Origin of the sequence: Noviherbaspirillum sp. (genome assembly GCF_035627455.1) — a bacterium.
In the GTDB taxonomy this organism is placed as follows: domain Bacteria; phylum Pseudomonadota; class Gammaproteobacteria; order Burkholderiales; family Burkholderiaceae_D; genus Noviherbaspirillum.
Genome location: NZ_DASPLS010000040.1, coordinates 1 through 51,648 on the forward strand (window position 1 = coordinate 1; position 51,648 = coordinate 51,648).

Genomic DNA, 51,648 nt, shown 5'->3' on the forward strand with positions numbered 1-51,648 from the left:
GTGCTGACCGCGGTGGACTCGGCGCTGATGGTGATCGACGCCGCCAAGGGCGTGGAAGAGCAGACCATCAAGCTGCTCAATGTCTGCCGCATGCGCGCCACGCCCATCCTGACCTTCATGAACAAGATGGATCGCGAAACCCGCGATCCGCTGGAGCTGCTGGACGAGGTGGAATCGGTCCTCAAGATCCAGTGCGCACCGGTGACCTGGCCGATCGGCATGGGCAAGAGTTTCCGCGGCGTCTACCACCTGCTGCGCGACGAGATCCTCCTGTTCAAGGCGGGCGAGGAGCGCGCGGACCAGGAGTTCGAGGTGGTCAAGGGCATCGACAACCCGCGCCTGGCGGAAATGTTCCCGCTGGAAATCGAACAGCTCAAGATGGAAGTGGAGCTGGTGCACGGCGCGTCCCATCCCTTCGACCTGGAAGAGTTCCTGGCGGGCAGGCAGACACCGGTGTTCTTCGGTTCCGCGATCAACAACTTCGGCGTGCGCGAAATCCTCAATGCGCTGCTCGACTGGGCGCCGGCGCCTCGCCACCGCGATGCGACGGTGCGCGCGGTGGAGCCGACCGAGGCGCCGTTCTCCGGCTTCGTGTTCAAGATCCAGGCCAACATGGACCCGGCGCACCGCGACCGTATCGCTTTCCTGCGCGTCTGCTCCGGCCGCTTCGAGCGTGGCATGAAGATCAAGCACCTGCGCCTGAATCGCGAGATCAAGGTCTCCAGCGTGGTGACCTTCATGGCTTCCAGCCGCGAGCAGGTGGAAGAGGCGTATGCGGGCGACATCATCGGCCTGCCGAATCACGGCAACATGCAGATCGGTGACAGCTTCTCGGAAGGCGAACTGTTGCAGTTCACCGGGATTCCGTACTTCGCGCCGGACTTCTTCCGCTCGGTGCGCATCCGCAATCCGCTCAAGATCAAGCAGCTGCACAAGGGTTTGCAGCAGCTCGGGGAAGAGGGCGCGGTGCAGGTGTTCAAGCCGGTGCACGGCGGCGACCTGATCCTCGGCGCGGTCGGCGTGCTGCAGTTCGAGGTGGTGGCCAGCCGGCTCCTGAACGAGTACGGCGTGGACGCGGTATTTGAAGGGACCAGCATCAGCAGCGCGCGCTGGATCTCGTCGGACGACAAGAAGGCGCTGGCGGATTTCGAGAAGTCTTCCGCCGGCAGCAACATCGCCTTTGATGCCTCCGGCAACATGGCCTACCTCGCCACTTCCGGCGTGAACCTGAAGCTGACCCAGGAACGCTGGCCCCAGCTCACTTTCCATGCAACAAGAGAGCACGCGGCGAAGCTGAACTAAGTAACGGAAAGTCGTTGTGCCGTGGGGCAAGTGCCGGGTGGGCCTTGCCCCGTTTCTTTTTTCTCGGGGCGCTCTGCCGGTTATCTTCCGCTGTTCCTCTTCCCGGAAGAAGAGTGCAATTTGGGTACACAATCCGGGTGAATTGACCGAATTTCAAGTGGCATTTGAGAAATCTCAAAAGCGCCGGGAAGGGCGCGCCTATACTCTCCCAACGCGTTTTTTTCCAGCTTTCTCTCCCCTGTTTTTGTAGTGCAACGCCCGGATTTCTCCGATCCCGGTTGTGTCACGCAGTTACAGAATCATGGAGTAACAATGTTAACTGCCACGTATTCACTCGTCGCCATGTCGGCGGAACAAGACAAGACCCGTTCCAGGCTTTCCCGGCTGCAGCAATACCTCCAGTCCTCCTGGAAGGGACTGCAAGCCATCGATTTTTCCTTTCTCGAAACGGCGTTCAGCAAGCTGTTGCAGTGCGAGAAGTACTTCCGCACGCGCAAGCTCGAGCGTTACCTGATCCCCGCGCTGCGCGGTGCCGGCAGGGAAGCCGAGATGCTGGTTGCCGAACTGGATGCGCTGAGCGCCAAGGGCATGAGCTACCTGCGTGCGGTCGGCGACCAGCTTTCGGGCGCGGCCGGCTCCGGCACGCTCAAGGTGGGCGAGCTATGTCATGCGATGCAGCGCTACTGCGACTGCCTGGCGGTGCGCATCGAGAGGGAAGAGCGCGAGCTGATTCCGCTCGCACGGCGGGTGCTGTCGGTCGAGGAGTGGTTTGCCGTCGCCGCACAGTTTCTCGCGGATGACGGCGCCAGCGACGGCCGGCATGCCGCACGCGCGCGCGCCGCCGGCTTCGGCGCCCGGCACCCCACCATCATTAACCGCTGAGGCCAGTGCGCCGCGCTGCATAAGCGCCGTCCGCCTCCGCCGCCACTTGCACGGCAGGAGCTTTCTTGGCATGGTGTGACCGATGCATTTCTTTGGGTCGCGCATGCCATCCATCCTCAAGTTCACCCGCTTTTCAGTGCGCGATTTCCTGGTCGCGTCCGGGCCGGCGCTTGTCGCCGTCGCGCTCACCTGCCTGCTTGCCTACTGGCTGGTCGATCCGTCGCCGCCGCAACGGGTGACGCTGTCGACCGGGCAGGAAAACAGCGCATACGAAGCGTTCGGAAAGAAGTATGCCGCGGCCCTGCGGCGAAACGGCATCGAGGTCGTGCTCACGCCATCCCTGGGGTCGCAGGAAAACCTGCAGCGCCTGAAGGAGAGCGGCTCCGGCGTCGACATCGCATTCGTCCAGAGCGGATCGACGCGGGTGGAAGAGGTGCAGGAAGAGGGTCTGGTGTCGCTCGGCAGCCTGTTCACGGAACCGGTCTGGCTGTTCCTGCGCGAAGGCCGGAACGTGAGCCGGCTTGCGCAGCTGAAGGGGCTGAAAGTCAACGCGGGTCCGGAAGGCACCGGCGTGCCGGAACTGTTCCGCAAGATCCTGGCGGTCAACGGTGTCGACGCCGCCGGCGTAAAGCTCGGCACGCTGGAGAACACCCCCGCCACCGTCGAACTGCTCGCCGGCCGCATCGACGGCCTCGTGTTCAGCTCCGCGCCGGAGGCCCCCTTGATCCAGATGCTGCTGCAGACGCCGGGCGTGCGGCTCTTCGATTTCGTGCAGGCCGAAGCCTACACGCGCCGCTTTCCCTTCCTGTCCCATGTGGTGCTGCCGCGCGGTATCGTCGACTTCGGGCGTGACCTGCCGCCCAGGGATGTGCACCTGATCGCGCCGACCGCCACGCTCGTCGCGCGCGAAGACCTGCATCCGGCGCTGGTCAACCTGTTCGTGCAGGCGGCCGCCGGCATTCACGGCGGCGCCGGCTGGTTCAGCAAGAAGGACGAATTCCCGACCGCGCGCTACACGGAAATCCGGGTGGCGCCGGCCGCGGAGAGATTCTACAAGAACGGCCCGCCGCTGCTGCAGCGCTACCTGCCGTTCTGGCTCGCGAATTTCTTCGAGCGCATGTGGGTGGTGGTGGTGGCGCTGGGTGCGCTGATCCTGCCGCTGTCGCGCATCATCCCGCCCTTGTACGTGTGGAAGGTGCGCTCAAGGGTGTTCCGCTGGTATGGCCAGTTGCGTGCCGTCGAGCAGGCGATCGAGGATGTGCCGCCGGAGCGCAAGCGAGACGTATATCCGGCGCAGCTGGCGCGCCTGAACGATATCGAGGAAAGGGTGAACCGCATTTCCATCCCGCTGTCGTTCGCCGACGAGCTGTATGGCTTGCGCAGCCACATCAATTTCGTGCGGCGGCGGGTGCAGGGATTGATGGAGTAGCCTAGTGGCCTGAGTCACTGATTCATTGACAAAAAGCGATGAAACGGACGCCATGCGCCGCCGTCAGTCCTCGCGAAAGTCCGCACTGTCACCGCGGCTGCCGAAAGCACCTGACGCCCGTTGCATCACTTTTTCCTGTCACCGAATTAGCAGGCCACCAGGCTGTGTTGACAAGCTACTGCGCGAACCGGATTGATGGCTGTGTTGCTCTGCGGACCTCGCGTACGCATGCGCTACCCGACGCCAACCCGGGCCGCTCGCTACGCTTGTCAAACACAGCCTACGCGCCGATCCAGGGCAGCCCGGCCTTGCACCAGCCGCCTACCGTCTTGCGATGGCCTTGCGCGTCCTTGTCGCCTTCGAAGCCTTCGAGGATGTCGAAGCAGTGGACATAACCGTTCTCGGTGGCCAGCTTCGCCGCGTGGCGCGAGCGCACGCCGGAGCGGCACAGGAAGAGCAGCACCTCATCCTTCGATGCAACGCGGGCAAGCTGGTCGAGGAACTCCGGATTAGGAGTGCCGCCCGGATAGAGGTTCCATTGCACCGCGCCATGCTGCTTTTCAGGAAGTGCAACCCGCCCGACCCAGTCGCGCTCGGCGTTGGTGCGGACGTCGACGAGCTTCACGGAAGGATGCTGCTGCAGAAGCGCATAGGCTTCGGCGGGTGTGACGGCGCCAGCATACGGAAGCTGCTGTTCCGATCCGCGCTCGCGGGCGGTTTCGAGGATATCCATGCTTGTTCCCGAGGCTTGTGTTTCTCGTATTTTATCCGCTCCGGCGGAAGGACAAAGGCTGCACCAAAAAAGGGCACAAACGCAAGCGCGCTCACCAAAGTTGTGCAAGATCCGAAAAATGCACTAGATTGGGGAGGTTCGTTATTTCCGGTTTTCGCACCAAAACCCTTTCATCTGCGCACTATTTCAGCTAAGTCGCATGCTTCATTGCGGTGCAGGCGATATTGTTTTTTCTCAAGGTGGTGGCATGGAATCTGCTATCATTGCCCGCTGTGTTCTGGTCGCACTTCGACGTGTATCGCGGTTTTCGCGCTAGTGAAGGCAAGTCGGCTCAAACCAATTTCTCAAGTACCGTACCACTCTGCTCATCATTTTAGGAGATTCGCATGGCAATGACGGCCGCTGACGTCTTGAAGATGGCGAAAGAAAACGAAGTGAAATTCGTTGACTTCCGCTTTGCTGACACCCGGGGCAAGGAACAGCACGTGACCGTTCCGGTTTCGCAGTTTGGCATGGACAAGTTCGAGTCCGGCCACGCATTCGACGGTTCCTCGATCGCCGGCTGGAAGGGTATCGAGGCGTCCGACATGCTGCTGATGCCGGATCCGAGCACCGCGAACATCGACCCGTTCATGGAAGAGACCACGATGTTCATGCAGTGCGACGTGATCGAGCCGTCCGACGGCAAGGGCTACGACCGTGATCCGCGCTCCATCGCCAAGCGCGCCGAAGCCTACCTGAAATCTTCCGGCCTGGGCGACACCGCCTACTTCGGCCCGGAACCCGAATTCTTCATCTTCGACAACGTGCGCTGGAAGGTCGACATGTCCGGCTGCTTCGTCAAGATCGGCTCCGAAGAAGCTTCCTGGTCCACCGGCAAGGAACTCGAAGGCGGCAACACCGGCCACCGTCCGACCGTCAAGGGCGGCTACTTCCCGGTTCCCCCGGTCGACAGCTTCCAGGACATGCGTTCCGAAATGTCCCTGATCCTCGAAGCGATGGGCATCCCGGTTGAAGTGCACCACCACGAAGTGGCAGGCGCCGGCCAGAACGAGCTCGGCACCAAGTTCTCCACCCTGGTGCAGCGCGCCGACTGGACCCAGAACATGAAGTACGTGATCTGGAACGTCGCCCACACCTACGGCAAGACCGCGACCTTCATGCCGAAACCGCTGGTCGGCGACAACGGCTCCGGCATGCACGTTCACCAGTCCGTCTGGAAGGACGGCCAGAACCTGTTCGCGGGCGACGGCTATGCCGGCCTGTCCGAGTTCGCGCTGTACTACATCGGCGGCATCATCAAGCACGCACGCGCGCTGAACGCGATCACCAACCCGGGCACCAACTCCTACAAGCGCCTGGTTCCGGGCTTCGAAGCACCGGTCAAGCTGGCTTACTCCGCCAAGAACCGTTCCGCATCGATCCGTATTCCGCACGTCGCCAGCCCGAAGGGCCGCCGCGTCGAGGCACGCTTCCCGGATCCGCTGTCCAATCCTTACCTCTGCTTCTCGGCCCTGCTGATGGCAGGCCTGGACGGCGTGCAGAACAAGATCCATCCGGGCGAGCCGGCATCGAAGGACCTGTACCACCTGCCGCCGGAAGAAGACGCGCTGATCCCGACCGTTTGCCATTCGCTGGAGCAGGCGCTCGAGTACCTGGACAAGGACCGCGAGTTCCTGACCCGCGGCGGCGTATTCAGCGACACCATGATCGACGCTTACATCGAGCTGAAGATGCAGGAAGTGCAGCGCTTCCGCATGACGACGCATCCGATCGAGTTCGACATGTACTACTCGCTGTAATCGGCATCGCGCCGTCAGGCGGCGCTGCTCATGAAACGGGGAAAACTTCGGTTTTCCCCGTTTTTTTTGCCTCGGGAAACTGTTGCAGCCGAAAGCGATCCAAGCGGGAGTGTTTGTAAAGCATTGATTCTTATCCTAAACTAATAAGCGCCCCTATAGTTTCCCTGAAGAAAGATGATGAAGCGACAATTGTTCGGCTTGCTGCTGCTGATTGCCGCGCACGGGTACGCCCAGGCGCAGAGCGACGTATACCTTTGCGTCGACGACACCGGCAAGAAGGAATACAAGAACACCGGCATCACCAAGGGCTGCAAGAAGGTTGACCTGCCGGGCATCACGATGATCCCGGCGCCGGCGCTGCCGAAGAAGGCGGCCGCGGCGACGCAGACGGCGGCGGCCAAGCCGGCATCCGGCGGTCCGGCGGATTTTCCCAGGGTTGACGGCGGCACGCAGAAGGCGCGCGACAACGACCGCAAGCAGATCCTGCTCGACGAGATGAAGAGCGAGGAGCAGAAGCTGGCCAACCTGAAGAAGGATTACAACAACGGCGAGCCGGAGCGGCGCGGCGACGAGCGCAATTATGCGAAGTACCAGGAACGCGTGGCGGCGATGAAGGAAGACATCGAGCGCACCGAAAAGAACATCGACGCGTTGAAACGCGAGATCGGTAACTTAAAATAGGGCAGGTATGACGCTTGCATGACAAGGGCCGCGTGATGCGGCCCTTTTTTATTGACTGGATCCAGCGACGTGAAAACATCCCCGATCTCATTGGACGGACTCGACCTGCTGTCGTCGGCGGTGGTCATCCTCGATGCCGGCAGCCGCATCACCTACGCCAATGCGGCGGCAGAGAATCTGCTGGAAAGCTCGTTCAAGGCGCTGTCGCAGCAGAAGCTCGATGACCTGTTCCTGAACGGCGAGCATCTGACCCAGGTCTTCCAGGAAGCGGTGCAGCGCCGTTTCGCCGACAAGCGGCTCGATCTCACGCTCGAACGCGTCGGCCGCGAGCCGCTGCAGGTGCACATGATCGTCACCGCGCTCGACAATGCGGACATGCCGGTGCTGATCGAGTTGCGCGAGAACGTACAGCAGCTCAAGCTCGACCGCGAGGAGCGCATGCTCGACCAGAGCCAGGCCAACAAGGAACTCATCCGCAACCTCGCGCATGAGATCAAGAACCCGCTCGGCGGCATCCGCGGCGCCGCGCAACTCCTCGAGCTGGAACTGCCCGAGCGCCACCTGAAGGAATTGCGCGAATACACCCAGGTCGTCATCAAGGAAGCCGACCGCCTGCAGACCCTGGTCGACCGCCTGCTCGCGCCGCACCGCCGGCCGCACATCGTCGGCGACGTCAACATCCACGAAGTGTGCGAGCGGGTGCGCAGCCTGATCATGGCGGAGTTCCCGAACGGCCTGGCGATCCGGCGCGACTACGACCTGTCGGTGCCGGAATTCCGCGGCGACAAGGAGCAGCTGATCCAGGCGGTGCTCAACATCGCGCACAATGCGGCGCAGGCGCTGTCGGCACGCATGAAGGCCGGCGACGCGGCGATCACCTTCCAGACCCGCGTCGCGCGCCAGGTCACGCTGGCGAAGGTGCGTTACAGGCTGGCACTGGACTTGCATATCATCGACAATGGTCCGGGCATCCCGCCCGATATCAGGGATCGCATCTTCTACCCGCTGGTATCCGGCAGGGATGGCGGAAGCGGACTCGGGCTGACGCTCGCGCAAACCTTCGTGCAGCAGCACATGGGCGTGATCGAATGCGAAAGCCGGCCGGGATGCACGGACTTCAGGATACTGATACCGCTGCCCTGACTTTGCCAGGGGGCGGCCTGCAATGCCACCAACGCGGGAAGCATAAGAAAACATGAAGCCAATCTGGATTGTTGACGACGACGAATCGATTCGCTGGGTGCTGGAAAAGGCGCTCGCCCGCGAAAACCTTGCGACCCGCAGCTTCGCCAATGCGCGCGACGCGCTGGACGCGCTGCAGAACAATGTGCCGCAAGTCCTGGTCTCCGACATCCGCATGCCGGGCGAATCCGGCCTCGAGCTGCTGCAGGCGGTCAAGGCAAGGCACCCGGGCCTGCCGGTGATCGTGATCACCGCCTTCTCCGATCTCGATTCCGCGGTCGCCGCCTTCCAGGGCGGCGCGTTCGAATACCTGGCCAAGCCGTTCGACGTGGACAAGGCGGTCGAGCTGATCCGGCGCGCGCTCGAAGAGAGCCTGCGCGAATCGAATGTCGAGCAGACGGCGGCCGACACGCCCGAGATCCTCGGGCAGGCGCCGGCGATGCAGGATGTGTTCCGCGCGATCGGGCGGCTGTCGCAGTCCAACGTCACGGTGCTGATCACCGGCGAGTCCGGCACCGGCAAGGAGCTCGTTGCACGCGCGCTGCACAAGCACAGTCCGCGCTCCGCGCAGCCGTACATCGCCCTCAACACCGCCGCGATCCCGAAGGACCTGCTGGAGTCGGAACTGTTCGGCCACGAGCGCGGCGCCTTCACCGGCGCGCAGGCAATGCGTCGCGGCCGCTTCGAGCAGGCCGAGAACGGCACGCTCTTCCTCGATGAAATCGGCGATATGCCGTTCGACCTGCAGACCCGCCTCTTGCGCGTACTGTCCGACGGCCACTTCTACCGTGTCGGCGGCCACCAGCCGCTGAAGGCGAACGTAAGGGTGATCGCGGCCACGCACCAGAACCTGGAGCAGCGGGTGAAGGAGGGGCTGTTCCGCGAAGACTTGTATCACCGGCTGAACGTGATCCGCCTGCGCCTGCCGAGCCTGCGCGAGCGGCGCGAGGACATTCCGCTGCTGACGCGCCACTTCCTTGCGCAGAGCGCCAGGCAGCTCGGCGTCGAAGCCAAGCGCATGTCCGACGGCGCGATGCAGTTCCTGGCCGGCCTCGACCTGCCCGGCAATGTGCGCCAGCTCGAGAACCTGTGCAACTGGATCACGGTGATGGCGCCGGGGCAGACGGTCGAGATCAAGGACTTGCCGCCGGAACTGACGCACGGCCAGGAATTCGTGCCGCCGCCGCCGCTTGGTCCGATCGTGCCCGCGGTAGCGCCCGGCGCGCCATCCGTGCCCATGCAGACCGAATCGTTTGCGCCGGACATGTCCGCCGCCTCTGTCTTCCCGACGGCGCAGTCAGCCGCTCCGGTGCCGAACGGGGCTGCGGAAAAGCCGGGCTGGATTGCGCTGCTCGAATCCGAAGCCGCCCAGATGCTTGCGGCGGGACAGCCGGAAGTGATGGATGCATTGGGGCGGCAGTTCGAATCGGCGCTGATCAAGACCGCGCTGAAGCATACGCACGGCCGCAAGAACGATGCCGCCGTGCGGCTGGGAATCGGGCGCAATACGATTACCCGCAAGATCCAGGAACTGGGAATCGACGGCGCGAAGGAAGAGTGACGCACGCGGGTGAAGCGAAAGCCGGCTGCACGCAGCCGGCTTTTTTCTTGCTGAAACAAATATCCGAGCATAAAGCTTCATCAAGCGCAATACGGGCATGCAAGGCTTGCCTATGCTGTGCTCATGATCAAGTTTTTAATGGGCAAGTCCAGCCCTTTCCCGACTGAGAAAAACCGGTTCAATCTCATGCACATCGCCGCGGCCATCCTGGCCACGCTCGTGCTGACCTTGCTGGTCGTCAATCTTGCCGAGGGCGAGAAGAGGATAGAAACCCGGATCGAGAATCTCTATGGCGTGCGCGACCAGCAGTACTTGCGCACCATGGGCGTGCTGCTCGGGCCGGCGGTGGTGGAAGGCAACAAGTTGCAATACCTGGAGAACGGCGACCGGATCTTCCCCGCGATGCTGGAGGCGATACGCGGCGCGCGCAGCACCATCACCTTTGAAACCTATATCTACTGGTCCGGCGAAGTCGGGCGCATGTTTGCGGAAGCCTTGCGCGAACGCGCGCAGGCCGGCGTCAAAGTGCATGTGCTGCTGGACTGGGTAGGCAGCGCAAGGATGGATGACGCGCTGCTGGAGCTGATGCGCGACGGCGGCGTCGAGGTGGAGCGCTACCACGCGCCGACATGGCGCAACTGGTCGCGGGTGAACAATCGCACGCACCGCAAGCTGCTCGTGGTGGACGGCAGGATCGGTTTCACCGGCGGCGTCGGCATCGCCGACAAATGGCGCGGCGACGCGCAGGATCCCGACCACTGGCGCGATTCGCACTTCCGCATCGAAGGTCCCACGGTCGCCGAGTTCCAGGCGGTGTTCATGGATAACTGGACGAAGGCGACCGGCCGCGTGCTGCATGGCGCCGAGTATTTTCCCCGGATAGAACGCAGCGGCGACACGGCGGCGCAGATGTTCAGCAGTTCCCCCACGGGCGGCAGCGAGAGCATGCACCTGATGTACCTGCTGACCATCGCGTCGGCGCAGCAGAGCATCCTGCTGTCGAGTTCCTATTTCGTGCCTGACAGCCTGACCATCGAGGCACTGGCGGCGGCGGCGCGCCGGGGCGTGCGCGTGCAAATCATCACGCCGGGCGAACACATCGATGCCGAGGTGGTGCGGCGCGCGTCGCGTGCGCGCTGGGGCAGCCTGCTGGAGGCGGGAATCGAGATCTACGAATACCAGCCGACCATGTTCCATTGCAAGGTGATGGTGGTCGACGATTACCTGGTGTCGACCGGATCGACGAACTTCGACAACCGCTCGTTCCGCCTGAACGATGAAGCCAACCTGAACGTGTACGACGAAGCGTTCGCAAGGGAGCAGGCAGCGGTGTTCGAGAAGGACCGGGCGCGCTCGCGCCGCATCACGCTGGAGGAATGGCGCAACCGGCCGTGGACGGAAAAGCTGGTGGAGCAGGCCTCGTCGCTGATCGGCCGACAGCTGTAGGGAAAGGCGCCGGGTGAGGGCGGCGGCGGGCGCTACGAATTCCTGCGCGGATAGCCCTGCTCGGTGATGCGGAGCCACACGCGCTCCTTCTCTTCCGGCGACATGAACACCCAGTTCGCGACTTCCTCGACGGTACGGCCGCAGCCGCGGCAGATGTCGTCGAAGGTGGTGGAGCAGACGGCAACACAGGGCGTGTCGGGACGGGAAGGGTTTTGCATGGTCAGGCCTCAAAACGCCAATGATAGGCCAATTCGGGGCGCGCCATGCGTCAAGCCTGCGCCTTGCTGAGTTTACGCCACAGGGTGGTGCGGCTGATGCCGAGATACTGCGCCGCCGCCTCGCGGTTGCCGTTGAAGCGGGCGAGCACTTCCCGCACCGGCTCGGAATGCGCTGCCGCCTTTCTTGCCGGCGTTGCAACCGGTGCGGACCCGGCCAGCTCGGGCGCGACCGCGAGCACGAAACTCGGCGTGAGCGCCTGCAATGGCTCGGCAGCGAGGAACAGCGCCAGCCGTTCCATCAGGTTGCGCAGCTCGCGCACGTTGCCGGGCCACGAATGGCCGGCGAGGAGCGGCGCGCAGGCGAGGATTTCCGCATACAGGTTCGCATGCGGCCGCGCGCCGAGCGACGCCAGCGCATTCTTCAATCCCCACTCCGCCAGCGCCACCAGGTCCTCGCTGCGCTCGCGCAGCGGCGGCAGCGACATGCGCAGCACGCCGAGCCGGTAGAACAGGTCGGCGCGGAAGCGGCCGTCCTTCACCCGCTGGTCCAGGTCGCAATGGGTCGCGGAGAGGATGCGCACGTTGACCGGCACCGGGCGGGTGCCGCCGACGCGCACCACTTCGCGCTCTTCCAGCACGCGCAACAGGCGCGTCTGCAGCGGCAGCGGCATTTCACCGATCTCGTCGAGGAACAGGGTGCCGCGGTTGGCCGCCTCGAACAATCCGGCGTGGCCGCCGCGCCGTGAACCGGTGAACGCGCCTTCCTCATAGCCGAACAGTTCCGATTCCAGCAGCGATTCCGCCACCGCGCCGCAATTGATCGCGACGAACGGATAGCGCGCGCGCTGGCTTTCGCGGTGGATCGCCTGCGCCGCCAGTTCCTTGCCGGTGCCGGTCTCGCCCTGGATCAGCACGGTGGCCGGCGACTTGGCGAACAGTTCGATCGAGTGGCGCACTGCCTGCATTGCCGGCGAGTCGCCGCGCAGGTCGTTCAGCCCGTGCTTGGCACGCAGGGTATCGGCCACCGGCTGCGCGCGGCCGCGTCCCGACTCGAGCTGGGTGAAGCGCGCGATTTCCAGCGCATCCTCGAACGCCTGGCGGATCGACGCGGCGGAATACACGAAGACGCCGGTCAGTCCCGCCTCTTCCGCAAGGTCGGTGATCAGGCCGGCGCCGACCACCGCCTTCACGCCGGCGGCCTTCAGCTCGTTGATCTGCGCGCGCGCATCCTCTTCCGTCGCATAGGTGCGCTGCGGGATCGGCAGGTCGAAGGTATCGAGAAACTCCGCCAGCTCGGGCATCGGCGCCTGGTAGGTCACCAGGCCGATGTGCGGCGTGATCTTGCGCGCGCGCGCCAGCGCCTGCATCACGTCGAAGCCGCTGGCCTTGGCGATCACCACCGGCAGCGACAGCCGGCTCTTCAGGTAGGCCGCATTCGAGCCGGCCGAGATGACGGCGTCGCAGCGCTCGGTGTCGAGGCGCTCGCGGATGTGGCGCACCGCATCCTCGAAACCGAGGTTGATCGGCTCGATGGTCGCGCGGTCATCGAATTCCAGCGTGATGTCGCGGAACAGGTCGGACAGGCGCGAGATCGAGACGGTCCAGATGACCGGCTTCTCGGGCGCGTCGGCGGCGGGGCGGGCAGGGAGTCGCATGTTTCAGTTTCGTTTCAGCGTTTCAATTGTAACGCGGTTTGAAACGCGATGGTGAAACCGATATGACTTCGGCTTTTCTCCAAGTCATTGAAATAAAAGGAAGATTTGCTGAAGTTGCGAAAAAAGTTGCACTTGGTCACGTCGTGGCATAGCGATTGCAATAACGGCTCCAGCATCTTTCGTTGAAACAGTTACCCACAAGGTGAAGACATGAGTCTCAATTCCGCAGGAGCCGCCTTCCGCAAGGCGGTACAAGAAGAATCCCCGTTGCAGGTGGTGGGCACGATCAACGCCAATCACGCCTTGCTGGCCAAGCGCGCCGGCTATCGCGCGATCTACCTGTCCGGCGGCGGCGTGGCAGCCGGTTCGCTCGGCTTGCCGGACCTCGGCATTTCCAACCTCGACGACGTGCTGACCGACGTGCGCCGCATCACCGACGTGTGCGACCTGCCGCTGCTGGTTGACGTCGACACCGGCTTCGGTTCCTCCGCCTTCAATGTCGCCCGCACCGTGAAGTCGATGATCAAGTTCGGCGCGGCCGCGATCCACATCGAGGACCAGGTCGGCGCCAAGCGCTGCGGTCACCGCCCGAACAAGGAAATCGTGAGCAAGCAGGAAATGGTCGACCGCATCAAGGCCGCCGTCGATGCGCGCACCGATGAAAACTTCGTGATCATGGCGCGCACCGACGCGCTCGCCGTCGAAGGCCTGGAAGCCGCGCTCGACCGCGCGCAGGCATGCGTGGAAGCGGGCGCCGACATGATCTTTCCGGAAGCGATCACCAAGCTCGAGATGTACAAGACCTTCGCCGATGCGGTGAAGGTGCCGGTGCTGGCCAACATCACCGAATTCGGCGCCACGCCGCTGTACAGCGTCGAGGAACTGAAGAGCGTCGACGTCGGCCTCGTGCTGTATCCGCTGTCGGCCTTCCGCGCGATGAACAAGGCGGCCGAGAACGTGTACGCCGCGATCCGCCGCGACGGCTCGCAAAAGAACGTGGTCGACACCATGCAGACGCGCATGGAGCTGTACGACCGCATCAATTACCACGATTTCGAACAAAAGCTGGATGCGCTGTTTGCGCAGCAGAAGGCCAAGTAAATAGAACGAGATTTTTCCCAGGAGAGATGTAAATGAGCGAACAACAAGCAGCAGGCTTCAAGCCCAAGAAATCCGTCGCCCTGTCCGGTGTCACCGCCGGCAATACCGCACTGTGCACCGTCGGCCGCACCGGCAACGACCTGCACTATCGCGGCTACGACATCCTTGACGTCGCCGACGCCTGCGAATTCGAAGAAATCGCCCACCTGCTGGTGCATGGCAAGCTGCCCAACGTCGCCGAACTGACCGCCTACAAGACCAAGCTGAAGTCGCTGCGCGGCCTGCCGGCGCAGGTGAAGGCGGTGCTGGAAGCGCTGCCGGCCGCCTCCCATCCGATGGACGTGATGCGCAGCGGCGTGTCTGCCCTCGGCTGCGTGCTGCCGGAGAAGGACGACCACAACACGCCGGGCGCGCGCGACATCGCCGACAAGCTGATGGCCTCGCTCGGCTCGATGCTGCTGTACTGGTACCACTACAGCCACAACGGCAAGCGTATCGAGGTGGAAACCGACGACGATTCGATCGGCGGCCACTTCCTGCACCTGCTGCACGGCCAGAAACCGTCCGAGCTGTGGGTCAAGGCGATGCACACCTCGCTGATCCTGTATGCGGAGCATGAGTTCAACGCTTCCACCTTCACCGGCCGCGTGATCGCCGGCACCGGTTCCGACATGTACTCCGCCATCACCGGCGCGATTGGCGCGCTGCGCGGCCCGAAGCACGGCGGCGCGAATGAAGTTGCGTTCGAGATCCAGAAGCGCTACGACAACCCGGACGAAGCGGAAGCGGACATCCGCCGCCGCGTCGAGAACAAGGAAGTGGTGATCGGCTTCGGCCACCCGGTCTACACCGTGTCCGACCCGCGCAACAAGGTGATCAAGGAAGTCGCGCGCACGCTGTCGCGGGATGCCGGCTCGATGAAGATGTTCGACATCGCCGAGCGCCTGGAAACGGTGATGTGGGAAATCAAGAAGATTTTCCCGAACCTCGACTGGTTCTCCGCCGTCTCCTACCACATGATGGGCGTGCCGACCGCGATGTTCACCCCGCTGTTCGTGATTTCGCGCACCTCCGGCTGGTCGGCGCACATCATCGAGCAGCGCATCGACAACAAGATCATCCGCCCGAGCGCGAACTACGTCGGCCCGGAAGACCTCAAATTCGTGCCGATCAAAGAGCGCAAGTAAACGCGTCCGAGCCCGCCCGCATCGCGCGGCGGGCTCGCCTCTCGAAACTCATCTATCACGAGCCATGAACACCGCCTACCGCAAACCCTTGCCGGGCACCAACCTGGATTATTTCGACACGCGCGCCGCGGTCGAGGCGATCCAGCCGGGCGCCTGGGACAAGCTGCCCTATACCTCCCGCGTGCATGCCGAGAACCTGGTGCGCCGCTGCGATCCCGCCATCCTCACCGAATGCCTGAAGCAGATCATCGAGGTCAAGCGCGAGCGCGACTTCCCGTGGTTCCCCGCGCGCGTGGTGTGCCACGACATCCTCGGCCAGACCGCGCTGGTCGACCTCGCCGGCCTGCGCGACGCGATCGCGGATGCCGGCGGCGACCCGGCCAAGGTCAATCCGGTGGTGCCGGTGCAGCTGATCGTCGACCATTCGCTCTCCGTCGAGTGCGGCGGCTACGATCCGCAAGCCTTCGAAAAGAACCGCGCGATCGAGGATCGCCGCAATGAGGACCGTTTCCACTTCATCGAGTGGACCAAGCTGGCATTCAAGAATGTCGACGTGATCCCGGCTGGCAACGGCATCATGCACCAGATCAACCTGGAAAAGATGTCGCCGGTCATCCACGCGACCGATGGCGTCGCCTTCCCCGACACGCTGGTCGGCACCGACAGCCACACGCCGCACGTCGATGCGCTGGGCGTGATCGCGATCGGCGTCGGCGGCCTCGAGGCCGAGAACGTGATGCTGGGCCGCGCATCCTGGATGCGCCTGCCGGAAATCGTCGGCGTGGAACTCACCGGCAAGCGCCAGCCGGGGATTACCGCCACCGACATCGTGCTGGCGCTTACCGAGTTCCTGCGCAAGTCGAAGGTGGTCGGCGCCTATCTCGAGTTCTACGGCGAGGGCGCGTCGTCGCTGACGCTGGGCGACCGCGCGACCATCTCCAACATGGCGCCGGAATACGGCGCGACCGCGGCGATGTTCTCGATTGACCAGCAGACCATCGACTACCTGAAGCTGACCGGCCGTCCCGACGAGAACGTGAAGCTGGTCGAGATTTACGCGAAGGAAGCCGGCCTCTGGTCCGACACGCTGAAGAATGCGCAGTATGAGCGCGTGCTCAGGTTCGACCTGTCTTCCGTGGTGCGCAACATGGCCGGCCCGTCCAACCCGCATGCGCGGGTGGCGACCACCGACCTCGCCAACAAGGGCATCGCCGGCCAATGGGAAGAAGTGCCCGGCCAGATGCCGGACGGCGCGGTGATCATCGCCGCCATCACCAGCTGCACCAATACCAGCAACCCGCGCAACGTGATCGCCGCCGGCCTGCTCGCGCGCAATGCCAACAAGCTGGGCCTGACCCGCAAGCCGTGGGTGAAGACCTCGCTTGCGCCGGGCTCGAAGGCGGTCGCGCTGTACCTGGAAGAAGCCGGCCTGAAGCAGGACCTGGAAAAGCTCGGTTTCGGCATCGTCGCCTTCGCCTGCACCACCTGCAACGGCATGTCCGGCGCGCTCGACCCGAAGATCCAGCAGGAAATCATCGACCGCGACCTGTATGCGACCGCGGTGCTCTCCGGCAACCGCAACTTCGACGGCCGCATCCACCCGTATGCGAAGCAGGCCTTCCTCGCTTCGCCGCCGCTGGTGGTCGCCTATGCGCTCGCCGGCACGGTGCGCTTCGACATCGAACGCGATGCGTTCGGCACCGATGCCGACGGCAAGCCGATCACGCTGAAGGACCTGTGGCCGTCGGATGACGAGATCGACGCCATCGTCAGGTCGAGCGTGAAGCCGGAGCAGTTCCGCAACGTCTACATTCCGATGTTCGAGAAGAAGGGCGGGGCCGCCGAAGTGGTCAAGCCGCTGTACGACTGGCGTCCGATGAGCACCTACATCCGCCGTCCGCCGTACTGGGACAAGGAAGGCCAGGGCGCGCTCGCGGCCAATCCGCGCACGCTGTCGGGCATGCGGCCGCTGGCGGTTCTCGGCGACAACATCACCACCGACCACCTGTCGCCGTCGAATGCGATCCTGCTCAACAGCGCCGCCGGCGAGTATCTCGCCAAGATGGGCCTGCCGGAGGAAGACTTCAACTCCTACGCGACGCACCGCGGCGATCACCTGACCGCGCAGCGCGCCACCTTCGCCAATCCGACCCTGAAGAACGAGATGGTGCGCAACCCGGACGGCACGGTGAAGCCGGGTTCGCTGGCGCGCATCGAGCCGGAAGGCAAGGTCACGCGCATGTGGGAAGCGATCGAGACTTACATGGAACGCAAGCAGCCGCTGATCATCATCGCCGGTGCCGATTACGGCCAGGGTTCGTCGCGCGACTGGGCGGCCAAGGGCGTGCGTCTTGCCGGCGTGGAAGCGATCGTCGCCGAAGGCTTCGAGCGCATCCACCGCACCAACCTGATCGGCATGGGCGTGCTGCCGCTGGAGTTCAAGCCGGGCGAAAACCGCCTGACGCTGGGCATCGACGGCACCGAAACCTATGACGTGATCGGCGAGCGCAAACCGCGCGCCGACCTCACGCTGGTGATCAACCGCAAGAACGGCGAGCGGGTTGAAGTGGCGGTGACCTGCCGCCTCGATACCGCGGAAGAAGTGTCGATCTACGAGGCGGGCGGCGTGCTGCAGCGTTTTGCGCAGGACTTCCTGGCGGAGTCGAACGCGAAGGCGGCGTAGGTATAAAGGACCGCAGGGTGGGTAGAGCGGCGAAACCCACCCTGCGCTCGAGTTGCGTCAAACGGTGGGTTTCGCTGCGCTCTGCCTCGGCGGCCCCGCCCACCCAACATCCTTCCATGGAAACCAGACATGTCCCACGTACCCCAAATCAAAATCCCCGCCACCTACATGCGCGGCGGCACCAGCAAAGGCGTGTTCTTCCGCCTGCAGGACCTGCCGCAGGCGGCGCAGGTGCCGGGCCCGGTGCGCGACGCGCTGCTGCTGCGCGTGATCGGCAGCCCCGACCCGTACGGCAAGCAGATCGACGGCATGGGCGGCGCCACCTCCAGCACCAGCAAGACCGTCATCCTGTCGGCCAGCAGCAAGCCCGACCATGACGTCGACTACCTGTTCGGCCAGGTGTCGATCGACAAGCCTTTCGTCGACTGGAGCGGCAACTGCGGCAACCTGTCGGCGGCGGTCGGTTCCTTCGCCATCAGCAGCGGACTGGTCGATCCAAAGCGGATCCCGCAGAACGGCACCGCGACGGTGCGCATCTGGCAGGCCAATATCGGCAAGACCATCATCGCGCATGTGCCGGTCACCAACGGACAGGTACAGGAAACCGGCGACTTCGAGCTCGACGGCGTGACCTTCCCGGCAGCAGAAGTGCAGCTTGAATTCATGGATCCGGCGGCCGAGGAAGAGGGCGCGGGCGGTTCCATGTTCCCCACTAGTAACCTGGTCGACGACCTCGAGGTGCCCGGTGTCGGCACGCTGAAGGCAACCATGATCAATGCCGGCATCCCGACCATCTTCGTGAATGCGGAAGACATCGGCTACACCGGCACCGAACTGCAGGACGCGATCAACGGCGATGCGAACGCACTGTCGAAGTTCGAAACGATCCGCGCGTACGGTGCGGTGCGCATGGGCCTGATCAAGGATATCGGCGAAGCCGCGAAGCGCCAGCACACGCCGAAGGTGGCCTTCGTCGCCAGGCCCAGGGACTACATCGCCTCCAGCGGCAAGAAGGTTGCCGCCGGCGATGTCGACCTGCTGGTGCGCGCGCTGTCGATGGGCAAGCTGCACCACGCAATGATGGGCACTGCCGCGGTCGCGATCGGCACCGCCGCGGCCATTCCCGGCACGCTGGTGAATCTTGCCGCCGGCGGCGGAGAGCGCAAAGCCGTGCGTTTCGGCCATCCTTCCGGCACCCTGCGCGTGGGCGCGGAAGCGGCCAGGGTCAACGGCGAATGGAGCGTGACCAAGGCCATCATGAGCCGCAGCGCGCGGGTGCTGATGGAAGGCTGGGTGCGCGTTCCGGGCGACGCGTTCTGACGGCAGGAAACATCATCGCCGTCATGAACGCGAAAAAGCGCAACGGCCCTCTCGCCGATGCGCTTTTTTTGTGCCCAGCGTAAGTGCGACGTAAGTCGCGCTTCGCATACTCGATAACCAGAAAAATCGTTCCGCGTGCAAACCCTGCTGCACGGGTCCAATCCGATTCGGAGGCGTCATGAACTTCGCAGACTTCTACAAGAATTCCATCGAAAACCCTCAGGCGTTCTGGGACAACGAAGCCAGGCTGATCGACTGGAAAGAGCCCTACCGGCAAGTGCTCGATTACAGCAAGCCGCCGTTCACGAAATGGTTCGTCGGCGGCAAGACCAACCTGTGCCACAACGCGGTGGACCGCTGGGCCGGCAGGCAGGGCGACAAGCCGGCGCTGATCGCGATCTCCACGGAGACTAACACCGAGAAGGTCTACAGCTTCAAGGAACTGCAGGCGGAAGTGATGCGCACCGCTGCGATCATGCAGTCGCTCGGCGTGCGCAAGGGCGACCGCGTGCTGATCTACATGCCGATGATCGCCGAGGCCGCCTTCGCGATGCTGGCCTGCGCGCGCATCGGCGCGGTGCACTCGGTGGTGTTCGGCGGCTTCGCCGCGAACAGCCTGGCCACCCGCATCGACGATGCGAAACCGGCGCTGATCGTGTCCGCCGATGCGGGCTCGCGCGGCGGCAAGGCGGTGCCGTACAAGCCGCTGCTGGACGAGGCGATCAGCCTCGCGGCGCACAAGCCGGCGCACGTGCTGCTGGTGAACCGCGGCCTGGTCCCGATGACGACCATGGCGGGCCGCGACGTGGATTACTCGACGCTGCGCGAACAGCACTTCAAGGCCGAGGTGCCGGTCGAATGGCTCGAGTCGAACGAGATGTCCTACATCCTCTACACCTCCGGCACCACCGGCAAGCCGAAGGGCGTGCAGCGCGACGTCGGCGGCTACGCGGTGGCGCTGGCCGCGTCGATGAAGCATATCTTCTGCGGCAACCCACACGAGCCGGATCGTATGGAAGATGGAAGTATATCTTGGGCGTCCCGTGGCAATCCCGGCGAAACCTATTTCTCCACTTCCGACATCGGCTGGGTGGTCGGCCATTCCTACATCGTCTACGGCCCGCTGATCGCCGGCATGGCGACCATCATGTACGAAGGCTTGCCGATCCGTCCCGACGCCGGCATCTGGTGGAGCATCGTCGAGAAGTACAAGGTCACGCGGATGTTTTCCGCGCCGACCGCGGTGCGGGTGCTGAAGAAGCAGCCACCCGAGTTCATGAAGAAGTACGACCTGTCGTCGCTGAAGGCGCTCTACCTCGCCGGCGAACCGCTGGACGAGCCGACCTCGCAATGGATTTCGTCGGAACTGGGCGTGCCGATCATCGACAATTACTGGCAGACGGAAACCGGCTGGCCGATCCTGACCGTCGCACACGGCGTCGAGAACACGCCAACCCGCCTCGGCAGCCCGGGCATGCCGATGTACGGCTACAACGTGAAGCTGCTCAATGAATCCACCGGCGAGGCCTGCGGCCCGAACGAGAAGGGGGTGGTGGTCATCGAGGGGCCGCTGCCGCCGGGCTGCATGCAGACCGTGTTCGGCGACGACGAACGCTTCGTGAAGACCTACTGGTCGAACTTCAGGGAGCAGGTGTACTCCACCTTCGACTGGGGCATCCGAGACGCCGACGGCTATTACTTCATCCTCGGCCGCACCGACGACGTGATCAACGTCGCCGGCCATCGCCTCGGCACGCGCGAGATCGAGGAAAGCATTTCCAGTCATCCGAACGTGTCGGAAGTCGCCGTGGTCGGCGTGGAAGACAAGCTGAAGGGCCAGGTGGCGGTCGCGTTCGCGATCCTGAAGAACCCCGAACCGGCGGCCACGCCGGAGGGACGCAAGGCGCTGGAAGCGGAAGTGATGGCGGTGGTGGACAAGCAGCTCGGCGCGGTCGGGCGTCCGGCGCGCGTGCACTTCGTGCCGCTGCTGCCGAAGACGCGCTCCGGCAAGCTGCTGCGCCGCTCCATCCAGGCGCTGTGCGAAGGCCGCGATCCGGGCGACCTGACGACGATCGAGGATCCGGCCTCGCTGCAGCAGATCAAGGCGGCGTTGACAGCTTGACCGGGCAGGTGCCGCACCCGTCGCATGCAGGCGGGCGCAGGCAGGGTATTCGGATGTTTCGTGTCCCCGTCATCCCCGCCTGCGCGGGCGCGACGGGGTAATTATCGCGGGTGAATTGCTTGCGGACGCCCGCATGCGATGTTGGATCTATGCGAGCGTCGCCACCACCGGCGTATGATCCGACGGCTGCTCCCACTTGCGTGGCGCCTTGTCGATCACGCAGCCGCTGCAGCGCGCCGCCAAGGACGGCGACAGCAGGATATGGTCGATCCGCAGACCCATGTTGCGGCGGAACGCCATCATCCGGTAATCCCACCAGCTGAACAGCTTCTCCGGCTGCTCGAACAGCCGGAACGCATCCTTCAGTCCCAGGTCCTGCAGCGTGCGGAATGCGGCGCGTTCCGGCTCCGAGCACAACACCTGCCCCTGCCAGGCGGCGGGATCCTGCACGTCGCGGTCTTCCGGCGCGATGTTGTAGTCGCCCAGCAGCGCCAGGCCCTCGTGCGCCTTCAGTTCTTCTTCCAGCCAGTCGCGCAGCGCGCCCAGCCAGTTCAGCTTGTACTGGTACTTGTCCGAGCCGACAGACTGGCCGTTCGGGACGTAGGCACAAACCACGCGCATGCCCTCGATGGTGGCGGCGATGATGCGCTGCTGTTCATCCGGAAATCGCGGATTGTTGCGCACCACCTCGCTCATCGGATGCTTCGACAGGATGGCGACGCCGTTGTAGGTCTTCTGGCCGGCGAAGACGACCCGGTAGCCGGCATTCTCGATGTCGGCTGCCGGAAACTTGTCGTCGGTGAGCTTGGTCTCCTGCAGGCACAGGACGTCGATCGGATTGTCCGCCAGCCATTGCAGGACCTGCGGCAGGCGGACTTTCAGGGAGTTGACGTTCCAGGTGGCGAGCTTCATGCGGCTTTCTTGCCGTTCGCCCTGTTCATCAGGAAAGTCGTCAGGAGCGGCACCGGACGGCCGGTCGCGCCCTTGGCGGCGCCGCTCTTCCAGGCGGTGCCGGCGATGTCGAGGTGCGCCCAGGTGTACTTCTTCGTGTAGCGCTCGAGGAAGCAGGCGGCGGTGATGCTGCCGCCGGGCGGACCGCCGATGTTGGCCATGTCGGCGAAGTTCGACTTCAGCTGCTCCTGGTAGGCATCCTCGATCGGCATGCGCCACGCCGTGTCGCCGGTGGCGCGGCCGGCGGCCAGCAGTTCCTCGGCCAGGGCATCATGCGCGTCGTCGTGGCGGGTGAACAGGCCGGTGTTGTGATGGCCAAGCGCGGTGACGCAGGCGCCGGTCAGGGTGGCGATATCCACCACCACCGCCGGCTTGAAGCGTTCCGCGTACGTCAGCGCATCGCACAGGATCAGACGGCCTTCGGCATCGGTGTTCAGGATTTCGATGGTCTGGCCGGACATCGAGGTGACGATGTCGCCGGGTTTGGATGCGCGGCCGGACGGCATGTTCTCGCAGGCCGGGATGATGCCGACCACGTTCAGCTTCAGGCCCAGTTCGCCGAGCGCGCGGAAGGTGCCCAGTACTGATGCCGCGCCGCACATGTCGTACTTCATTTCATCCATGCTGGCGCTGGGCTTGATCGAGATGCCGCCGGTGTCAAAGGTGATACCCTTGCCGACCAGAACGACAGGTGCGTCCTTCGGCTTGCCGCCGTTGTACTTGATCACGATGAACTTCGGCGGCTCCTCGCTGCCCTTGGTCACCGACAGGAAGCTGCCCATCTTCAGCGCCTCGAGCTGCTTGCGGTCCAGCACTTCGATGCCGAACTTGAAATCCTTCGCCAGCTTCTTCGCGACGCCTGCAAGATAGGTCGGCGTGCAGAGATTGGACGGCAGGTTGCCGAGGTCCTTGGTCAGCGCCACGCCGTTGGCGATCGCAGTCGCCTGAGCGACCGCGGTTTTTGCGGCAGCGGCGCCGCCGTTGGAGGTCAGGAAAGTCAGCTTCTTGACGCCGCCTTTGTCCGGGTCCTTCTTGCTCTTGGTGGTGTCGAAGCGATAGCTTGCGTCGCGGACCGCGAGCACCGCGCCGTGCATCGCCCATGCGATATCGCGATTCCTGATTTCCTCGAAGGGCAGGGCGATGGCGCCGTCGGTCGCGCCGAGCGTCGAAAACGCGCGCGCCGCGCCTTGCACCGCGGACACGAAGTTTTTCTCAGATACCGATTCTTCCGTGCCCAGTCCGACCAGCAGCACGCGTTCCGCCGCCACGCCGTCCAGCCCCCGCAGCAGAAGCGTCGAGCCGGCCTTGCCGGTGATGTCGCCGGATTTCAGCGCGGCGCTGATCGCGCCCTTCTTGTCGAGTTCGCGGGCGGCCGCGGACAGTTTCTTTTCTTCAAATACGCCGACCGCGAGGCAGCCGGTGCGGATGCCGGCCAAGCCGGTTTTAGCGTCGATTGGTTTTATGCTAAAGTCCATGGTCACTCCTTCTCCAGACGCAATTATAGTCTTCTATTCAATGATCTTTCAGCGCGCTCTTCGACGCGAATTGGTAAGTACCGCCGGCGCTGTCTTCACCACGCTTTTCACGATCACGATTACCGTCATGCTGATCAAGATCCTCGGCCAGGCGGCCGGCGGAAAGGTCGCCTCGCAGGATGTGATCGCGCTGATCGGCTTCGCGGCACTGCGCTACCTGCCGATCATCCTGATATTGACTACCTTTATTTCGGTGCTGGTGGTCGTGACCCGAAGTTATCAGGACTCGGAAATGGTTGTGTGGTTCGCATCGGGACTGAGCCTTTCCCGATGGATCAGTCCAGTCTTGTCCTTCGGCCTGCCGGTCATCGCGGTGGTCGTGGCATTGAGTTTCTTCGTGACGCCGTGGGCGAACCGGCAGAGCGCGGAGTTCCGCGAGCGCTTCCAGAAGCGCGAGGACATCGCAAAGGTGTCGCCGGGCCGCTTCCAGGAATCGTCTTCCGCCGACCGCATCTTCTTCGTGGAAGCGGTCAGCGGCGATGCGACCACGGTGCAGAACGTGTTCGTCAATACCGTCAAGGATGGCCGCAACAGCATTGTGGTGGCCCGGGAAGGCTCGGTCCTGCTGGACGAGCGCGGCGACAAGTTCCTGGTGATGAACCAGGGGCGGCGCTATGACGGGGTGGCGGCGCAGGCGGATTTCCGCGTGATGGAATTCGAGCGCTATGCGGTGCTGGTGTCGCGCCAGTCGCAGGCACTGGTCGGCGACCAGTCGGCGCGTTCCCTGTCGACGCCGGAATTGCTCGCGAACATGAACAATTTCAATGCCGGCGAACTGCTGTGGCGCATTTCCCTGCCGGTGATGGGCTTGCTGCTCATGCTGCTGGCCATTCCATTAAGCTTCGCGAATCCGCGCGGCGGGCGCTCGGGCAACCTGTTGATTGCATTGCTGCTGTTCATCATCTACAGCAACATGGTGAGCGTGTTCCAGGCGGCGGTGGTGCAGAAACGGCTTTCGTTCGAGGTCGCATGGTGGCCGCTGCACCTGGTCGCGGCGATCCTGATCGTGCTGCTCTTTTCATGGCGGCTGTTCGTCAACAGCGCCTACCACCCGGCCACCATGTGGGGCGCGTTCAAGCGTGCCTGGCTGTTCAGGAATGCGGAGGCGCAGTGAAGGTCCTGGATCGTTATGTATCGCGGGAAATTACCGGCGCAGTCGCATTCGCGCTGGTGGCGTTCCTTGCATTGTTTGCCTTTTTCGACCTGATCGGGGAATTGCCGCAGGTCGGACGTGGCGGTTATCGGCTGCAGCATGCGTTCCTGTATGTGGCGATGGGGCTGCCGGGCTACGTCTACGACCTGATGCCGATCGCGGCGCTGATCGGCACTATCTACGCGCTGGCTCAGCTTGCCGCTCGGTCCGAGTTCACCATCATGCGCGCGTCCGGCTTGTCGACCGGCAGGGCGGGGTGGATGCTGGCGAAGGTAGGCATCGTGCTGGTGCTGATCACCTTCCTGTTCGGCGAAGTGCTGGCGCCGGCTGCGAGCGAGATGGGCGAAAGGCTGAAGTTGCAGGCGCAAGGCGCGACCGTGTCGAAGGAATTCCGCACCGGCCTGTGGACCAAGGATGTGATCCGCCAGAACGGCATCGAAGGGGAAGCGATCGGCTCGCGTTTTGTGAACGTCGTGGACGTGACGCCCGACGGGCAATTGCAGGGCGTCAAGATGTACGAGTTCGACCGCGAATTCCACCTGACCTCGGTCGTGACCGCCGAACGCGCTGCGTACAAGGACAACAATGTCTGGCGCATGGTGAACGTGACGGAGACCAGCTTTTCGCGCCAGGCAGCCGAGATTTCGTCAGTGGTGACCACCAGGCAACTGGCCGAGCGTGACCTCGTGTCCGAAATCACGCCCGATATCCTGTCCGTCCTGTTTGCCGATCCCGACCGCATGTCGGCCTACGGCCTCGCGACCTACACCCGCCACCTTGCCGAAAACAAGCAGACGACGGAGCGCTATGAAATCGCGTTCTGGAAAAAACTGTTCTATCCGCTCGCGGTCCTCGTGATGATGGCGCTGGCCTTGCCGTTCGCCTATCTGCATTTCCGTGCCGGCGGCGTCAGCCTGAAGATCTTCATCGGCATCATGATCGGTGTCAGCTTCCAGTTGCTCAACAGCCTGTTCTCGCACCTCGGGCTGCTCAATACCTGGCCGCCGCTGGCGACCGCGGTGCTGCCCAGCATGACCTTCCTGCTGGTGGCGATCGCCGCGCTGTTATGGGTGCAGAAACATTAGCGGACGAGCGACCAGAAACCCTGCTTGATTCGAAATTTCGGGAAGAACGATGCCGCAACGATCCCTGATCCTGTTTGCCCACGGCGCGCGCGATCCGCGCTGGGCAGAGCCCTTTGAGCGCCTGCAGCAGCTGACGCAGGCGTTGCGTCCGGATGTCGCGGTATCGCTCGCCTTCCTGGAATTCATGACGCCGCGCCTGCCCGAGCTCGTCACGCGGCTGGCGCAGGAAGGCTGCGGCGAAATCACCGTCGTTCCCGTGTTTTTCGGGCAAGGCGGCCATGTGCTGCGCGACCTGCCGGCGATGATCGCCGAGCTGAGGCAGGCGCATCCGGCCATGAAGATCGACGCCGCGCAGGCGGTCGGGGAGGATCCCGAGGTATTGAACGCGATTGCGCGGTATTGCGCGGGGGCGTTGAAGAACGGGTAGGGGCTTTAATCGCGCGGCGCCATCGCTTCGCCGATCATTACCAGCACCGGCCCCTCGCACCCGGCAAGCCCGTTTTCCAGTTCGCCGAGTTGCAGGCGCAGGATGCGCTCGTCGGCGCGGCTGCAGTTTTCGATGACGAGCACAGGATGCGATGCCGGCCGCCCTTGCGCCAGCAGCTTGCGCGCGGTGTCGATCGCTTCCTTGCCGCCCATGTACTGGACCAGGGTGTCGCAATCGGGCAGGGTGGTGTGTTCCGGATGCCCGGGGGCGGTGCTGGAAGTAAAGAAGGCGACGCTGCGGGCGATGCCGCGCCTGGTCAGCGGCTGCTTCGAGGACGCCGCGGCGGCCAGCGCGGCGGTCACGCCGGGAACGATTTCGACATCGATGCCTTCCGCTTCCAGCGCCCGCAGCTCCTCGTCGGCGCGGCCGAACAGCATCGGGTCGCCGCCCTTCAGGCGCACCACGCGGGCATACTTGTGCGCGCATTCGATCAGGCGCCGGTTGATCTCGGCCTGCGCGGTAGAACGGCGGCCGGAGCGCTTGCCGACGGAAATTTTCTCCGCCTGCGGGCACAGCGCCAGCATTTCTTCGGTGACCAGCGCGTCGTGCAGCACGACTTCGGCTTCGGAAAGAATACGGGCGCCGCGGACCGTGATCAGGTCCGCGGCGCCCGGTCCTGCGCCGACCAGCCAGACCTTGCCGGTCTTGCGGGTCGCGGCAGGGGACGTCATGGAGCGCCCGCTCAAGCGATGCGGATCATGCCTGCCGCCACCGTCTGGTGCGTCACTTCATCGATCAGGATGAAGGAGCCGGTGGAGCGGATCGCGTCGTACGCATCGGCCGCCAGCGGCTGCTGCACGTTGATCGACAGCGTCGCGATATCGTTGAGCTTCAGCGCATCGGCGGCGCGACGTTCCTGGGTGTTGATGTCGAGCAGCGTGTCGATCTTCGTCACGCGCGCCGCGACCTGCTTGGTCGTGTGCTTGAGCCAGTACTTGCGGCGCATGTCGAGCGGTTCCTCCGACAGCCAGCAGACCTCGGCGGTCACCGTCTTTTGCAGCGTCGCCGGCTTGCCGGCCTCGGCCAGCATGTCGCCGCGGGAAATGTCGAGATACTCTTCCAGCAGCAGCGTGACCGACTGGCCGACGGCAGCGGATTCCAGCGAGCCTTCGAGCGTCACGATGTCCTTCACCGTCGCGACCTGGCCGCCCGGCTGCACCACCAGCTTGTCGCCTTTCTTCACCTTGCCGGCTTCGATGCGGCCCATGTAGCCGCGGAAGTCGTTCGCTTCATGGCCGTTGTGGCGCGCCACCAGCTGCACCGGGAAGCGGAACGGCTCGTCATGCGATTCGTCGTAGACCGACAGCGATTCCAGCAGCTCGATCAGCGTCGGGCCCTGGTACCACGGCATCCTGTCGCCCGCGGCGACGACATTGTCGCCGGCCAGCGCCGACAGCGGGATCGCGCGCACGTCCTTCAGGCCGAGCTGCTGCGCGAACTGCAGGTAGGCGGCGACGATGCGGTCGTAGACGGTCTGGTCGTAGTTGACCAGGTCCATCTTGTTGACCGCGACGATCACATGCTCGATGCGCAGCAGGTGTGCGATCGTCGAATGGCGCTTGGTCTGCGTCAGCAGTTCGACGCTGCCGTCGTCGCCGAGCTTGACCTTGGACACGTCGACCAGGATGATCACCGCGTCGGCGGTCGAGGCACCGGTGACCATGTTGCGGGTGTACTGCTCATGGCCGGGGGTGTCGGCGATGATGAACTTGCGCTTCGGGGTGGCGAAATAGCGGTAGGCGACGTCGATCGTGATGCCTTGCTCGCGCTCGGCTTCCAGGCCGTCGGTCAAGAGCGACAGGTCGACGGTGTCGCCGACGGTGCGCTTGTGCTTGGCGCGCGAGATCGCATCGAGCTGGTCGGCGAAGATGCCCTTGCTGTCGAACAGCAGGCGGCCGATCAGCGTGCTCTTGCCGTCATCGACGGAGCCGGCGGTGATGAAGCGCAGCAGGCCGCGCTCGGTGCCGGCATTGTGCGACAGGAGTGGTTCGGAAACGGCGGCCGCAGTCAATTGTGCACCCATCAGAAATATCCTTCCTTCTTGCGTTTTTCCATCGATGCTTCCGATGTCTGGTCATCCATGCGGGTCGCGCCGCGCTCGGTGATCTGGGTCACCGCGGTTTCGGCGATGATCGCGTCCACGTCGGCCGCGTCGGACGCGACCGGGCAGGTGCAGGAAATGTCGCCCACGGTGCGGAAGCGCACTACGCGGGTTTCGACGGTTTCGCCTTCGCGCGCCGGCGTCAGGTCGGTCAGCGGCACCAGCAGGCCGTTGCGCGGGATCACCTGGCGCTCGTGCGCGAAGTAGATCGACGGCAGCGCCAGCTTTTCGCGCGCGATGTATTGCCAGACGTCGAGTTCGGTCCAGTTCGAGATCGGGAACACGCGCATGTTCTCGCCCGGGTGGACGCGGGTGTTATACAGGTCCCACAGTTCCGGGCGCTGCGCTTTCGGATTCCACTGGCCGAATTCATCGCGGAACGAAAAGATGCGCTCTTTCGCGCGCGCCTTTTCCTCGTCGCGGCGGGCGCCGCCGATGCAGGCGTCGAAGCCGAATTCCGCAATCGTCTCCAGCAGCGTCACCGCCTGCGCCGCGTTGCGCGAATCGGTCTGCGGGTTGCGCAGGCGCACGGTGCCGCGCTTGATCGAGTCTTCGACGGAGCGCACGACCAGGCGCTCGCCCAGCTCGTTGGCGCGGCGGTCGCGGAACTCGATCACTTCCGGGAAATTGTGCCCGGTGTCGATATGCACCAGCGGGAAGGGGAACTTGCCCGGGCGGAACGCCTTTTCGGCGATACGCAGCAGCACCACGGAATCCTTGCCACCCGAGAAGAGCAGCGCCGGGTTGGTGCATTCGGCCGCGACTTCGCGCATGATGTGGATCGCTTCCGATTCCAGCCAGTCCAGGTGACGGTTGCTGGCTGCGTCCAGAAAGAGTTTGTCGACTACTGTATTCATGGTTTCCTAAGCTGCTACCGATTTGATTCGCACGAGCTTGCCGTCAACGACGTGCAGCCCGCATTCCTTCGTGTCCGCGTTTTCCCACCACCAGCGCCCGGCGCGCACATCCTCGCCCGGCTGGATCGCCCGCGTGCACGGCTCGCAGCCGATCGACGGATAGCCTTTGTCGTGCAGCGGATTGTACGGAACCTGGTTGTCGCGGATGTAGTTCCAAACATCTTCTTCCGACCAGTCCGCCAGCGGGTTGAACTTGACCATGCCGTGCGCGGCGTCGTCTTCCTGCACCGCCAGGTCCACGCGCGTGGTCGACTGTGCGCGGCGCTGCCCGGTGATCCAGGCCTTGTTGCCGGCGAGCGCACGCTTGAGCGGCTCCACCTTGCGGATGCGGCAGCATTCCTTGCGCATTTCCACGCTGTCGTAGAACGCATTCAGCCCGTTCTGCTGCACATACGCGTCCACTGCAGCCTGCTGCGGCCGGTACAGCTTTACTTCATAGTCGTAAGTGTCGCGGATGCGGTCCAGCACGCCCAGGGTCTCCTTGTGCAGGCGGCCGGTCTCCAGCGTGAAGATGGCAATCGGCAGCTTCGCGCGCAGGATCATGTCGGTCAGCACCATGTCTTCCGCAGCGAGGCTGGATGCGAACACGGCCGGCGAAAACCCGGCGGCGATCCGCTCCAGCGTCGCCTTCGTGTTCTCGACCAGGCCGTTCATGCCTCTGCCCCCACGCCGCGCTGCACGCGCCGGAACAGCGGCGACTTCTTGTCCCAGGAGTTCGAGTAGACCTCGGAAAAGTCGGTCAGGCCCTTGAGCGCGTCATGGATGTTCCTGTCCTCGCGTGTCGCGAACGCATCGAAGCCGACGCGCTGCATCAGGAACAGCTGGTCGCGCAGCACGTCGCCGATCGCGCGCAGCTCGCCAGCGTAGCCGAGGCGGGCGCGCAGGTTGTACGCGATCGAATAGCCGCGGCCGTCGCCGAACTTGGGGAAGTCCACCGCGACCACCTGGAAGCGGCCGAGGTCGTCCTTCAGCTCTTCCGGGCGCTCGCTGCTGGCGATCCAGACGCCGAGTTCGGCGCGCGTTTCAAGTGCCGCACGCTGCTGCTGCCACACCTTCAGCGGCACGATGACGCGGCCTTCGGGGATGGCGACCGCGTCCGGCGTGTCGTCCTCGCTCAGGCGCAGCACGTTCCAGTCATCCGCGACGACGGCCTTGTTCTTGATGATGTTACGCATAGGCGTCTTCTCCTGCGGGATGTGCAATCTTGATGGGCGTGGCGTACACGAATTCCTTGAACGGCGCGATGCCGATGCGGCGCGCGGTGTCGATGAAGCGCTCGTTCTCGATGCGCTCGCGCAGATACACCTGCAGGATGCGGTCGATCACTTCCGGCATTTGGTGCGCGGAGAACGACGGGCCGATGATCTTGCCGATCGCCGCCTCATTGCCCTGCGAGCCGCCGATCGATACCTGGTACCACTCGCTGCCGTCCTTGTCGACGCCGAGGATGCCGATATGGCCGATATGGTGGTGGCCGCAGGAATTGATGCAGCCGGAAATATTGAGCTCGAGGTCGCCGATGTCGTGCTGGAAGTCGAGGCTGTCGAAACGCTCGGCGATGTCCTGCGCGATCGGGATCGACTTCGCATTGGCCAGCGCGCAGAAATCGCCGCCCGGGCAGCAGATCATGTCGGTCAGCAGGCCGATGTTCGGCGTTGCCAGTCCCTGCTTCTTCACTTCTTCCCACAGCGCGATCAGGTCGGACTGCTTCACGTCCGCCAGCACCAGGTTCTGCTCGTGCGTCACGCGCAGTTCGCCAAAGCTGTAGCGGTCGGCGAGGCCGGCGACGAAGTCCATCTGGTCGGCGGTCGCGTCGCCCGGCGGCACGCCGGTCTTCTTCAGCGACAGCACGACGGAAGCGTAGCCCGGCACCTTGTGGCCCTTCACGTTGCGCCTGACCCAGGTGGAGAACGCCTTGTTCTCCAGCTTGAACTGTTCCACGCGGGCGTCCGCGGCCGGCAGGGTTTCGTAGGCCGGCGCGGTGAAGTAGGCGGCCACACGCTGCAGTTCCTCCTCGGTCAGCGTGCTTGGGCCGTCTTTCAGGTCGGCCCATTCGGCCTCGACCTGGCGCGCGAATTCCTCGACGCCGATTGCCTTGACCAGGATCTTGATGCGCGCCTTGTACATGTTGTCGCGGCGGCCGTACTGGTTGTAAACGCGCAGGATCGCCTCGACATAGCTCAGCACATGCTGCCACGGGAGGAAGGCGCGGATTTCGCTGCCCAGGATCGGAGTGCGTCCGAGGCCGCCGCCGACGAACACGCGGAAGCCGATCTCGCCCTGCGCATTCTTTTCGATGTTCAGGCCGATATCGTGCATCAGGATCGCGGCGCGGTCTTCCCGCGCGCCGTTGATCGCGATCTTGAACTTGCGCGGCAGGAACGCGAATTCCGGATGGAAGGTGCTCCACTGGCGCAGGATTTCGCACCAGGGGCGCGGATCGACGAGTTCATCTGGAGCGACGCCGGCGAACTGGTCGGAGGTGATGTTGCGCACGCAGTTGCCGGAGGTCTGGATCGCGTGCATCTCGACCGACGCCAGCTTGCCGAGGATTTCGGGCGTTTCCTCGAGCTTGATCCAGTTGAACTGGATGTTCTGCCGCGTCGTGAAATGGCCGTAGCCGCGGTCATGTTCGCGCGCGATGTGCGCGAACATGCGCAACTGGCGCGACGCCAGCAGGCCGTAGGGGATCGCGCAGCGCAGCATGTATGCATGGCGCTGGTAGTACAGGCCGTTCTGCAGGCGCAGCGGCCGGAATTCGTCTTCCGTCAGTTCGTTGGCAAGGCGGCGGCGCACCTGGTCGGCATACTGCGCCACGCGTTCCTTGACGATCTGGTGATCATATTGGTCGTAACGGTACATCTTTTTGTTCCAATCCTAAAAAACCATTTTTGCGGCGACGCCCGTCAGCGCCGTGGCCAGGAGGCCGCGCAGGAACTTTTCCGGAACCGCCTTGGCGGCGAGCGAACCGATGGTGATGCCGGGCACGGAGCCGAGCAGCAGGGCGGCGAGCAGCATCCAGTCGATCGAGCCGAGCCACCAGTGGCCAAAGGCGGCGATCGCGGTCAGGGGGACGGCGTAGGCAATGTCGGTGCCGGCGATTTCCGCCGGGGACAGGCGAGGATACAGCAATACCAGGATGGTTGCACCGATTGCGCCGGCGCCGATCGAGGAGATCGTGACCAGGGTGCCGAGCACCGCGCCGACCACGACGGTCGCAACAGTAAGTTTTGTGCCTTGCAACTGTTTTTCCGGATGGCGGATCACCCAGGCCTGCATGCGGGCGCGAAACAGCAGCGCGATGACGGTCAGAAGCACCGAGCCGGCGATGGAAAAACGGATGATCTGGTTGATCTGCTTGTCGAGCGCGCCGAAATATTTCAGTGCGATCGCCGCAAGAATCGCGGCAGGCAATGCGCCGAAGCAAAGATGGCGTACGATATCCCAGTGCACGGTGCCCCGGTAACGGTGGGCAAGCGTGCCGGCTGCCTTGGTGGTCGATGCGAACGCGAGGTCGGTGCCGACGGCGACCGATGGCGAAACGCCAAACATCAGCGTGAGCAAAGGCGTCATCAGCGAGCCGCCGCCCACGCCTGTGAGGCCGACCAGCAGGCCGACCCCAAATCCGGAAATGACATAAGTAAGAGTCATGAGTCCTCGCACAAAGTAGCGTGAATCGTAATAAACTTATTCCTTATTCCAAACTACTTAGAATTTATTTGCTTATATGCCTGTTTGGCATATACAAAAACGGAAAACTGCATTAGCAATGTGACAAGGGAAACATGAATCTCCATCAACTCCGCTTCGTCCGGGAAGCCGTCCGGCAAAATTTCAACCTGACCGAAGCCGCCAAGGCGCTGTATACCTCGCAGCCGGGCGTGTCCAAGGCCATCATCGAACTGGAAGAGGAGCTGGGCGTGGATATTTTTACGCGCCATGGCAAGCGCATCCGCGGGCTGACCGAGCCGGGGCGGGCGGTGTTGCGCTCGGTGGAGCTGATCATGCAGGAGATCGACGGCCTGAAGCGGATCGGCAAGGAGTTCGCGGCACAGGATACCGGCAGTTTCACCATTGCCACCACGCATACCCAGGCGCGCTATACCCTGCCGAAAGTGGTGCAGGCGTTCACGCAGAAATACCCGAAGGTGAAGTTGTCTTTGTTGCAGGGAAACCCGCGCCAGATCGCTGAAATGGTAATGAAGGACCAGGCGGATCTTGCCATTGCGACCGAGGCGATTGCCAACGCCGACGGGCTGATTTCCCTGCCCTGCTATCAATGGGAGCATGTGGTGGTGGTGCCGCACGACCATCCCTTGCTTAAGTCCAAGGCGCTTACGCTGGAAGAAATTGCCACCTATCCGCTGATTACCTACGACAGCGCGTTCGCCGGGCGCGCGAAGATCGATCATGCGTTCGAAATCCGCTCATTGAAGCCGGACATCCTGCTGGAAGCGATCGACGCCGACGTGATCAAGACCTACGTGGAACTGGGCATGGGCGTGGGCATCATTGCCGGCATGGCATTCGATCCGGAGCGCGATAAGGGGCTGGAAGCAATTTCGGTAGGGCATCTGTTCGGTTCCAACGTGTCGCGCGTCGCGCTCAAGCAGGGCGCGTATTTGCGCAGCTATGTATACAGTTTCATCGAACTGCTGGCGCCGACGCTCAACCGCCGGCTGGTCGAGCAGGTGATGGCCGGCGAGAAAGACAGCTACGAGTTATGAAGCCGCTCGCGCAGTGGCCGGCGGATTATCGCCGCCGCCTTTGCGGCGTGCTGACCGACATTGACGACACCTTGACCACGCACGGGCGCATCACCCCCGAAGTGCTGCATGCGCTCGCCCGGTTGCGCGCTGCCGGATTGAACCTGGTTGCGGTCACCGGACGGCCGACGTACTGGGCGATGCCGCTGCTGCGCCTGTGCGGTTTCGACGCGGTGATCGCCGAAAATGGCGCCAGCGCGTTCTGGCTGGATGACGGCGGACGGCTCTGTTCCTGGTTCTATGCGGACGAGCCCACCCGCAAGGAGCACCGCCGCAGGCTGGAAGCCTTCGTGCCGGAGTTGCGGCGGCGTTTTCCCGGGATCGCGGTTGCCGACGACGCGCCGCAGCGCATCGGCGACCTCGCCTTCGATATCGGTGAAAACATCACGCCGCTGCCAGCGAGCCAGGTGGAGGAGGTGGTCGCCTTCATCCGCGCCCACGGTTTCTTTGCCACCGCCAGCAGCATCCACGCCCATGCATCGCTGGTCCGCTTCTGCAAGCAGACGACCAGCGCCCATGTTCTTGCCGACGTCTTTGGGTTCGACGACGCTACCGCCCGCGCCGGCTTCGCCTTCGTCGGCGATTCCGGCAACGACGCCCGCATGTTCGCGCATTATCCGCATGCGGTCGGCGTGGCCAACGTCGCCGCGCATGTTGCCATGCTCGAAAAGGCGCCGGCCTATGTGACGAATGCGCCGTATGGCGCCGGTTTCGTCGAATTCGCCGACGCGATCCTCGCCGCGCGCGGCTGAATTTTCCCCAGGCAATGCCTCGTTACGCTACAATCCCGCCTGTCATTGGGGAGTAGCCTCCCTCCGTATGCGAGAGGGGCTTGCGTCAACAGACTTGACCGAAAAATACCGGTCATGGCGCAAGCGACTCCGGTTTGGCGAGACCTTTGACCATGCCGCTTCTGGACGGGCCGGAGGGTGCGTGTGGTCATCGGTACCGATCCGGCCCTTTGAAGCAGATGGAAGCCTTCCTGATATCCACCGGCATCGTCGCCCTCGCCGAAATGGGCGACAAGACGCAATTGCTGTCCCTACTCCTTGCCGCGCGGTTCCGCCGTTCCCTTCCCATCATTTCCGGCATCCTCGTTGCGACCTTGCTGAACCATGCGTTCGCCGGCGCGGTCGGCGGCTGGCTGGCGGCCCTGATCGGCAACGATGCACTGCGCTGGGTGCTGGGCCTGTCTTTTCTCGCGATGGCGATCTGGACACTGATTCCGGACAAGGTCGACGATGTCGAGGCAAAGCACGACCGGCTGGGTGTGTTCGCGGTCACCGTCGTCGCCTTTTTCCTCGCCGAAATGGGGGACAAGACCCAGGTGGCGACGATCGCGCTGGCGGCGAAATACTCGGCCTTCTACGCGGTCGTTAGCGGCACCACGCTCGGCATGATGATCGCGAACGTTCCCGCTGTGCTGCTGGGCGGCAAGATCATCGAGATGGTGTCGATGAAGGCGGTGCATGCGATCGCCGCCGCGATTTTCGCGGTGCTCGGCGTGCTGACCCTGATGAACGTTGGCAGCCTCTTCTAAGTCCGGTGGCCTAGCCTGCGCGACAGCAACTCCGCATGCGCCTGCGTCTGCCGCGCGATGTCGCCGTTCCAGTCCTGGTCGATATGCGCGGCCGAGCCGACCACGGTGAGCGCGAACTGCATCTGCCCTTCCTGATTGAACACCGGGGCGGAAAATGCGTTGAATCCCGCCAGCAGCAGGCCGGCGGTGCGCGTCCTGCCGGCTGTCTGCGCCGAAGACGGCGCGAGCCGGCCGATCATGCGCGCCATGCGGTGCGCCCGGGTCTCGTCGATCAGCGGCTGCAGCTCCTTGCGAGTATGCGGCGCCTCCAGCCTGCCGCTGCGGTTTTGCGCCAGTTCGGCCCGCAATAATTCCTCTGTTTCGCCCTCCGGCAGGAATGCGGCAAAACACAGGCCGCTCGCGGTATAGGTCATCGGCATCACGCTGCCGATCTGCAGGTTCACCGTCACCGGCCGCTTCGATTGCAGCAGCCGGATATAAGTGGGGCCGAAGTTGCCCCAGGTCGCCAGCGCCACCGTTTCGCCGGTCGCCTCGCGCAGGCCGGCAAGCGTTTCGTCCGCCAGTTTCACCGCATCCAGCCTTCCCAGCGACACCAGTCCCAGCTCCAGTGCCAGCGCGCCGAGGTCGTACAAGCCGTTCGCCGCATCCTGCTCAACCAGGCCGACCCGGATCAGGCTGACCAGGTAACGGTGTGCCTTGGCTGCAGGCATGCCCGCAATGCGGGCCAGCGCGGACAGGGGCAGCGGCCCGGCCGCGCGCGCCAGCGCCTGCAGCAGCGGGCCGGCGACTTCGACCGACTGGATGCCTTGGCGGGCATCGGCTGCGCTGTTTTCCACGGTTGATTTCATTTGCTGTTAATATTACGATATTGATTACGATATGGTGAATCGATTTAATAATACGTAATTCACGGCAAATCGTAAAAGTCTTTTTGCGCAGCTGCCGTCCTCCTGCCACTACAAGGAAAGCCTGCATGAAACTCGCGACCCTCAAAGATGGAACCCGTGACGGTCAGCTCGCCGTCGTCTCGCGCGACCTCAAGACCGCGCACCTCGCTGACGGCATTGCGCCCACGTTGCAGCGTGCGCTGGACGACTGGGGCTTCATTGCGCCGCAGCTGGAGGAACTGTACGAACGCCTGAACACCGGCAAGGCGGTGCGCACTTTCGATTTCGACCCGAAGCGCTGCATGGCGCCGCTGCCGCGCGCTTACCAGTGGGTCGACGGCTCCGCCTATGTGAATCATGTCGAACTGGTGCGGCGCGCGCGCAATGCGGAAATGCCGGAATCCTTCTGGCACGACCCGCTGATGTACCAGGGCGGATCGGACGATTTCATCGGCCCGACCGACGACATCCTGCTCGCGTCCGAAGACTGGGGCATTGATTTCGAGGGTGAAGTCGCGGTGATCACCGACGACGTGCCGATGGGCACGGCCCCGGCGCAGGCCGCTTCCCACATCAAGCTGCTGATGCTGGTCAACGACGTTTCGCTGCGCAACCTGATCCCGGCCGAACTTGCGAAAGGCTTCGGCTTCTTCCAGTCCAAGCCGGCCACCAGCTTCTCGCCGCTGGCGGTGACGCCGGACGAACTCGGCGATGCCTGGCAGGACGGCAAGGTGCACCTGCCGCTGCGGGCGACCTGGAACGGCGCGCTCGTCGGCCAGCCGGACGCCGGCGTCGACATGGTGTTCAGCTTTCCGCAGCTGATCGCGCACCTGGCCAAGACCCGCAACGCGCGGGCCGGGTCGATCATCGGTTCCGGCACGGTATCCAACAAGGACAGTGCCAGGGGATACACCTGCATCGCGGAAAAGCGCGCACTCGAAATGATCGCCAACAACGGCGAAGCAAAGACACCGTTCATGAAGTTCGGCGACACGATCCGGATCGAAATGCTGGACAAGCACGGCAAATCGATTTTCGGCGCGATCAGCCAGCAGGTCGCGCCCTGCACCGCGCCCAAAGCGCCCCGTTGATGAAGGAGCTGCCATGAGCACACTCGCCGCAACCCCGGTCGGCCAGACGGCCGCCTTGCCCGCCGATATGCCGGCCGCCGTGCCGATCAACGGCCTGCACCATTTCGCCTGGCGCTGCCGCGACGCAGAAGAGACGCGCCGCTTCTACGAGGACATCCTCGGCCTGCCGCTGTTCCATTACATCCGCAAGGACGTGGTGCCGTCCACCGGCGAGTACTGCCCGTATGTGCACATCTTTTTCCGCATGACCGACGGCTCCTGCCTCGCCTTTTTCGACCTTGGGGACGATGTCGCGCCGGCGCCGTCGCCCAATACCCCGGGCTGGGTCAATCATATCGCACTGGCGGTCGATACCGTCGAGCAGCTGGAGGCGATGAAGGCGCGGCTGGAAGCGCATGGCGTCGAGGTGCTCGGCGTGACCGACCATCGCGTCTTCAAGTCCATCTATTTCTTCGATCCCAACGGCATCCGGCTCGAACTCTGCGCGCAGCTCGCATCCGACGCGCAGATGGCCGGCGAGCAGAAGGGCATTCACGAGAAACTGGCGGCGTGGACCAGGGAGAAGGCGGCGCGCCTCGGGCGGCAATGACAACCAGGGAACTTTGCGAGCGCTACCTCGGCGCGCTGAACGCGGGCAACGTTGCGCAGGTTCTCGCGCTGTTCGACCAGGATGCCATGGTGCTGTCGCCGCTCTACGGGCGGATGCCCGCGGGGCGGTTCTACGCGGACCTGTTTGCCGACACCGGCCGTTCCGAAACCCGCTTCGTGAACCTGTTCGAGTCGCCGTCCGGCCAGGTGGCGCTGCAGTTCCATTATCGCTGGACGCTATCCACCGGGCGGGTGGTCGAGTTCGATTGCGTCGACGTGTTCGAACTGAATGCCGACCGCTCGCTCTTTGCCGGTCTGACCATCATCTACGACACCGCGCCGCTGCGCGCCGATTTCGAGGCCGCGCGCAGCGCTTGACCGGCAATCACGCAGGGGATCCTGCTGGGTGCGACTTTTGGGTGCTGGCTGTGGATTTTCACCGCCGCATCAGGCGGACGCAGCGCGAAGCAGGAAAACAACGGAAAGAGAAGGAAGGGAGAGTCCCGGACGCGGCGCGTCCGGGATTTTTTTATGCCGCCATGCGCGCCGCCGACGTGAGCTTGCAGCCGTCGAGCAGGAACGCCAGGCTGATCACCAGCACCAGCTCGCCTTCGGCGGAGCGGGCGGTGCCGTTCACGCCGGGCACCGCGATCGCGGTCAGCGGCTTGATCACCAGGTCGGCGGTGCCGTCCACCGCTTCCACCGCGACGATGTAGGGCTGCGGCGCGGCGATCACGATGCCGACCTTTTCGCGGCACGGCTCGTAGCCGAGGATGCCGCCGAGCGAACGCACCGCGAGCGGGCGCCCCTGGTCGCGCAGCACCGGCGCGCCGCCGACTTCATCGAATTCCTCCGGCAGTTCCACCACGCGCTGCACCACGGCCATCGGCATTGCCAGCAGCGCGCCGGCGGTACGCACCAGCATGGTCGGCACGATCGACAGTTCGATCGGCAGCCGGATGGTGAAGGAGGTGCCCTTGCCCATTTCGGATTCGATGCGGATTGCGCCGCGATGCTTTTCGACCGCCGTCTTCACCACGTCCATGCCGACGCCGCGGCCGGACACGCTGGACGCGACCTCCTTGGTCGAGAAGCCGGGCAGGAAGATCAGCTGCAGCGCTTCTTCCGTGGTCTGCGCCGCATTTTCGCTGATCAGGCCCTTGGCGATCGCCTTGGTGCGCAGCTTCTGCGGGTCCATGCCCTTGCCGTCGTCGGACACCAGGATCATTACGCTGCTGCCTTCCTGCCACGCTTTGAGCAGGATCACCGACTTGGCCGGCTTGTCGGTGGTGGCGCGCTCTTCCGGCGTCTCGATGCCGTGGTCGAGCGAATTGCGCAGCATGTGCACCAGCGGGTCGTAGAGGCTGTCGACGACCACCCGGTCGACCTCGGTTTCCGCGCCTTCGATCACCAGCTCCACATCCTTACCGAGATCGCGCGCCAGCTCGCGCACCAGGCGCGGGAATTTCTGGAACAGGCGGCCGACCGGCTGCATGCGGGTGGAAAGGGTGGCGCGCTGCAGTTCGCTCGAGTAGCGCGATGCGCGGTTCAGGGTTTCCTGCAGGGTCGACATCAGCGCGGCGGCCTGGCCGTCGAACTTGAACTGCGCCAGTTTTTCCAGCAGCACCGCCGCCTGGTTCGCGGCCTGCACCGACTCGCCGGCGACTTCCAGCAGCGCGTCGAGCTTGACCGCGTCGATGCGGATGGTGTCTTCCTTGACCTGCGCGACGACCGGACGGCCGCCGTCTTCCGCGGGCTTGGCGGCGGCCGGGGCGGCGGGCGCGTGCGGCGCCGCGGCAGCGGGTGCTGCGGCGACGGCTGCGACGGTCGCCGCAGGCGCATCCGGCAGCGTGCCGGGCGGTACGACGGCGCGATACAGCGCTTCCCAGTCAAGACCGCCGTCGGCAGTGGAGGCGGCGGCCGGCACTGCGGCGGCAGGCGCCGGCGCCGGCGCGGCGGCCGCAGCGGGGGCGGCAGGGGCGGTCGGGGCAGCGGCGCCGCCCTCGATCGCCTGCGCCACCAGCGCCTCGAGGGAGGCCGGCATCGGCTGCAGGGAGTCCGGCGCGGCACCGTTGGCCAGCTGCTTCAGCTGGTCGCCGACGAAACCGCTGGCCTGCAAGCCGGCCTCGATCGCCGCCGGGGTGACCGGGACCTTGCCGGTTCGCAGCGCGTCGAACAGGTTTTCCGTGAGATGGCAGGCGGACACGATCGCCGGCAGGTTCATGAAGCCGGCGCCGCCCTTGATGGTATGGAAGGAGCGGAACAGCGCATTGAGCGTATCGCTGTCGTTCGGATGCCGCTCCAGCGAGAGCAGGTGCTCTTCTACGTTCGTCGCCAGGTCCAGCGCCTCGACGACGAATTCCTTGAGCATGTCATCCATTAGAACCCCAGATCGGCAAGCAAGCTATCGACATCGTCCTGGCCCATTGCAGCACCCGGCGCGGACGGCCCTTGCATCAGATCCACCGGCTTGTTCTCGGCGATCGCCGCCTTCACTTCCGGCGGCGCATTGTCGCGCAGCAGTTGCGCCAGCTCGTTCTCCACCCGGTTGGTGATGTGAACGATCTTCTTGATCAGCTGGCCGGTGATGTCCTGGAAATCCTGCGCCATCATGATGTCGAGCAGGCGCGCCTTTTCCGCTTCCGTCGCTTCCACCACGACAGCGGCGAATTGCTTCGAATCGCCCGCCAGCGCCTTGAATTCCTCGATGCTGAGCTTGCCCTCGAACAGCTGCGCCCAGCGGTTCTCCATGTCGTGCGCCTTCTTGCCGAGCGTGTCCTGCTCCGGCATGCAGGTGTCGACGGCGTTCAGGACCTTGTTGGCCGCCTGTTCGGTCAGCGAGGCGACGTGGTTCAGGCGGCCTTGCGCGTCGCTGATCTGGCTCGATACTTCCGACAGCGAACGGTCGTAGCCGAGTTCGCGCAGCGAGTCGTGCAGCATGCGCACGATGCCGCCCAGGCGCTCGTACATCGGCTTGCCGGACTGGTCTTCGCCCTGCTCGCCGCCAGCGGACCCGGCCGCGGCCTCCTGCTCGGGCTGTGCGGTCGCTCCTTCTGCTTGCGCGCTTGCCTCTGCAGGGGGGGCGACTGTTTCAGCGCGCTGCGCCGCCACTTCTTCAAACAGTGCTTCCAGATCGTCGTCTGCTGCGTCGGTCATGTCGGTGCTTCCTATATGTGTTGACAGCTTTTTTTTCTTGCAAAAAAGACTAGTATCGATATACGCGTCGTCCGGGCGCCGGCCAATGGCCGTATTTACCCATATCAGCAGGATTATCAGCTACGGTTTTCTTCCGCGCAACTTGGACGTCATGCCGACGCGATCTTGTGTTGCGCGGCGCCCTTGCCGGCGCCGGTCAGCAGCTGCACGCTGGCGTCGTGCAGCGGATGGCCGGGGGTCGCGAATGCATCGCAGATCGTGAGGTGGTTGGCCTCCGGGAGCGGCACCTCGCCGGCGTGGTTGTTTTGCCAACGTTGCGCCAGGAGTCGCGTCTGGCGCTTGAATTCCTCCGATTCCAGCCCGCCGCACGCAGTCAGGAACGGTGCCGCATGGGCTTGCGGCATGCCTGCCGGCGACAGGGAGGCCACGTTCTCCGCATCCAGCTTCAGGTCGACATTGACGAATTCCGCATGGCGAACCGGCTCCAGATCGTAGAGGCCGGACAGCAGGACGCCGGCCTTGACCAGGTCGTGCGGCAGGTCCGCGCCGAACACAGGCCAGACCGCCGCCATCATCATCGCTGCCAGGTGTGCGCCGGCGGAATGGCCGGCGACCATGATCCGGCCGGGATCGAAATCATATTGTTCGGCATTGCGGTAGAGCCAGGCGAGCGCGCGCAGCTGTTGCAGCACGATGTCGGCAATCGAGGCTTGCGGCGCGAGCGTGTAGTTGGTCAGCGCGACATTGAAGCCGGCTTGCACGAAGGCCGGCGCGATGAAGGAGAAGTCCGACTTGTCGAGCGAACGCCACCAGCCGCCGTGGATGAAGACGAGCAGCGGTGCGCCGCTGGCGCGGGCCGGGAAGAAATCCAGCCGTTCGCCGCTGGCCTCGCCGTACGCCAGGTCGAACAGCGCCGCATGGGTGCGCCGCACCTGGGCGGAATCCTTGAGCCAGCGGGTAAAGATGTAGGGATGATCGGGGATCATCGCGCGTGCGTTGTATTGCTGGTTGTAGTAATCGGCTTGCTGTTTTGTCATGATTCTGCCCGGGAAGTGATTGCCGCACAGTTTACTGGTATTGGCCTCAAACAAGAGGGACTTTCTTGCACCGGTCCGTTGCAGAATTGACTCGGCACCGGCGCGCGCATACACTGCGTGCGTTCTGGTGCCCGCGCGCATGTTCTTGCGCGCAGTTAAACGGGAAACACGGGGCTCGACGACATCGAGCCAACGTGTGCTGCCCCCGCAACGGTAAGCAAGCGTCGTCATTGCAAAATGGCGGCAGCCGGTTTCAACGCCACTGTGCACAGGGTGATCGCGCCCGAGGCATGGGAAGGCAAGCCGGCCATGCCTGTCAGCCCGGATACCGGCCGGAATGGTTCCCGACTGTACGCAGTTCGGAGGACGGAATGGTTGCGGACGGGGTCTGCCGCAACGCCGGTCAATCGCTTCTCGTTTTCAAAAGGAACACACGCGACCACGCGTGGCACGCATATGCTTATCCCTGTCATCCCATCGATACACGACCCGCTGCTGGCCGACGCCCTCGACGCCGCGATCAACAACAAGACCAAGCCGCTCGGCAGCCTCGGCCTGCTGGAGGCACTGGCAAAACAGATCGGCCTGATCCAGAAGAGCGCGCAGCCTTCGGTGAAGGCGCCGGCCATCCTGGTGTTCGCCGGCGACCACGGCATCACCGCGGAAAACGTGTCGCCTTTTCCGCAAAGCGTGACCTGGCAGATGGTCGAGAATTTCCTCGCCGAAGGCGCGGCGATCAATGTATTCGCACGCCAGAACGCCTGCGCGCTGCATGTGGTCGATGCCGGCGTCAACCATGACTTCGGCCCGCGCGCGATGCTGATCGACCGCAAGGTCGCGCATGGGACGCGCAACTTCGCGCGCGAGCCGGCGATGCGCGCCGACCAGTGCGCGGCAGCGATGCAGCACGGCGCGGAACTGGTCGCCGGACTGCAGGGCAATGTGGTGGGCTTTGGTGAAATGGGCATCGGCAATACCAGTGCCGCGGCGGCGCTGATGCACAAGCTGACCGGCCTGCCGGTGGCGGATTGCGTGGGGGCGGGCGCCGGGCTGTCGGATGCCGGCGTCGCGCACAAGCGGCAGGTGATTGAGCAGGCGGTGCGGCTGCACGCGGCTGCCCGCGAACCGCTGGAGGTGCTGGCGGCGTTCGGCGGCTTCGAAATCGCGATGATGGCCGGCGCCATGCTGGCCGCCGCAGAGCGCCGCATGGTGCTGCTGATCGACGGTTTCATCGTCACCAGCGCGCTGCTGGTGGCCGCGCGCCTGCAGCCGGCGATCCTCGACTACTGCGTCTTCGCGCACTGCTCCAACGAGCGCGGCCACCGGCACATGCTCGAGCAGCTGCGTGGCAAGCCCCTGCTGCAACTCGGCATGCGCCTGGGCGAGGGCAGCGCCTGCGCGCTCGCGCTGCCGCTGGTGCACGCGGCGGTGAACTTCCTGTGCGAGATGGCGACCTTCGAGTCGGCGCAGGTCAGCGGCAGGGACAAGTAGTCCATGCACCAGCTGCGGCTGTTCTTCATCGCGCTGCAATTCTTCACGCGCCTGCCGATCCCGCGTTGGGTCGGCTTCGATCCCGACTGGCTGCACCAGTCGAGCCGCTACTTCCCGGCGGTCGGCATCGTGGTCGGCGCAGTGGCGGCAGCAGTATATGCAATCGCTGCTCTGTGCTGGCCGCCGCTGGTCGCCGTGCTGCTGTCGACCAGCGCCGGCATCTGGCTGACCGGCGCATTCCACGAGGATGGTTTCGCGGATGCCTGCGATGGCCTGGGCGGAGGCATGACCAGGCAGCGGGTGCTGGAGATCATGACCGATTCGCGCATCGGCGCCTATGGCGCGATCGGCATCGGCCTGCTGCTCGCGCTGAAATGCGCGGCACTGGCGTCCATGCCGGTGCGCAGCGTGCTCGCTGCGCTGCTGCTTGCGCATCCGCTGTCGAGGCTGGCCGCGACGGCGCTGATCTGGCGACTCGATTACGCCAAGTCCGAAGGCAAGTCCAAGCCGCTCGCGCAGCGCATGTCGGGTGCCGAGTTCGCAGTCGCTACCCTGAGCGTGCTGTTTGTGGTTGCCGGCGCCGCCATTGCCGGCTGGCTTTCCTGGCAAGCCATCACCGCCGGCGTCGCGGCGGTCGCGCTGCTCGCATGGTGGCTGGCGCGCAAGTTCGTCCTGCGCATCGGCGGCTATACCGGCGATTGCCTAGGCGCGGTCCAGCAGGTGACGGAAGCCGGCTTCTACCTCGCCGTATTGGCGGTCGCGCGCTGACATGCGGCTCTATCTCGTGCGGCATGCGCGGCCCGCGGTGGCAGACGGTGTCTGCTATGGCAGCAGCGACCTGCCGGTGCCCGAGCAGGAGCAGCGGCAGGCGCTGGCTCAGCTCGCCGCTGCGCTGCCCAAAGGCATCCCCCTGTTTTCCAGCCCGCTGCAACGCTGCCTGGCGCTGGCGGCGGCGCTCGCGCCGGCATTGCGGACCTTCGCGCCCATCGTCGATCCGCGTCTCGCGGAAATGCATTTCGGCGCCTGGGAGTTGCGTGCCTGGGAGACGGTGCCGCGGGCGGAGATCGATGCCTGGGCTGCGGACCTTGTGCATTACCGGCCGGGCGGCGGGGAAAACGTGCTGGAGGTGGCGCAGCGCGTGCAAGCCTTTCTCGATGCGCTGAGGCGGCGGCAGGAAGATGCCGCAATCGTAGTCTGCCATGCCGGCACCATACGCATGCTGCTGGCCTGCCTGCAGGCGGCCTCCGTCGAGCAAGCCGCACAGGCGGCAGCGGCGGGGGCGCATCGCATCGCGTATGGCGGATTGACCACAGTCGATTGCTAATCGGATAACAAAACCCGGGCGCGGATCACGGCATTGTTGTCGCCCTGTCTTGCTAGCTTTAAAATAGTCGGGTTTTGGTGCCCGCGCGCATGTTCATGCGCGCAGTTAAACGGGAAACACGAGACTCGACGAGTTAACGTGTGCTGCCCCCGCAACGGTAAGCAAGCGTCGCCTGGCATGTGTTCATCGCATTCCCTGTCGACAGACGATCCTTCGAAACCACTGTGCAGTCTGCATGGGAAGGTTGGACGTCTCGCCTTGCCAGCCCGGATACCGGCCAGAACAGGTGGAAGTGTGCGGACGGGGATCTTCGCGACGCGAAATATGGCCCGCCATCATGGCGAGCTCCGTTTTCTGATCGTCAACGTCTGTCCGTGACTTCTGTTCATCCAGCCTGCGGGGAAGCAGGCCGGTTGCTTATTCTCTGGATTTTCGTCATGACATCACCCGTTTCAAGGCGCGTGCAGGCGGCAGGCAAGCCGCTTGCGCTCGCTGTTGCCGTTTCCGCCGCATTCTCCGCCGCACCTTCCGTTTTCGCCGAGGAAAAGAAGCTCGACACCCTCGTGGTCACCGCGACCCGCACGCCGCAGATCGCCAGGGAAGTCCTTGCCGACAACGTCGTCATCGGCGCCGACGAACTCGCGCGCTCCGGCGGCACCTCGCTTGCCGACGTGCTGCAGCGCCAGCGCGGCATCGAAATCACCCGCAACGGCGGCCCCGGCACGCAGTCCGGCGTGTTCATCCGCGGCACCGACAACAAGCAGAACATCGTGCTGGTCGACGGCGTGCGCGTCGGTTCGGCCACCTCGGGCGGCGCCAGCTGGAATGCAATTCCGCTGTCGCAGATCGACCGCGTGGAGATCGTGTACGGGCCGCTGTCGACGATGTACGGCGCCGACGCGGTGGGTGGTGTGATCCAGATTTTCACCAAGCAGGGCGACGGCACGCCGGCACCCTCGGTGTCGGCTGGTATCGGCACCTATGCGACGCGCACCGTGGAAGCCGGCGTCTCGGGCTCGAGCGAGCAATTCCGTTACGCGATCCGCGCTGCCCACGAGCGCTCCGAAGGTTTCTCGGCGACCAAGCCGACTGCCAGCCGCTTCACCTACAACCCGGACAAGGACGGCTACAACCAGACCAGCGCCAGCGGCCAGTTCAGCTACCGCTTTGCGAAAGGCCATGAAGCGGGCGTCACTTTCCTGCATAACCTGCTCAAGAGCCAGTTCGACTCCGGGCCGGCGATGGACGACCGCACCCGCTATACCGTCGGCACCTATAGCGCCTTCCTGAAAAACCAGCTGATGCCGGACTGGGCCAGCCAGGTGCAGGTGTCGCGCGCGGCGGACCACAGCACCAGCGATGCGTCGTTCGGGCGAACCGTGTACGACACGAACCAGGACACCGTCAGCTGGCAGAACAACTTCACCGTGCGCAAGACCGATGTGTTCCAGGTCATCGCGGAACACCGTCGGGAGGAAGTCGATTCGACCGAAGCCGCGGTCGCGCGCTCGCGCACCACCAACTCCATCGGCGCCGCCTACCAGCTGCGCGAAGGCGCGCATCTCGCCGCGGTCAGCGTGCGCAATGACGACAATTCGCAATTCGGTTCGCGCACCACCGGCAACGCCTCCTACGGATATCGCATCAGCAACGCGCTGCGCGCCAGTGCCAGCATCGGCACCAGCTTCCGCGCGCCGACCTTCAACGAACTGTATTTCCCGCAATTCGGCATCGCCTCCAACCGCCCGGAAAAGGGCAGGAATGCGGAAATCGGCTTGTACTACGACGACGGCAAGTCCCAGTACAGCGCGGTGTACTACCGCAACCGATTGACCGACCTGCTGGTCAATACCAGCGTGTGCCCGGTCGAGCAGGCCACGCATGCGTTCGGCTGCGCGTACAACGTGAACAAGGCCTTGCTGACCGGCCTGTCGCTTGGCGCCAGCACCACCGCCGGCAACTTCACCCTGCGCGGCACGCTCGATCTGCAGGATCCGAAGGATGAAACCACCGGCCGCCAGCTGCAGCGCCGCGCGCGCAAGCACGGCACGGTGGCGCTGGATTACAGCGCCGGTGCGGCGACGACCGGGGCGGAGCTGGTGTTTTCCGGCTATCGCTACGACGACACGAACAACCGGTTCCGGCTCGGCGGCTATGGCGTGCTGAACCTGTACGCCAACTATGAGTTCGCGAAGAACTGGACCGCGTTCGGGCGCTGGAACAACGTGTTCGACAAGGAATACGAGCTGGCGCGCACCTACAACACCGCCGGCTCGAACCTCTTCGTCGGCGTGCGTTACGCAATGAAGTAAGAAGGACAGGGAGACACTGTGCACGCACCCGCCATCGGCTTGCCCGCATTGCGCGAGCGCCGCCGCGCCTTCACCGTCCTGGCGGTGCTGGGCGCGCTCGCCTGCGCCAGCATCCTGCTGGCCTGCGGGGTCGGCTCGGTGTCCCTGTCCGTACCGGAACTGTTTGCAGCGCTCGGCGAGATCGTGCGCGGCGAGCCGTCCACGCTGGCGGCAACCCTGCTGCAACTGCGCCTCGGGCGTGCGCTGTCGGCCTTCGTGACCGGCGCAACGCTTTCGCTGGCGGGCGTGATGATGCAGGCGCTGCTGCGCAATCCGCTGGCCGACCCCTATGTGCTCGGCGTGTCCGGCGGCGCCGCAGTCGGCGCGCTGACCGCGATGCTGTTTTTTACGTCGGCATTGCTGGTCGATATCGCCGCCTTCGGCGGCGCGGTCGCGGTGGCTTTTCTGTTGTTCGCACTGGCCTGGCGCGACCTGCGCGGCGGCGTGAATGCGGACGGCAATGCAACCATGCTGCTTCTGACCGGCGTGATCGTCGCCGCCGGCTGCGGCGCGCTGGTGACGCTGATGCTCTCGATCGCGCCGGACAACCGCCTGCGCGGCATGGTGTTCTGGCTGATCGGCGACCTTTCAGCTACGCAACTGCGGTGGCTGCCATGGGCGATCTGGCTGCTGGCGCTGGCCTTCGCGATCCGCGTGGCGCGTGCGGTGAACCTGATGGCCTTGCATGCGGAAGCCGCGTCCACGCTCGGCATTCGGGTCGGCAGGCTGCGCCAGGGGCTGTTTCTCTGTTCCGCGCTGCTGACTGCAAGCGCCGTCAGCAGCGCCGGCAGCATCGGCTTCGTCGGCCTGATCGTGCCGCACGCCTGCCGCTTCGCCTGGGGCCCGGATCACCGCCTGCTGCTGCCGGCGGCATCGCTTGCCGGTGGCAGCTTCCTGGTGCTTGCCGACACCCTCGCACGCACCCTGGTCGCGCCGCAGCAGCTGCCCGTCGGCGTGATCACCGCGCTGATCGGCGTGCCGGTGTTCCTGCTGCAGTTGCATCACATTCAAAGGAAGTAAGGCAATGCAGACGCACGACTTGTCCTTGCGCATCGGCGGCCGCCAGCTGGTGAGCGGCTTGCACTGGAACATAGGCGCGGGCGAGTGCTGGTGCGTGATCGGCCGCAACGGCGCCGGCAAGAGCACGCTGCTGCGCGCGCTGGCCGGCCTGCGGCAGCCGGACGGCGGCAGCATCCGGGTCGAAGGCAAGCCGTTGCCCGAGTGGCAGTTGCACGCACTCGCGCGCAAGCGCGCCTACCTGCCGCAGGGGCGCAACGACGCGTTCGGCTACCGTGCGATCGACACCGTGCTGGCGGCGCGCCACCCCTACCAGGACGACCGTTACTGGGACGCCGAAGCGGATTTCCTGGCCGCCGGCGCAGCGCTGCGCGCGCTCGACGTCGGCCACCTTGCGCAGCGCGACGTGCGCACCCTGTCCGGCGGCGAGCGCCAGCGCGTGGCGATCGCCGCGGTGCTGGCGCAGGACACGCCGCTGTTGCTGCTGGACGAGCCGGCCAGCGCGCTCGACCTCGCGCACCAGGTCAGCGTGATGGAACTGCTCGCGCGCCTGTGCCGGAAGGATGGCAAGTCAGCAGTACTGGTCAGCCATGACCTGAACCTCGCGCACGGCGCGGCGACCCATGCGCTGCTGCTGATGGGCGACGGCCAGTGGCTGGCAGGACCGGTCGGGGAAGTCATGACGGCGCCGCTGCTGAGCCGCTGCCTCGGCTATCCCATCGAAACGGTGCGGCACGGCAAGCGCACCATCTTTATTCCCGTGGAAGAGGACAGCCATGACTGAAGAGCTCAACGAACGCCACCGCGCGCGTATGCAGCGCAAGAAGGAAGTGGTCGACAAGAAGATCGAAGCCGCCAGGCGCGATGCCGGCGTGCTGCTGGTCAACACCGGCAATGGCAAGGGCAAGAGTTCGAGCGCCTTCGGCATGGCAATCCGCGCGCTCGGCCACGGCATGAAAGTCGGCGTGGTGCAATTCATCAAGGGCGCCAAGTCCACCGGCGAAGAACTATTCCTGCAGCGTTTTCCTGACGAGCTCCGCTTTTACGCGATGGGCGAGGGCTATACCTGGGAAACCCAGGACCGCGAGCGCGACATCGCCTGCGCCGAGCGCGCCTGGGCGCGCGCGAAGGAATTCCTGACCGATCCGGCGATCGGCTTCGTGGTGCTCGACGAACTCAATATCGCGCTGAAATACCGTTACCTCGATGTCCAGCGCGTGATCGAGGACCTGCGCGCCCGCCCGGTGATGCAGCATGTGGTGGTCACCGGGCGCGCGGCGCCGCCGGAGCTCATCGCGGTAGCGGACACGGTCACCGAAATGCAGCCGGTCAAGCATGCGTTTGCGGCGGGCATTGCCGCCCAGCCCGGCGTGGAGTGGTGACGCGATGACACGCACTTTCGTGTTCGGCGGCGCCCGTTCCGGCAAGAGCGCGCACGCGGAAGCGCTGGCGGCGGCAAGCGGGCGCGAGGTGGTCTACCTTGCGACCGCGCAGGCGGGGGATGCGGAAATGGCGAACCGTATCGCGCATCACCGGGAGCGGCGCGACGGCAGCTGGACCACGGTGGAGGAACCGCTCGCGCTGGGCGCAGCGCTGGCGCAATGGACGGCACCCGGACGCGTGGTGCTGGTCGATTGCCTGACCGTGTGGCTGTCGAACCTGCTGTTTTGCGAGCGGCGCGAGTATCCGGAGATCGGCCGCATCGAGCCGCCCGCGCGCGTCGCGCGGGAGCGCGCGCAATTTCTTTCCGCGCTGGAGCAGGCGCGCGGCGACGTCATCCTCGTGTCCAACGAAGTGGGCATGGGCATCGTGCCGCAGGGCGCGGTTTCGCGCTGGTTCGTGGACGAGGCGGGCCGCCTGAACCAGGCGGTCGCCGCGCGCTGCGAGCGAGCAGTGTGGGTGGCGGCGGGCTTGCCGCTGGTGCTGAAGGAACAGGCATGCTGAGTGGGCTCGACCTGAAAGCCGTGGCACTGCTGATGGCGCTCGGCGTTGCCGTCGACTGGCTGCTCGGCGAAGTGCGGCGCTGGCATCCGCTGGTGGGTTTCGGCCGCTGGGCCGCCGCAGTCGAGCGCAGGCTGAACCGCGGCGGCCTGCGCCGCGCGAAAGGGATCGCGGCATGGATCGTCGTCGTGCTGCCGCCGGTGGCGCTGGCGGCATGGGCTGTGTCCGCCGTCGACGCTTCCTTCGCGGCCGCCGCGGCACTTCACGTCATGTTGCTGTACTTCAGCCTCGGCCTGCGCAGCCTGCGCGACCACCTGCTGCCGATCGCGGCTGCGCTCGGCGCGGGAGACATCGGCGCCGCTCGGGCGCTCACTTCGCGCATCGTATCGCGCGATACCGCTGGCGCCGGCGAGCCCGACCTGGCGAAGGCGGCGGTGGAATCGCTGCTGGAGAACGGCAATGACGCGGTATTCGGCACGCTGTTCTGGTTCCTGGTCGCCGGCGGGCCCGGCGCGTTGCTGTTCCGTCTTGCCAATACCCTGGACGCGATGTGGGGTTACCGCAATGCGCGTTTTCTCGCATTCGGCTGGATGGCGGCGCGCACCGATGACCTGCTGAACTGGCTGCCGGCGCGCCTGACGGCGCTCGGCTACAGCCTGCTCGGCGATACCCGCTGTGCGGCGCAGTGCTGGAAGACGCAGGCGCCGGCATGGAGCAGCCCGAATGCGGGACCGGTGATGGCGGCCGGCGCGGGCGCGCTGCGTCTGTCGCTCGGCGGCTCTGCGCAGTACGACGGCGTGGTCGAACAGCGCCCCGCGCTTGGCAGCGGCCGCGCGGCGAGCGCTGCCGATATCCGGCGCGCGTGGCGCCTCGTCGCGGGGACCTGCGCACTGTGGCTGGCCGTCGTGGCGGCATGCGCATTCATC

At 64.6% G+C, this 51,648-nt stretch carries 47 protein-coding genes and 3 riboswitches; of the genes, 31 read left to right on the plus strand and 16 right to left on the minus strand.

Going from position 1 to position 51,648, the window contains the following annotated elements; translation table 11 throughout:
* The 3 genes from VEC01_RS07500 to VEC01_RS07510 form a co-directional block, all read left to right on the plus strand.
* Window positions 1-1,302: peptide chain release factor 3 (locus VEC01_RS07500; RefSeq protein WP_324900184.1), on the plus strand; the 1,302-nt coding region annotated here is incomplete at its 5' end.
* Window positions 1,303-1,614: 312 nt separating this feature from the next.
* Window positions 1,615-2,184, plus strand: a complete 570-nt coding sequence (locus VEC01_RS07505) for a hypothetical protein (RefSeq protein WP_324900185.1) — start codon at window positions 1,615-1,617, stop codon at window positions 2,182-2,184.
* A gap of 103 nt (window positions 2,185-2,287) precedes the next feature.
* Complete coding sequence (locus VEC01_RS07510; RefSeq protein ID WP_324900186.1) at window positions 2,288-3,613, plus strand: TAXI family TRAP transporter solute-binding subunit; 1,326 nt, start codon at window positions 2,288-2,290, stop codon at window positions 3,611-3,613.
* Window positions 3,614-3,893: 280 nt separating this feature from the next.
* Here VEC01_RS07510 and VEC01_RS07515 read toward each other — a convergent pair whose 3' ends face one another.
* A complete protein-coding gene (locus VEC01_RS07515; RefSeq protein ID WP_324900187.1) occupies window positions 3,894-4,346 on the minus strand; it encodes a rhodanese-like domain-containing protein in 453 nt (150 codons plus the stop codon).
* A gap of 386 nt (window positions 4,347-4,732) precedes the next feature.
* Between VEC01_RS07515 and glnA the strand changes: the two genes are divergently transcribed.
* The 5 genes from glnA to cls all read left to right on the plus strand — a co-directional run bounded on the left by glnA (window position 4,733) and on the right by cls (window position 11,018).
* Complete coding sequence (gene glnA, locus VEC01_RS07520) at window positions 4,733-6,148, plus strand: type I glutamate--ammonia ligase (protein WP_324900188.1); 1,416 nt, start codon at window positions 4,733-4,735, stop codon at window positions 6,146-6,148.
* Between the two features lie 177 nt (window positions 6,149-6,325).
* A complete protein-coding gene (locus VEC01_RS07525) occupies window positions 6,326-6,829 on the plus strand; it encodes a DUF4124 domain-containing protein (protein WP_324900229.1) in 504 nt (167 codons plus the stop codon).
* Between the two features lie 69 nt (window positions 6,830-6,898).
* On the plus strand, window positions 6,899-7,972 hold the full coding sequence (gene glnL, locus VEC01_RS07530; RefSeq protein WP_324900189.1) for a nitrogen regulation protein NR(II): 1,074 nt from the start codon (window positions 6,899-6,901) through the stop codon (window positions 7,970-7,972).
* 52 nt (window positions 7,973-8,024) lie between these two features.
* Window positions 8,025-9,572, plus strand: coding sequence for a nitrogen regulation protein NR(I) (gene ntrC / locus VEC01_RS07535; protein ID WP_324900190.1), 1,548 nt, complete (start codon window positions 8,025-8,027; stop codon window positions 9,570-9,572).
* A gap of 186 nt (window positions 9,573-9,758) precedes the next feature.
* Entirely contained in the window at window positions 9,759-11,018 is a 1,260-nt protein-coding gene (gene cls, locus VEC01_RS07540) for a cardiolipin synthase (protein WP_324900230.1), read from the plus strand.
* A 32-nt stretch (window positions 11,019-11,050) separates the two neighbouring features.
* Here cls and VEC01_RS07545 read toward each other — a convergent pair whose 3' ends face one another.
* Window positions 11,051-11,236 carry a DUF1289 domain-containing protein gene (locus VEC01_RS07545; RefSeq protein ID WP_324900191.1) on the minus strand — a complete coding sequence of 62 codons (186 nt, stop codon included), beginning with the start codon at window positions 11,234-11,236 and terminating at the stop codon, window positions 11,051-11,053.
* A gap of 50 nt (window positions 11,237-11,286) precedes the next feature.
* Window positions 11,287-12,891 (minus strand): propionate catabolism operon regulatory protein PrpR, encoded by a 1,605-nt coding sequence (gene prpR / locus VEC01_RS07550; protein ID WP_324900192.1) that lies wholly within the window; start codon window positions 12,889-12,891, stop codon window positions 11,287-11,289.
* A 210-nt stretch (window positions 12,892-13,101) separates the two neighbouring features.
* Between prpR and prpB the strand changes: the two genes are divergently transcribed.
* The 5 genes from prpB to VEC01_RS07575 all read left to right on the plus strand — a co-directional run bounded on the left by prpB (window position 13,102) and on the right by VEC01_RS07575 (window position 21,304).
* Entirely contained in the window at window positions 13,102-13,992 is an 891-nt protein-coding gene (gene prpB / locus VEC01_RS07555) for a methylisocitrate lyase (RefSeq protein ID WP_324900193.1), read from the plus strand.
* 32 nt (window positions 13,993-14,024) lie between these two features.
* Window positions 14,025-15,179, plus strand: coding sequence for a bifunctional 2-methylcitrate synthase/citrate synthase (prpC, locus tag VEC01_RS07560; RefSeq protein WP_324900194.1), 1,155 nt, complete (start codon window positions 14,025-14,027; stop codon window positions 15,177-15,179).
* Between the two features lie 64 nt (window positions 15,180-15,243).
* The gene (gene acnD, locus VEC01_RS07565) at window positions 15,244-17,862 is read left to right on the plus strand and encodes a Fe/S-dependent 2-methylisocitrate dehydratase AcnD (protein WP_324900195.1); all 2,619 of its coding nucleotides are present in this window, start codon (window positions 15,244-15,246) and stop codon (window positions 17,860-17,862) included.
* 129 nt (window positions 17,863-17,991) lie between these two features.
* Complete coding sequence (gene prpF, locus VEC01_RS07570; RefSeq protein ID WP_324900196.1) at window positions 17,992-19,182, plus strand: 2-methylaconitate cis-trans isomerase PrpF; 1,191 nt, start codon at window positions 17,992-17,994, stop codon at window positions 19,180-19,182.
* Between the two features lie 178 nt (window positions 19,183-19,360).
* The gene (locus tag VEC01_RS07575; RefSeq protein WP_324900197.1) at window positions 19,361-21,304 is read left to right on the plus strand and encodes a propionate--CoA ligase; all 1,944 of its coding nucleotides are present in this window, start codon (window positions 19,361-19,363) and stop codon (window positions 21,302-21,304) included.
* A gap of 147 nt (window positions 21,305-21,451) precedes the next feature.
* On the opposite strand, the gene xth is transcribed toward VEC01_RS07575, so the two are convergent.
* On the minus strand, window positions 21,452-22,216 hold the full coding sequence (xth, locus tag VEC01_RS07580; RefSeq protein WP_324900198.1) for an exodeoxyribonuclease III: 765 nt from the start codon (window positions 22,214-22,216) through the stop codon (window positions 21,452-21,454).
* The gene (locus VEC01_RS07585; RefSeq protein WP_324900199.1) at window positions 22,213-23,730 is read right to left on the minus strand and encodes a leucyl aminopeptidase; all 1,518 of its coding nucleotides are present in this window, start codon (window positions 23,728-23,730) and stop codon (window positions 22,213-22,215) included. Before VEC01_RS07585 ends, xth begins: the two co-directional genes overlap by 4 nt.
* 40 nt (window positions 23,731-23,770) lie before the next feature.
* Between VEC01_RS07585 and lptF the strand changes: the two genes are divergently transcribed.
* Genes lptF through VEC01_RS07600 form a run of 3 tightly spaced genes read left to right on the plus strand, consistent with a single transcriptional unit; the run spans window position 23,771 to window position 26,455 of the window.
* Complete coding sequence (gene lptF / locus VEC01_RS07590; RefSeq protein ID WP_324900200.1) at window positions 23,771-24,904, plus strand: LPS export ABC transporter permease LptF; 1,134 nt, start codon at window positions 23,771-23,773, stop codon at window positions 24,902-24,904.
* The gene (gene lptG, locus VEC01_RS07595; protein WP_324900201.1) at window positions 24,901-26,028 is read left to right on the plus strand and encodes an LPS export ABC transporter permease LptG; all 1,128 of its coding nucleotides are present in this window, start codon (window positions 24,901-24,903) and stop codon (window positions 26,026-26,028) included. The genes lptF and lptG overlap by 4 nt, the downstream gene beginning before the upstream one ends.
* A gap of 49 nt (window positions 26,029-26,077) precedes the next feature.
* On the plus strand, window positions 26,078-26,455 hold the full coding sequence (locus VEC01_RS07600; protein ID WP_324900202.1) for a CbiX/SirB N-terminal domain-containing protein: 378 nt from the start codon (window positions 26,078-26,080) through the stop codon (window positions 26,453-26,455).
* A 5-nt stretch (window positions 26,456-26,460) separates the two neighbouring features.
* Here the strand turns inward: VEC01_RS07600 and cobA are convergent, their stop codons facing one another.
* The 7 genes from cobA to VEC01_RS07635 are packed head-to-tail and all read right to left on the minus strand — an operon-like array spanning window position 26,461 to window position 33,184.
* Entirely contained in the window at window positions 26,461-27,186 is a 726-nt protein-coding gene (gene cobA / locus VEC01_RS07605; protein ID WP_324900203.1) for a uroporphyrinogen-III C-methyltransferase, read from the minus strand.
* An 11-nt stretch (window positions 27,187-27,197) separates the two neighbouring features.
* On the minus strand, window positions 27,198-28,538 hold the full coding sequence (locus VEC01_RS07610; RefSeq protein WP_324900204.1) for a sulfate adenylyltransferase subunit 1: 1,341 nt from the start codon (window positions 28,536-28,538) through the stop codon (window positions 27,198-27,200).
* Window positions 28,538-29,473, minus strand: a complete 936-nt coding sequence (gene cysD / locus VEC01_RS07615; RefSeq protein WP_324900205.1) for a sulfate adenylyltransferase subunit CysD — start codon at window positions 29,471-29,473, stop codon at window positions 28,538-28,540. Before cysD ends, VEC01_RS07610 begins: the two co-directional genes overlap by 1 nt.
* Before the next feature lie 6 nt (window positions 29,474-29,479).
* Window positions 29,480-30,187, minus strand: a complete 708-nt coding sequence (locus tag VEC01_RS07620) for a phosphoadenylyl-sulfate reductase (RefSeq protein WP_324900206.1) — start codon at window positions 30,185-30,187, stop codon at window positions 29,480-29,482.
* Window positions 30,184-30,708 carry a DUF934 domain-containing protein gene (locus VEC01_RS07625; protein ID WP_324900207.1) on the minus strand — a complete coding sequence of 175 codons (525 nt, stop codon included), beginning with the start codon at window positions 30,706-30,708 and terminating at the stop codon, window positions 30,184-30,186. Before VEC01_RS07625 ends, VEC01_RS07620 begins: the two co-directional genes overlap by 4 nt.
* Window positions 30,701-32,395, minus strand: a complete 1,695-nt coding sequence (locus VEC01_RS07630) for a nitrite/sulfite reductase (RefSeq protein WP_324900208.1) — start codon at window positions 32,393-32,395, stop codon at window positions 30,701-30,703. Before VEC01_RS07630 ends, VEC01_RS07625 begins: the two co-directional genes overlap by 8 nt.
* Before the next feature lie 15 nt (window positions 32,396-32,410).
* On the minus strand, window positions 32,411-33,184 hold the full coding sequence (locus VEC01_RS07635; protein ID WP_324900209.1) for a sulfite exporter TauE/SafE family protein: 774 nt from the start codon (window positions 33,182-33,184) through the stop codon (window positions 32,411-32,413).
* Window positions 33,185-33,318: 134 nt separating this feature from the next.
* Between VEC01_RS07635 and VEC01_RS07640 the strand changes: the two genes are divergently transcribed.
* The 3 genes from VEC01_RS07640 (at window position 33,319) to VEC01_RS07650 (ending at window position 35,839) form a co-directional block, all read left to right on the plus strand.
* A complete protein-coding gene (locus tag VEC01_RS07640; RefSeq protein ID WP_324900210.1) occupies window positions 33,319-34,260 on the plus strand; it encodes a CysB family HTH-type transcriptional regulator in 942 nt (313 codons plus the stop codon).
* Complete coding sequence (locus tag VEC01_RS07645) at window positions 34,257-35,051, plus strand: HAD family hydrolase (RefSeq protein ID WP_324900211.1); 795 nt, start codon at window positions 34,257-34,259, stop codon at window positions 35,049-35,051. Before VEC01_RS07640 ends, VEC01_RS07645 begins: the two co-directional genes overlap by 4 nt.
* 35 nt (window positions 35,052-35,086) lie before the next feature.
* Window positions 35,087-35,262: riboswitch (yybP-ykoY riboswitch) on the plus strand.
* 7 nt (window positions 35,263-35,269) lie between these two features.
* The gene (locus VEC01_RS07650) at window positions 35,270-35,839 is read left to right on the plus strand and encodes a TMEM165/GDT1 family protein (RefSeq protein ID WP_324900212.1); all 570 of its coding nucleotides are present in this window, start codon (window positions 35,270-35,272) and stop codon (window positions 35,837-35,839) included.
* Here VEC01_RS07650 and VEC01_RS07655 read toward each other — a convergent pair.
* On the minus strand, window positions 35,836-36,675 hold the full coding sequence (locus VEC01_RS07655) for an IclR family transcriptional regulator (RefSeq protein ID WP_324900213.1): 840 nt from the start codon (window positions 36,673-36,675) through the stop codon (window positions 35,836-35,838). The two genes, VEC01_RS07650 and VEC01_RS07655, sit on opposite strands and share 4 nt — an antisense overlap.
* Window positions 36,676-36,812: 137 nt before the next feature.
* Here VEC01_RS07655 and VEC01_RS07660 point away from each other — a divergent pair, with 137 nt between their 5' ends.
* Genes VEC01_RS07660 through VEC01_RS07670 form a run of 3 tightly spaced genes read left to right on the plus strand, consistent with a single transcriptional unit; the run spans window position 36,813 to window position 38,783 of the window.
* Window positions 36,813-37,817 (plus strand): fumarylacetoacetate hydrolase family protein, encoded by a 1,005-nt coding sequence (locus VEC01_RS07660; protein ID WP_324900214.1) that lies wholly within the window; start codon window positions 36,813-36,815, stop codon window positions 37,815-37,817.
* 13 nt (window positions 37,818-37,830) lie between these two features.
* Window positions 37,831-38,406, plus strand: a complete 576-nt coding sequence (locus VEC01_RS07665) for a VOC family protein (protein ID WP_324900215.1) — start codon at window positions 37,831-37,833, stop codon at window positions 38,404-38,406.
* Window positions 38,403-38,783: a nuclear transport factor 2 family protein gene (locus VEC01_RS07670; RefSeq protein ID WP_324900216.1), complete on the plus strand. Its 381-nt coding sequence runs from the start codon at window positions 38,403-38,405 to the stop codon at window positions 38,781-38,783. Before VEC01_RS07665 ends, VEC01_RS07670 begins: the two co-directional genes overlap by 4 nt.
* Before the next feature lie 151 nt (window positions 38,784-38,934).
* Here the strand turns inward: VEC01_RS07670 and VEC01_RS07675 are convergent, their stop codons facing one another.
* From VEC01_RS07675 to VEC01_RS07685, 3 genes are all read right to left on the minus strand, one after another.
* Window positions 38,935-40,785 carry a chemotaxis protein CheA gene (locus tag VEC01_RS07675; RefSeq protein WP_324900217.1) on the minus strand — a complete coding sequence of 617 codons (1,851 nt, stop codon included), beginning with the start codon at window positions 40,783-40,785 and terminating at the stop codon, window positions 38,935-38,937.
* Window positions 40,785-41,561 carry a protein phosphatase CheZ gene (locus VEC01_RS07680; RefSeq protein ID WP_324900218.1) on the minus strand — a complete coding sequence of 259 codons (777 nt, stop codon included), beginning with the start codon at window positions 41,559-41,561 and terminating at the stop codon, window positions 40,785-40,787. The genes VEC01_RS07675 and VEC01_RS07680 overlap by 1 nt, the downstream gene beginning before the upstream one ends.
* A 149-nt stretch (window positions 41,562-41,710) precedes the next feature.
* On the minus strand, window positions 41,711-42,598 hold the full coding sequence (locus VEC01_RS07685) for an alpha/beta hydrolase (protein ID WP_324900219.1): 888 nt from the start codon (window positions 42,596-42,598) through the stop codon (window positions 41,711-41,713).
* A gap of 108 nt (window positions 42,599-42,706) precedes the next feature.
* A riboswitch (cobalamin riboswitch) is annotated at window positions 42,707-42,949 on the plus strand.
* A 105-nt stretch (window positions 42,950-43,054) separates the two neighbouring features.
* On the opposite strand from VEC01_RS07685, the gene cobT reads away from it, so the two are divergent.
* From cobT to cbiB, 9 genes are all read left to right on the plus strand, one after another.
* Window positions 43,055-44,089, plus strand: a complete 1,035-nt coding sequence (cobT, locus tag VEC01_RS07690; RefSeq protein ID WP_324900220.1) for a nicotinate-nucleotide--dimethylbenzimidazole phosphoribosyltransferase — start codon at window positions 43,055-43,057, stop codon at window positions 44,087-44,089.
* 3 nt (window positions 44,090-44,092) lie between these two features.
* Window positions 44,093-44,857, plus strand: coding sequence for an adenosylcobinamide-GDP ribazoletransferase (locus tag VEC01_RS07695; RefSeq protein ID WP_324900221.1), 765 nt, complete (start codon window positions 44,093-44,095; stop codon window positions 44,855-44,857).
* A gap of 1 nt (window position 44,858) precedes the next feature.
* Complete coding sequence (locus VEC01_RS07700; RefSeq protein WP_324900222.1) at window positions 44,859-45,413, plus strand: histidine phosphatase family protein; 555 nt, start codon at window positions 44,859-44,861, stop codon at window positions 45,411-45,413.
* Window positions 45,414-45,471: 58 nt separating this feature from the next.
* A riboswitch (cobalamin riboswitch) is annotated at window positions 45,472-45,709 on the plus strand.
* Window positions 45,710-45,850: 141 nt separating this feature from the next.
* Complete coding sequence (locus tag VEC01_RS07705) at window positions 45,851-47,725, plus strand: TonB-dependent receptor domain-containing protein (protein WP_324900223.1); 1,875 nt, start codon at window positions 45,851-45,853, stop codon at window positions 47,723-47,725.
* A gap of 18 nt (window positions 47,726-47,743) precedes the next feature.
* The gene (locus VEC01_RS07710; RefSeq protein ID WP_324900224.1) at window positions 47,744-48,784 is read left to right on the plus strand and encodes an iron ABC transporter permease; all 1,041 of its coding nucleotides are present in this window, start codon (window positions 47,744-47,746) and stop codon (window positions 48,782-48,784) included.
* Window positions 48,785-48,788: 4 nt separating this feature from the next.
* Window positions 48,789-49,565: an ABC transporter ATP-binding protein gene (locus VEC01_RS07715; RefSeq protein WP_324900225.1), complete on the plus strand. Its 777-nt coding sequence runs from the start codon at window positions 48,789-48,791 to the stop codon at window positions 49,563-49,565.
* A complete protein-coding gene (cobO, locus tag VEC01_RS07720; RefSeq protein ID WP_324900226.1) occupies window positions 49,558-50,163 on the plus strand; it encodes a cob(I)yrinic acid a,c-diamide adenosyltransferase in 606 nt (201 codons plus the stop codon). Before VEC01_RS07715 ends, cobO begins: the two co-directional genes overlap by 8 nt.
* Before the next feature lie 4 nt (window positions 50,164-50,167).
* Window positions 50,168-50,725, plus strand: coding sequence for a bifunctional adenosylcobinamide kinase/adenosylcobinamide-phosphate guanylyltransferase (gene cobU, locus VEC01_RS07725; RefSeq protein ID WP_324900227.1), 558 nt, complete (start codon window positions 50,168-50,170; stop codon window positions 50,723-50,725).
* On the plus strand, window positions 50,719-51,648 hold a 930-nt coding region (gene cbiB / locus VEC01_RS07730), incomplete at its 3' end, for an adenosylcobinamide-phosphate synthase CbiB (RefSeq protein ID WP_324900228.1). The genes cobU and cbiB, both read left to right, overlap by 7 nt.

Coding starts and splice junctions, on each gene's coding strand:
- cls (WP_324900230.1), top strand. CDS start 9,759: ATGCACATCGCCGCGGCCATCCTGGCCACGCTCGTGCTGACCTTGCTG.
- prpR (WP_324900192.1), bottom strand. CDS start 12,891: ATGCGACTCCCTGCCCGCCCCGCCGCCGACGCGCCCGAGAAGCCGGTC.
- VEC01_RS07620 (WP_324900206.1), bottom strand. CDS start 30,187: ATGAACGGCCTGGTCGAGAACACGAAGGCGACGCTGGAGCGGATCGCC.
- lptF (WP_324900200.1), top strand. CDS start 23,771: ATGATCTTTCAGCGCGCTCTTCGACGCGAATTGGTAAGTACCGCCGGC.
- VEC01_RS07670 (WP_324900216.1), top strand. CDS start 38,403: ATGACAACCAGGGAACTTTGCGAGCGCTACCTCGGCGCGCTGAACGCG.
- VEC01_RS07600 (WP_324900202.1), top strand. CDS start 26,078: ATGCCGCAACGATCCCTGATCCTGTTTGCCCACGGCGCGCGCGATCCG.
- VEC01_RS07665 (WP_324900215.1), top strand. CDS start 37,831: ATGAGCACACTCGCCGCAACCCCGGTCGGCCAGACGGCCGCCTTGCCC.
- prpB (WP_324900193.1), top strand. CDS start 13,102: ATGAGTCTCAATTCCGCAGGAGCCGCCTTCCGCAAGGCGGTACAAGAA.
- ntrC (WP_324900190.1), top strand. CDS start 8,025: ATGAAGCCAATCTGGATTGTTGACGACGACGAATCGATTCGCTGGGTG.
- VEC01_RS07700 (WP_324900222.1), top strand. CDS start 44,859: ATGCGGCTCTATCTCGTGCGGCATGCGCGGCCCGCGGTGGCAGACGGT.
- prpF (WP_324900196.1), top strand. CDS start 17,992: ATGTCCCACGTACCCCAAATCAAAATCCCCGCCACCTACATGCGCGGC.
- VEC01_RS07645 (WP_324900211.1), top strand. CDS start 34,257: ATGAAGCCGCTCGCGCAGTGGCCGGCGGATTATCGCCGCCGCCTTTGC.
- VEC01_RS07610 (WP_324900204.1), bottom strand. CDS start 28,538: ATGGGTGCACAATTGACTGCGGCCGCCGTTTCCGAACCACTCCTGTCG.
- cobU (WP_324900227.1), top strand. CDS start 50,168: ATGACACGCACTTTCGTGTTCGGCGGCGCCCGTTCCGGCAAGAGCGCG.
- VEC01_RS07545 (WP_324900191.1), bottom strand. CDS start 11,236: ATGCAAAACCCTTCCCGTCCCGACACGCCCTGTGTTGCCGTCTGCTCC.
- VEC01_RS07585 (WP_324900199.1), bottom strand. CDS start 23,730: ATGGACTTTAGCATAAAACCAATCGACGCTAAAACCGGCTTGGCCGGC.
- VEC01_RS07705 (WP_324900223.1), top strand. CDS start 45,851: ATGACATCACCCGTTTCAAGGCGCGTGCAGGCGGCAGGCAAGCCGCTT.
- VEC01_RS07660 (WP_324900214.1), top strand. CDS start 36,813: ATGAAACTCGCGACCCTCAAAGATGGAACCCGTGACGGTCAGCTCGCC.
- VEC01_RS07630 (WP_324900208.1), bottom strand. CDS start 32,395: ATGTACCGTTACGACCAATATGATCACCAGATCGTCAAGGAACGCGTG.
- VEC01_RS07680 (WP_324900218.1), bottom strand. CDS start 41,561: ATGACCGACGCAGCAGACGACGATCTGGAAGCACTGTTTGAAGAAGTG.
- prpC (WP_324900194.1), top strand. CDS start 14,025: ATGAGCGAACAACAAGCAGCAGGCTTCAAGCCCAAGAAATCCGTCGCC.
- VEC01_RS07650 (WP_324900212.1), top strand. CDS start 35,270: ATGGAAGCCTTCCTGATATCCACCGGCATCGTCGCCCTCGCCGAAATG.
- acnD (WP_324900195.1), top strand. CDS start 15,244: ATGAACACCGCCTACCGCAAACCCTTGCCGGGCACCAACCTGGATTAT.
- cobO (WP_324900226.1), top strand. CDS start 49,558: ATGACTGAAGAGCTCAACGAACGCCACCGCGCGCGTATGCAGCGCAAG.
- glnA (WP_324900188.1), top strand. CDS start 4,733: ATGGCAATGACGGCCGCTGACGTCTTGAAGATGGCGAAAGAAAACGAA.
- cysD (WP_324900205.1), bottom strand. CDS start 29,473: ATGAATACAGTAGTCGACAAACTCTTTCTGGACGCAGCCAGCAACCGT.
- cobA (WP_324900203.1), bottom strand. CDS start 27,186: ATGACGTCCCCTGCCGCGACCCGCAAGACCGGCAAGGTCTGGCTGGTC.
- VEC01_RS07625 (WP_324900207.1), bottom strand. CDS start 30,708: ATGCGTAACATCATCAAGAACAAGGCCGTCGTCGCGGATGACTGGAAC.
- VEC01_RS07675 (WP_324900217.1), bottom strand. CDS start 40,785: ATGGATGACATGCTCAAGGAATTCGTCGTCGAGGCGCTGGACCTGGCG.
- VEC01_RS07575 (WP_324900197.1), top strand. CDS start 19,361: ATGAACTTCGCAGACTTCTACAAGAATTCCATCGAAAACCCTCAGGCG.
- VEC01_RS07635 (WP_324900209.1), bottom strand. CDS start 33,184: ATGACTCTTACTTATGTCATTTCCGGATTTGGGGTCGGCCTGCTGGTC.
- VEC01_RS07685 (WP_324900219.1), bottom strand. CDS start 42,598: ATGACAAAACAGCAAGCCGATTACTACAACCAGCAATACAACGCACGC.
- VEC01_RS07510 (WP_324900186.1), top strand. CDS start 2,288: ATGCCATCCATCCTCAAGTTCACCCGCTTTTCAGTGCGCGATTTCCTG.
- VEC01_RS07525 (WP_324900229.1), top strand. CDS start 6,326: ATGAAGCGACAATTGTTCGGCTTGCTGCTGCTGATTGCCGCGCACGGG.
- VEC01_RS07640 (WP_324900210.1), top strand. CDS start 33,319: ATGAATCTCCATCAACTCCGCTTCGTCCGGGAAGCCGTCCGGCAAAAT.
- VEC01_RS07505 (WP_324900185.1), top strand. CDS start 1,615: ATGTTAACTGCCACGTATTCACTCGTCGCCATGTCGGCGGAACAAGAC.
- VEC01_RS07715 (WP_324900225.1), top strand. CDS start 48,789: ATGCAGACGCACGACTTGTCCTTGCGCATCGGCGGCCGCCAGCTGGTG.
- VEC01_RS07515 (WP_324900187.1), bottom strand. CDS start 4,346: ATGGATATCCTCGAAACCGCCCGCGAGCGCGGATCGGAACAGCAGCTT.
- cobT (WP_324900220.1), top strand. CDS start 43,055: ATGCTTATCCCTGTCATCCCATCGATACACGACCCGCTGCTGGCCGAC.
- xth (WP_324900198.1), bottom strand. CDS start 22,216: ATGAAGCTCGCCACCTGGAACGTCAACTCCCTGAAAGTCCGCCTGCCG.
- VEC01_RS07695 (WP_324900221.1), top strand. CDS start 44,093: ATGCACCAGCTGCGGCTGTTCTTCATCGCGCTGCAATTCTTCACGCGC.